This window comes from Aquimarina litoralis, assembly GCF_019295435.1.
Lineage (GTDB): Bacteria > Bacteroidota > Bacteroidia > Flavobacteriales > Flavobacteriaceae > Aquimarina > Aquimarina litoralis_A.
The window spans coordinates 1-57671 of sequence record NZ_WEKL01000112.1 but is presented as its reverse complement, the minus strand read 5'-3'; the positions used below and the strand labels follow the sequence as shown (position 1 = coordinate 57671).

48 protein-coding genes (1 of these 48 running past the window's edge) are annotated in these 57671 nt (G+C 32.8%); 13 read left to right on the top strand and 35 right to left on the bottom strand.

The genetic code is table 11. From position 1 onward, the window contains the following. The 10 genes from GBO31_RS25925 to GBO31_RS25880 all read right to left on the bottom strand — a co-directional run. Positions 1-651: the 5' portion of an aldose epimerase family protein gene (locus GBO31_RS25925; protein WP_219011545.1), read on the bottom strand. 378 nt of this gene lie to the left of the window's left edge; 651 of the gene's 1029 nt are visible here — the first part of the coding sequence; it begins with the start codon at positions 649-651; the stop codon falls past the left edge of the window. 8 nt (positions 652-659) lie between these two features. Continuing rightward, a complete protein-coding gene (xylA, locus tag GBO31_RS25920) occupies positions 660-1985 on the bottom strand; it encodes a xylose isomerase (protein WP_219011544.1) in 1326 nt (441 codons plus the stop codon). After that, on the bottom strand, positions 1982-3475 hold the full coding sequence (locus tag GBO31_RS25915; protein WP_219011543.1) for a xylulokinase: 1494 nt from the start codon (positions 3473-3475) through the stop codon (positions 1982-1984). The genes xylA and GBO31_RS25915 overlap by 4 nt, the downstream gene beginning before the upstream one ends. Before the next feature lie 860 nt (positions 3476-4335). Beyond that, positions 4336-4908, bottom strand: coding sequence for a type 1 periplasmic binding fold superfamily protein (locus GBO31_RS25910; RefSeq protein ID WP_219011542.1), 573 nt, complete (start codon positions 4906-4908; stop codon positions 4336-4338). 11 nt (positions 4909-4919) lie between these two features. After that, positions 4920-7313 carry a TonB-dependent receptor gene (locus GBO31_RS25905; RefSeq protein WP_219011541.1) on the bottom strand — a complete coding sequence of 798 codons (2394 nt, stop codon included), beginning with the start codon at positions 7311-7313 and terminating at the stop codon, positions 4920-4922. A gap of 85 nt (positions 7314-7398) precedes the next feature. Then, complete coding sequence (locus GBO31_RS25900) at positions 7399-7686, bottom strand: hypothetical protein (protein WP_219011540.1); 288 nt, start codon at positions 7684-7686, stop codon at positions 7399-7401. A 57-nt stretch (positions 7687-7743) separates the two neighbouring features. Beyond that, complete coding sequence (locus tag GBO31_RS25895; protein ID WP_343211351.1) at positions 7744-8592, bottom strand: alpha/beta hydrolase family protein; 849 nt, start codon at positions 8590-8592, stop codon at positions 7744-7746. A gap of 1 nt (position 8593) precedes the next feature. Beyond that, a complete protein-coding gene (locus GBO31_RS25890; RefSeq protein ID WP_219011539.1) occupies positions 8594-11329 on the bottom strand; it encodes a PD-(D/E)XK nuclease family protein in 2736 nt (911 codons plus the stop codon). 76 nt (positions 11330-11405) lie between these two features. Beyond that, a complete protein-coding gene (locus GBO31_RS25885) occupies positions 11406-12800 on the bottom strand; it encodes an OmpA family protein (protein WP_219011538.1) in 1395 nt (464 codons plus the stop codon). A gap of 284 nt (positions 12801-13084) precedes the next feature. Further along, positions 13085-16237 (bottom strand): UvrD-helicase domain-containing protein, encoded by a 3153-nt coding sequence (locus tag GBO31_RS25880; protein ID WP_219011537.1) that lies wholly within the window; start codon positions 16235-16237, stop codon positions 13085-13087. 199 nt (positions 16238-16436) lie between these two features. Here GBO31_RS25880 and GBO31_RS25875 point away from each other — a divergent pair, with 199 nt between their 5' ends. Both GBO31_RS25875 and GBO31_RS25870 read left to right on the top strand, forming a co-directional pair. Further along, complete coding sequence (locus GBO31_RS25875) at positions 16437-17045, top strand: superoxide dismutase (RefSeq protein WP_219011536.1); 609 nt, start codon at positions 16437-16439, stop codon at positions 17043-17045. Positions 17046-17215: 170 nt separating this feature from the next. Then, positions 17216-18214 (top strand): DUF1028 domain-containing protein, encoded by a 999-nt coding sequence (locus GBO31_RS25870; RefSeq protein WP_219011535.1) that lies wholly within the window; start codon positions 17216-17218, stop codon positions 18212-18214. Positions 18215-18426: 212 nt separating this feature from the next. Here the strand turns inward: GBO31_RS25870 and GBO31_RS25865 are convergent, their stop codons facing one another. From GBO31_RS25865 to GBO31_RS25845, 5 genes are all read right to left on the bottom strand, one after another. Then, positions 18427-20328 carry an amidophosphoribosyltransferase gene (locus tag GBO31_RS25865; protein ID WP_219011534.1) on the bottom strand — a complete coding sequence of 634 codons (1902 nt, stop codon included), beginning with the start codon at positions 20326-20328 and terminating at the stop codon, positions 18427-18429. Between the two features lie 103 nt (positions 20329-20431). Further along, the gene (locus GBO31_RS25860; protein ID WP_219011533.1) at positions 20432-21361 is read right to left on the bottom strand and encodes a PfkB family carbohydrate kinase; all 930 of its coding nucleotides are present in this window, start codon (positions 21359-21361) and stop codon (positions 20432-20434) included. Between the two features lie 82 nt (positions 21362-21443). Beyond that, positions 21444-22040 (bottom strand): hypothetical protein, encoded by a 597-nt coding sequence (locus tag GBO31_RS25855; RefSeq protein WP_219011532.1) that lies wholly within the window; start codon positions 22038-22040, stop codon positions 21444-21446. Between the two features lie 90 nt (positions 22041-22130). After that, entirely contained in the window at positions 22131-22766 is a 636-nt protein-coding gene (locus GBO31_RS25850; protein WP_219011531.1) for a viroplasmin family protein, read from the bottom strand. A gap of 76 nt (positions 22767-22842) precedes the next feature. Then, positions 22843-23421, bottom strand: a complete 579-nt coding sequence (locus tag GBO31_RS25845; RefSeq protein WP_219011530.1) for a phosphoribosylglycinamide formyltransferase — start codon at positions 23419-23421, stop codon at positions 22843-22845. A 179-nt stretch (positions 23422-23600) separates the two neighbouring features. Here GBO31_RS25845 and GBO31_RS25840 point away from each other — a divergent pair, with 179 nt between their 5' ends. From GBO31_RS25840 to pyk, 5 genes are all read left to right on the top strand, one after another. Beyond that, entirely contained in the window at positions 23601-23834 is a 234-nt protein-coding gene (locus GBO31_RS25840; RefSeq protein WP_027394586.1) for an acyl carrier protein, read from the top strand. Between the two features lie 17 nt (positions 23835-23851). Further along, positions 23852-25105 carry a beta-ketoacyl-ACP synthase II gene (gene fabF, locus GBO31_RS25835; RefSeq protein ID WP_219011529.1) on the top strand — a complete coding sequence of 418 codons (1254 nt, stop codon included), beginning with the start codon at positions 23852-23854 and terminating at the stop codon, positions 25103-25105. 2 nt (positions 25106-25107) lie between these two features. Then, positions 25108-25845 carry a ribonuclease III gene (gene rnc, locus GBO31_RS25830; RefSeq protein WP_219011528.1) on the top strand — a complete coding sequence of 246 codons (738 nt, stop codon included), beginning with the start codon at positions 25108-25110 and terminating at the stop codon, positions 25843-25845. A 199-nt stretch (positions 25846-26044) separates the two neighbouring features. Continuing rightward, positions 26045-26539 (top strand): IPExxxVDY family protein, encoded by a 495-nt coding sequence (locus GBO31_RS25825; protein WP_219011527.1) that lies wholly within the window; start codon positions 26045-26047, stop codon positions 26537-26539. Beyond that, a complete protein-coding gene (gene pyk, locus GBO31_RS25820) occupies positions 26539-27966 on the top strand; it encodes a pyruvate kinase (RefSeq protein WP_219011526.1) in 1428 nt (475 codons plus the stop codon). Before GBO31_RS25825 ends, pyk begins: the two co-directional genes overlap by 1 nt. A 62-nt stretch (positions 27967-28028) precedes the next feature. On the opposite strand, the gene GBO31_RS25815 is transcribed toward pyk, so the two are convergent. The 16 genes from GBO31_RS25815 to GBO31_RS25740 form a co-directional block, all read right to left on the bottom strand. Next, on the bottom strand, positions 28029-28439 hold the full coding sequence (locus tag GBO31_RS25815; protein WP_219011525.1) for a response regulator: 411 nt from the start codon (positions 28437-28439) through the stop codon (positions 28029-28031). An 18-nt stretch (positions 28440-28457) separates the two neighbouring features. Next, entirely contained in the window at positions 28458-29909 is a 1452-nt protein-coding gene (locus GBO31_RS25810; protein WP_219011524.1) for a PAS domain-containing sensor histidine kinase, read from the bottom strand. A 43-nt stretch (positions 29910-29952) separates the two neighbouring features. Beyond that, a complete protein-coding gene (locus GBO31_RS25805) occupies positions 29953-30348 on the bottom strand; it encodes a DUF2721 domain-containing protein (protein WP_219011523.1) in 396 nt (131 codons plus the stop codon). Positions 30349-30407: 59 nt separating this feature from the next. Next, positions 30408-31109, bottom strand: a complete 702-nt coding sequence (locus tag GBO31_RS25800) for a hypothetical protein (RefSeq protein ID WP_219011522.1) — start codon at positions 31107-31109, stop codon at positions 30408-30410. 31 nt (positions 31110-31140) lie between these two features. Continuing rightward, positions 31141-31875, bottom strand: a complete 735-nt coding sequence (locus GBO31_RS25795; RefSeq protein WP_219011521.1) for a hypothetical protein — start codon at positions 31873-31875, stop codon at positions 31141-31143. 62 nt (positions 31876-31937) lie between these two features. Next, positions 31938-32267, bottom strand: coding sequence for a zinc-ribbon domain-containing protein (locus tag GBO31_RS25790; RefSeq protein WP_219011520.1), 330 nt, complete (start codon positions 32265-32267; stop codon positions 31938-31940). Between the two features lie 160 nt (positions 32268-32427). Next, positions 32428-32988: a collagen-like protein gene (locus GBO31_RS25785; RefSeq protein WP_219011519.1), complete on the bottom strand. Its 561-nt coding sequence runs from the start codon at positions 32986-32988 to the stop codon at positions 32428-32430. Positions 32989-33120: 132 nt separating this feature from the next. Next, complete coding sequence (locus GBO31_RS25780) at positions 33121-33744, bottom strand: hypothetical protein (protein WP_219011518.1); 624 nt, start codon at positions 33742-33744, stop codon at positions 33121-33123. Positions 33745-33780: 36 nt separating this feature from the next. Continuing rightward, a complete protein-coding gene (locus GBO31_RS25775; protein ID WP_219011517.1) occupies positions 33781-34380 on the bottom strand; it encodes an SIMPL domain-containing protein in 600 nt (199 codons plus the stop codon). Between the two features lie 89 nt (positions 34381-34469). Beyond that, positions 34470-35483 (bottom strand): Kelch repeat-containing protein, encoded by a 1014-nt coding sequence (locus GBO31_RS25770; RefSeq protein WP_219011516.1) that lies wholly within the window; start codon positions 35481-35483, stop codon positions 34470-34472. A 233-nt stretch (positions 35484-35716) separates the two neighbouring features. Then, on the bottom strand, positions 35717-36715 hold the full coding sequence (locus GBO31_RS25765) for a hypothetical protein (protein ID WP_219011515.1): 999 nt from the start codon (positions 36713-36715) through the stop codon (positions 35717-35719). Positions 36716-36736: 21 nt separating this feature from the next. Next, complete coding sequence (locus GBO31_RS25760) at positions 36737-37309, bottom strand: fibronectin type III domain-containing protein (protein WP_219011514.1); 573 nt, start codon at positions 37307-37309, stop codon at positions 36737-36739. An 81-nt stretch (positions 37310-37390) separates the two neighbouring features. Beyond that, on the bottom strand, positions 37391-38662 hold the full coding sequence (locus GBO31_RS25755; RefSeq protein ID WP_219011513.1) for a helix-turn-helix domain-containing protein: 1272 nt from the start codon (positions 38660-38662) through the stop codon (positions 37391-37393). 194 nt (positions 38663-38856) lie between these two features. After that, positions 38857-42765, bottom strand: a complete 3909-nt coding sequence (locus GBO31_RS25750; RefSeq protein WP_219011512.1) for a hybrid sensor histidine kinase/response regulator transcription factor — start codon at positions 42763-42765, stop codon at positions 38857-38859. Between the two features lie 81 nt (positions 42766-42846). Continuing rightward, positions 42847-43962 carry a helix-turn-helix domain-containing protein gene (locus tag GBO31_RS25745; RefSeq protein WP_219011511.1) on the bottom strand — a complete coding sequence of 372 codons (1116 nt, stop codon included), beginning with the start codon at positions 43960-43962 and terminating at the stop codon, positions 42847-42849. 103 nt (positions 43963-44065) lie between these two features. Next, positions 44066-46921, bottom strand: a complete 2856-nt coding sequence (locus tag GBO31_RS25740) for a VPS10 domain-containing protein (RefSeq protein ID WP_219011510.1) — start codon at positions 46919-46921, stop codon at positions 44066-44068. 136 nt (positions 46922-47057) lie between these two features. On the opposite strand from GBO31_RS25740, the gene GBO31_RS25735 reads away from it, so the two are divergent. Together GBO31_RS25735 and GBO31_RS25730 are read left to right on the top strand one after the other, a co-directional pair. Next, entirely contained in the window at positions 47058-48350 is a 1293-nt protein-coding gene (locus GBO31_RS25735) for an aminopeptidase P family protein (RefSeq protein WP_219011509.1), read from the top strand. A gap of 144 nt (positions 48351-48494) precedes the next feature. Continuing rightward, positions 48495-48869 carry a VOC family protein gene (locus tag GBO31_RS25730; RefSeq protein WP_219011508.1) on the top strand — a complete coding sequence of 125 codons (375 nt, stop codon included), beginning with the start codon at positions 48495-48497 and terminating at the stop codon, positions 48867-48869. On the opposite strand, the gene GBO31_RS25725 is transcribed toward GBO31_RS25730, so the two are convergent. Together GBO31_RS25725 and brnQ are read right to left on the bottom strand one after the other, a co-directional pair. Beyond that, a complete protein-coding gene (locus GBO31_RS25725; RefSeq protein WP_219011507.1) occupies positions 48866-50206 on the bottom strand; it encodes a cytochrome-c peroxidase in 1341 nt (446 codons plus the stop codon). The two genes, GBO31_RS25730 and GBO31_RS25725, sit on opposite strands and share 4 nt — an antisense overlap. Before the next feature lie 128 nt (positions 50207-50334). Next, positions 50335-51612 (bottom strand): branched-chain amino acid transport system II carrier protein, encoded by a 1278-nt coding sequence (gene brnQ, locus GBO31_RS25720; protein WP_219011506.1) that lies wholly within the window; start codon positions 51610-51612, stop codon positions 50335-50337. Positions 51613-51672: 60 nt separating this feature from the next. Between brnQ and GBO31_RS25715 the strand changes: the two genes are divergently transcribed. Both GBO31_RS25715 and GBO31_RS25710 read left to right on the top strand, forming a co-directional pair. Next, the gene (locus GBO31_RS25715) at positions 51673-52452 is read left to right on the top strand and encodes an alpha/beta fold hydrolase (protein WP_219011505.1); all 780 of its coding nucleotides are present in this window, start codon (positions 51673-51675) and stop codon (positions 52450-52452) included. Positions 52453-52671: 219 nt separating this feature from the next. Beyond that, positions 52672-52941 carry a hypothetical protein gene (locus tag GBO31_RS25710; RefSeq protein ID WP_219011504.1) on the top strand — a complete coding sequence of 90 codons (270 nt, stop codon included), beginning with the start codon at positions 52672-52674 and terminating at the stop codon, positions 52939-52941. Position 52942: 1 nt separating this feature from the next. Here GBO31_RS25710 and thiL read toward each other — a convergent pair whose 3' ends face one another. Further along, positions 52943-53989 (bottom strand): thiamine-phosphate kinase, encoded by a 1047-nt coding sequence (gene thiL, locus GBO31_RS25705; protein WP_219011503.1) that lies wholly within the window; start codon positions 53987-53989, stop codon positions 52943-52945. A gap of 76 nt (positions 53990-54065) precedes the next feature. After that, a complete protein-coding gene (locus GBO31_RS25700; RefSeq protein ID WP_219011502.1) occupies positions 54066-54587 on the bottom strand; it encodes a PPC domain-containing protein in 522 nt (173 codons plus the stop codon). Positions 54588-54776: 189 nt separating this feature from the next. Here GBO31_RS25700 and GBO31_RS25695 point away from each other — a divergent pair, with 189 nt between their 5' ends. Both GBO31_RS25695 and GBO31_RS25690 read left to right on the top strand, forming a co-directional pair. Beyond that, positions 54777-56003 (top strand): choice-of-anchor B family protein, encoded by a 1227-nt coding sequence (locus tag GBO31_RS25695; RefSeq protein WP_246615994.1) that lies wholly within the window; start codon positions 54777-54779, stop codon positions 56001-56003. A gap of 33 nt (positions 56004-56036) precedes the next feature. Continuing rightward, on the top strand, positions 56037-57461 hold the full coding sequence (locus GBO31_RS25690) for a choice-of-anchor B family protein (protein WP_219011500.1): 1425 nt from the start codon (positions 56037-56039) through the stop codon (positions 57459-57461). Positions 57462-57671 lie beyond the last annotated feature (210 nt).

Genomic DNA, 57671 nt, shown 5'->3' with positions numbered 1-57671 from the left:
TACAGGTTTTATTTGACCTGTTGGTAATTGATCAGTATCTACCTCTAAATAATCTGGGCAATCCAAAATTAACCTATGATTTAAAATACTACCAGAACCATTTAGATTAAAGTAACTATGGTTCGTTAAATTCACAAAAGTATCATGATCTGTAGTCGCTTGATAAGTAATGATCAGTTCATTGTCATCGGATAGTTGATAGATAGCTCGTATACTTAGATTTCCTGGATATCCTTCTTCCAAATGCTTACTTTCATATGAAAAAACAATAGTGTCATTATGTGCGGTTTCTAGTTTCCAAAACTTTTTGTCAAAACCTTTTAGACCACCATGCAAATGAACTCCATTTTCATGATACAATTTGTGTTCTTTAGTTCCTAACTGAATACTTCCTTTGCTAATTCTACCCGCATATCTTCCTATAGAAGCGCCTAAAAACTTTGAACTAGGATGGTATGAAACCTCCTCATATTCCTCAATATCCTCTAATCCGACGATTACATTAATTAATGTACCCTTTTTATTCGGAATCTCCAGACTTACTACAGATGCTCCATAATTTGTAACTGTTAGTTTTGCTCCATTACTATTACAAAGTGATACCGCAATACAATCCAGATCATCCGACATATATAAGGTATTCTCTATCATTAATAATATTAAATATATTGATTAATAATATTCTCAAACAATTCTTGCTTTCCACTAGTCAAGGAAACTTCACCATTATCTGAAGCTATCTGATATAAATCCTTTAATTGTAAAGCTCCATTTTCAAATTCCTTTCCTTTTCCTTGATCAAAAGAACTGTATCTATCTTTTCTTAGTTTTTCATAAGAAGAAGAGGTAATAATTTTATCGGCAGTAATTAAAGCTCTTGCGAATATATCTGCTCCACCGATATGTGCTAAGAAAACGTCTTCTATATCCGTTGAATTTCGTCTTATTTTTGCATCAAAATTAACTCCACCACCTTGTAATCCTCCTGCTTTCAGGAATACTAACATAGCTTCTGTTACTTCTAAAATGTTATTTGGAAACTGATCAGTATCCCATCCATTTTGATAATCTCCTCTATTTGCATCAATGCTTCCTAACATACCTGCGCTTGCAGCTACTTCTAATTCATGCTGAAATGTGTGCTGTGCAAGCGTTGCATGATTTACTTCTATATTGATTTTAAAATCCTTATCCAGTCCATGCTCTTTTAAAAAGCCGATGGATGTTGCTGTATCAAAATCATATTGATGTTTTGTAGGTTCCATTGGTTTTGGTTCAATAAAAAATGTTCCCTGAAAACCTTGTGATCTTGCATAATCTTTTGCAACCGTTAAAAACTGAGCGAGATGATCTAGTTCTCTTTTCATATCAGTATTAAGCAAAGACATATATCCTTCTCTACCACCCCAAAAAACATAATTTTCTCCATCTAAAGCTATTGTAGCATCAAGTGCTAGTTTTACTTGCGCTCCAGCTCTTGCCAGTACCTTAAAATCAGGGTTTGTAGCAGCTCCATTCATATATCTTGGATTCGAAAAACAATTGGCTGTACCCCAAAGTAATTTAATTCCGGAATCCTTCTTTTTTTCCTTTATATACTCTACAATTGTAGATAATCGCTTTTCTGATTCTAATAGTGTAGGAGCTTCTTGTACAAGGTCAAAATCATGAAAACAGAAGTAATCAAAGCCCATTTTACTTATAAATTCAAAAGCNGCATCTGCTTTATCTTTTGCTGCTTGAATAGGATCTGAAGATGTATCCCAACCAAAGTTTTGAGTTCCCCAACCAAATGGATCTGCACCTTGTCCACAGAAGGTGTGCCAATAGGCTATGGCAAATTTAAAGTGTTCTCTTAATGTTTTTCCGGCTACAACTTTTTCTGGATCATAGTATTTAAATGCTAAAGGATTATCTGATTCTTTTCCTTCAAATTTAATTTCGTTAATCCCTTTAAAATATTCTTGGTTTCCTAGTAGTATCATTTTTTATGAATTAAAATTCTATTAAGTTCGTTTTTCCATTTTTGATATGCCTCCTGGTAATCCTCGCTATTATTCAATGGATGAAAAGTCATAACTTTATCATTTTTAGCAATTGTACTTCCTATATCCTTACCCACTTTATGAGTTCTACCTACAGCTCTAGCAGCTCCAATAGCACCTGTAGTATTGAAGATCTCAATTTCCTGATTAATTAAGGTTGCTATCGTATTTGAAAATATTTCAGATCTAAATAAATTGTCATTTCCAGCTCTAAGCACTTCTATCTTAGCTCCATCTTTCTTCAAAATCTCCATGCCGTATACAAAAGAAAATGCTATTCCTTCTAGAGCAGCTCTGCATATATTAGCCCTACTATGTTTGTTTAGATTAATATTACAAATCTGAGTTCCAATAGTTTTGTTTTCAAACATTCTTTCAGAACCATTCCCAAAAGGTATCAATTGCAAATCATCTGATCCTACCGGAATTTTAGAAGCAAGCGTATTCATTGTTTGATAAGAATCAGTCTCTAGATCAAGATTATTTTTAAGCCATCTATATTGAATCCCTGCTCCATTAATACATAATAGTTTTCCTATGACCGGTTGCTGTACCTGATAATTTACGTGTGCAAAATTGTTATACTTTACCGGTTCGTTTCCGAGAAGTTTATCTGTTACGGCATAAATTACTCCTGATGTTCCTCCAGTTAATGCTACTTCTCCAGAATTAAAAACATTAAGAGATAATGCATTGTTTGGTTGGTCACCTGCTCTGTAAAAAACTGGCGTGCCTATTTTCAAACCACTTTCCCGCGCTCCATTAGGATCCAGTTCTCCCTGATTTGAAAACGTATCTACTATATCAGGAATAAGGCTTGGATCTATATCATAATACTCTAAAAGCCATTTTGCTGGCTCTTGAGTTTTATAGTCCCAAAGTATTCCTTCTGACAAACCTGATTTAGTAGTGCATATCGTACCTGTAAATTTATAGGCTATATAATCTCCTGGCAGCATAAATTTATAAGCTCTTTTATAAATTTCTGGTTCGTTATCTCTTACCCATTTCAATTTGGAAGCGGTAAAATTTGCAGGAGAATTTAGAAGATGCTCTTTACACTTTTCTTCTCCCAAATCTTCAAAAGCTTTATTACCAATAGCAACAGCTCTACTATCACACCAGATGATAGAATTTCTTAATGACTTACCGTCTTTATCTACTAACACTAAACCATGCATTTGATAGGAAATTCCGATACCTAATATTAATTCTGAAGGAATTGCGTTTTCCTTTAATAATCGTTTACTAGCTACACATACTTGTTCCCACCAATAATCAGGATCTTGCTCAGCCCAATTTTTTTGTACCGAGATAATGTTCATCTCCTTCTCTGGTTCATTAATAACAGCAATGCTCTCTCCCGTTTCAGAATGAACTAATGCTGCTTTCACAGATGAACTTCCAATATCGAATCCTATATAATACATATTATCGGGTGTAATTATTGGACGTAAAAATCTTAAATACCTATAGGATTACAACTATGATATTTCATTTATAAACGAAAACTACTAAACAAGTTTTCGTAAAAAGTAAAAATTAAAGGTGTTTACATGATATCGAAACAGCCAAAAAAACGCATACTATAAATCACTAATGAATGTGTCATTATAGTTATTTTAAAAATACCATTTTTATGGAGAAAAAATCACTAAAAAAAAACGACCCTCAGGTTAACTACTCCTGAGGGTCTGAATTGAAACTAAATTATAATATTTAACACAAACTCAACTTATACAATAATTATGATTGTTTCAATTTTGCTGTTACTTATTGACTAGGTTTTACGCCGCGAATATAAGATCTAATCTTTACATTTTTGACTAATTTTTGAGTGGTAATGCACATTTAACGATGCCATAATATCTCTTTAAAATTATTAAGATTAAACCACTAAAAATCAAGGTTTACTATATATTAGTGTCTTTTTGAATGATTTTGTTACCAAATTCTTAGTCGTTTTTACGTTACCACTAAAAAAAACATTAATCATTTGATAAAATTAACACAAAGTTTATGCCGAATCCTCAATTTAAGAGTCTAAAAATTATGTTAAATAAAACAACCCTTAGTATAAAATACCAAGGGCTTAAATTGAAACAAATCCGTACTAATAATAAATACACAAACTCAACTTTATTATTTATACATATGATTTATCACTGCTTCAATTTTAGTTGTTTATAAACAATTAAAAACAAGACTCCTGAGTTAACTACTCTCAGGAGCCATTGAAAAACAGTTTGTTTTGCAACAAACTCAACTTACTGTTATAATCTATTATTTATTACTGTATTGTAAGATCAAAAGATTGAGCAATATCAGTGTCTCCCCCAGCATCTGCAAGTGTACCGTCATTAGGTTTTTTAGGTTCATGACGAAGAGTAACTGTTAAACTACCTGTACTTGCATCTGTAGTAACAAGGCTAAATGTAATTCCCACAGGATTAGTCCCCATATTTGGAGGATAATCAGCCTCAGTATCTGTATATGCCGTAGTAGCATTTAAAGTACTAGCAACATCATAGAAGAATTGATGCTCATCTGCTTCTTCTTCTATTTCTTCATTAACATTTTCCGCTGGAGTTTCAGTTTCGTTTAATAATGATACTTCTCCAGTATATGTTGTATTCGCCGTTAAAGGTCCAGATACTGTGATTACAGGTGCGTTAGGTCCATCAGGTCCATCAAGATCACGAGAAGTTAGGGTTACTACATCTGTTCCTGCAGTTAAAGTAACCGTCATAGTAGTAATTACCTCTTCTTCATTTACGACTGTAGGATTGTCGTCATCATCAGAACAAGAATAAGCGAATAAACCAGCAATTGCTAACATTGATAAAAATTTACGTGTGTTCATCATTTTAAAATTTAATAGTTAAAAGTTAATCTCAATAAAAAGTTACGACCTACTTCATCTGCAAAATAGCGCTGACGATTCAGGTAGTTTCTATATTTGTTATTTGTAATATTGTTTATAGTAACACCAATATTTAGTTCATTTTGTTTAATAAATGGAACTGTGATATCTGCATTCATATGGAACAAATGATAATCACTTGGTGGAGTATTAATTTCTAATAGCACATCCTCCTGCTCTTGAGGAGAGAAAACCATTATATTATCTGGCACTTCATTTTGTCTAAATGTATATTCACTTTCAAGACTAATTACCAAGTCTTTCCAATCTTTTTTCTCGAAAATTATTCTGTTACTCAGATTAGCTGCAGGTATATTAATAAGAGGAATATCATTTTCGGTATCCTTTCCTTTCACTAAGGAAAAACTATGGTTTGTTTTCCAATTAGGCAACCACTTTTTATTTAGATTAGCATCAATACCTAACAATCTCGCATTCGTCTGTCTATATTCCCAAACAGGAAAAGCTCCTCTTATAGATAATTCCACATCAGTAGGTTCTAATAAGATGTAATCATTAATAAAATTAGCATAAGGAGCAATTTCCCAGCCAAAATTTTCATCACTTTTCTGAAGAGAAAACGAGATTTTATGAGAAGTTTCTTGCTCAATTCTTAAATCTCCAAGTTCTATACGAGATGCAGAATGATGCAACCCATCACTAAATAATTCTGAAGGATTTGGAGCCCTTTGTGCAAGTGCATAATTACCTCTTAATTCATAACTTTCTCCAAACATATAATTAAAACCAGTTGTTGCAGATACACTATGATATTCGAATTTCGGATTTGTAAGCCACTGTGTACCTTCGTCTGCAATTATAATATCATTAAACTCTTCATCGTACCCTCTTTCTTCCCATCTAGTCTTAATGTAGAACTTCTTAGCATCTATCTGATTATAATCATATCGAATTCCAGCATCAATGATTAAATTATCATTAAAATTATATTTACCCGTAACAAATAATCCTGCATCGTACTTTTCATAATCAGGGATTAGCCTTCTCGCTCTGGTACTTGGATCCGCAAAATTATCTTGGTAACGAACTAATATTCCAAAGTCCAAGTTATAATCAAATTTACCATCTAATACAAAATCTGATGTAATTGTATGCGTTGTTAACTCTAAATCTAAGCTAGGAATTTTTCTTAGTTCCGCTGTTTGTCGGATATCGAACTCAAAACGTTGATTATGCTGAAAATCATATTGAGTAGTCCATTTACCTAGCTTTTCGAAACGTTTAAAATAGCGCACTCTTCCTAGATGATGAGTAACATCCTGTTTTGGATTATCTATAGAATAAGTGAAATCTCTTATCACTAATGGTTGCCCACTATTAATAGATTCAATAAGGTCATCTGCATTTCCAATATGTGAAGCTGCAAGAACTCCTATTTCATTTTGATAATAAGAATAATAAACATCCCATCCTTGGATGAATTTATTATTCCCAAACGATAAAGATCCTCCTCTTTCAAATATCCCTGTATTGGACAACACATAATCTGGAGCTTCTACATCACCAAATCTTTTTAACGTTCCTTGTGCTTTTAAAAACCATCCCGACTTGTATCCTTTTATTATTTCGGACGTAACTGCAGTCCCTCTTCCGTTAGAAGCACCTGTCACAACAGTTTTTCCTGTCAATGTATCTTTTGCCGGAACCTTATTAGGTTCCATTACAATAACTCCGCCAATTGCATCTCCACCATAACGAAGAGCAGCGGCTCCTTTAACCACGGTAACATTACCAGCAGTGTTAATATCAACATTTGGTGCATGCTCATCTCCCCATTCCATATCCTGCATTCTTACACCATTATTCATTATCAAAACTCTACTTCCAGACAGACCTTGAATAATAGGTTTTACAATTGTTGAACCGGTATTAAGAGAAGAAACACCTGTAATCTCTTTAAGAGCATCTCCCAATGCCGCACTACTATATTTCTGAATAATATCTTTACTAATAGTCTCTTCCTGAGAAGAAGATGTTTTACTTCGTTTTTTCCCAGAAACTTCTACTTCCTGTAACTCGTCTAAATGATGTTCTAGATAAAAATCCTTTTTTGAAACCTCTTTTAGGTCAATAGTCACAACTTGCGAATTACAATTCGCATGTGAAATAGTAAAAGCATATGAAACAGCACATAAGTTAGAAATAGAATAACTTCCATCTTTATCTGTCACAATAGTTTGATCATTAAATGTAATGGTTGCATCTTTTAAAGGGACACCATCGTGAAAATCGATTACTTTTCCAGAAAGACTCATTGTGCAATCTTGAGCTTTCGAAACGAGAGTCCCTAGAATTGATACTAACACAAATGTGTATCTTTTCATGGGTAAAAACTAAAACTGAAACTTGCTAGAATAACAAGAGAATAAAATCCAATTAAATGGAAGATATCAATAGAGAGAATTAATCCTATAAGATAGGAGGTGCTTTATTGGAAAGTAAGCACATAAAATGGGAATCAAAACCACTATTTGTATAATTTATTTGAGTTAATTCAGAAGGAGTTTCAAACGGTTCTGAACTATTTATTTGAGGAGCAAGGATTAGATAATCATCATCTACTTGATCAACCGTTACTAAACAAAGAGCGCAATTCGACTCTGCATCATCATGTCCAAAAACATGTAATTCTGCAAATTGTATCATACAAAACAATACCAAAAATACAGAAGCAACTATTTGTTTATTAACCTTCATTACCGCAAATAAACGAAAAAAACTTTAATAGATTATATTTTAAAAGCTAGATTCCTGTTAAAATCTAGTGAATTCAAGGGATTTTTGGATTACTATCGACAAATCTTTGGGAAGTTCAGGTTGTAACCAAGGGTGTTTTGCTCCAAAAACATGATCCGCTTCATCAATTAAAAATAATTCGCTTTTAGGGTTCCAACAATGTAGTTCTCTTGCTTCCTTTATATCCACTGTTGGATCTTCTGTTCCGTGAATAATTAAATGAGGAATTGTAATATTCTGTATTGCTCTAGAAATTGTTAGTCTTTCTTTATGTTCTACAAAAGATGTATAAAACTGAAATTCATGAGGCATTTGTTGTTTAGTCCTTCCGTTCTCGATATAATATACTCCATCTTTTTTCCAACGATCAAACACTTCTCCTTTTGGAAACCTTGTTTCATAATCAGAAACACTAGCCCAAGTAATCAATTTCGATACTCTCATATCTTCTGATGCTTTGATAGCAGTGATTCCTCCTGCTCTAGAGTGTCCAATCAGTGTAATTTTTTGTGTGTTTACAAATTCTCTATACTCAAAATCAGTAGCAGTAACCCTATCCAAAACCGATGCAAGATCATCTAGTTCGATCAGATAATTGTTCTTTCCAAAAGCTTCCAAGTCTGGAAAATCTATAGGCTCTTCAACTGTTCCCCCATTATGAGAAAAATTAAACTTTACAAAGAAAAAGCCTGCTTTGACAAAACTCTGTGCCACTAAATCCCAAGCACCCCAATCCTTAAAACCTTTATAACCATGACAAAAGATAACAATAGGTTGTTCCTTTTGGGTTATATCATAAAAAAAATCAGTTAGAATGGGTTTATTATGTATTCCTTGTAAAATACTATTCTTTTCTGTTATCATCATATCAAATCTCTTTCTCTATAAAAGGAAGGTCTAAGTTAGAAATTTCTGAAATTAATTTTTTAAGCTGAAACAAGTATTCTTGAAACACATCAGATGTAATTTCATAATCAACTTTTCCTCTTACCGATGCTTTGGTTCCAAATTTTAAAAAGCCTTCTTTTAAATTCTTGAATGAAATAATTCCTGCCTGAAAAGGTTGAGAAACAGGATATTCATTGTATTGCATATAGGCATATGCTAAAACCTGTATTGCCTTACTGTATTTGTAATCTTCTGTAATTACATCCCAATCCATTAAAACCACATCACCTTTTTGAACCTTTCCAGTTTTGTAATCAATAATCCTCAGTTCTCCATCTAACTCATCAATACGGTCTACTTTCCCTTTGATAAACACAGGAAAATCAAGTTCTGAGATCTTCAATTGTGTTTTTAAATTACTTTCAATCGCTATAATTTTTAATCTAGATCCTGATTTAAGTACTTGTTCTTCCGTTTTTAAAAAATTATAAATGTATCTCTTGGCAACTTCAAAAATGAGTAAATTTTTACCTTGAGTAATATCTAGTTTTGAATATTCTTTTCGGAAATGATATTTAATTTCTGAATCTATTTGGCTTAGCATCTTTGAAATATCTTCTATAGAAACAAACTTGTTTTCTAAAGGCTTATATAAATTCTCTAAAGTATTGTGTATAACAGTTCCTAAAGTATTTGCTGCTATGGTTTCTTCAACTTGATCACTTTCCTGAATACCCAATATATATTTATAGTAAAAATCAATAGGGTTTCTAATATAGGTCGTTAATGCTGATGGAGACAATCCATGTAATGCTAACTCTTTTATTTTAGCAAGAATAGTTTTGTCTTTCTCTATAGTAATAGGTTCGGTCTTTAGTTTTGGTATTTCAGAAGATGCGATATACTTAGATAAATTATGATGCTGAATCTTATCGATTTCCAATTGATATAAAAACCTACTTTTCTCTCCACCACCAACTCCTTCATCTTCCGTATTATAGATCAAGTAAACTTTTTTAGCTCTTTGTATTAAACGATAAAAGTGATATGTATATATAGCATCTTTCTCCTTATATGTTGGAAGATTATATGCTCTTTTAAGATCATAGGGTATAAAAGAATTCATGCTCTTTCCTGCTGGTAAAACCCCTTCATTCACAGATGTGATGATAACGGTTTCAAAATCCAAACAACGAGATTCTAACATTCCCATTAATTGCAAACCTCTAAAAGGTTCTCCTCTAAAATCTAATGTTTCAGAATTCACCACATCTTTATACAAATGATACAATGCGGTTATTGTTTTCAGGTATTGATATGTATTACAAAGGGTAGACAATCTATTAAAAACAAGATGAAAATGATAGACATATTCCAACTCCATCGGATTTTGCTCTTTATCCAAAGCTCCTTTTAGCAACTGAACAATCCTCCTACAGTTTTCTATCGCTTCTGTAGCATTCTTCCATGGATAAAATAATAGTTTTAATATTTCTTGGTTAGAACCATCGACTTCATTTTGCAATTTTTCTAAAGAAATATACACCAAATTTTCTTTGGTAATTTTTCTAATCAATTCATTTGTTAGCGCTCCTAATAGCCAATGTGTTGCTTGATTATTTAAAACTTCTAACACTAATTTGTAATATAACCCTTTATGATGTGGTGCTTTATGAAGTGTGAACAATAATTCGAAGAAAGATGAAATTGGAACCTCTTTTAGCGGTAGCCCCATTGTTATATTTAATGAATCTATTGAATCCGGTAAGGAATTAAGCATTGGCAAAAGCAATGATTCATCAGCTAGGACCAATGCTGTTTTTTGCAAATCTTTCTGCGGAATAGAAGTCAATATTTTTCCAGCTAACTTTGCCTGACCAATATTTTTAGGAACCCCTATGACATTTATATCTTTAGCAGAAGAGAAATTATCTCCTATCCATTTAAAAGGCTCCTCTTTATAGTACTTCCATTTATTTTTATAATCTCTAAGAAACAAGGACGCTTCATGATAGTTGTTTTCAATAAAAAACGTATCCGCATCCCAATAAATCTCAGCCATATCGGCCTCTAATAAAGATTGAAATATAATTTGTTCTGCGTTATTCAATGCATTGAACCCTACTAAAATATGTTTCTGATTATGATCCTTAACGTAATCGGATATATTCTCTGAAGCCTTTCTATATAACAATCCTTGATAACCCACTTTTTTATCTAAGAGCTTACTCTTAAAATTTAGGTAATAGTCATACAAATTATTCCAAAAGCTGATATATTTCTGTACTAGTTCTGTTTTTTCCTTTTGAAGATACCAATGATTTAAATCCTGAATTCCTGATAGATATGAAAAAAAACTTTTCTGATCTATGCAATATCTGTCGATTTCATTAAAGTCTTGAATAAGTGTTTGAGCCCAGCTGGTAAAAACCTCTAAACTTTCCTTATCTAAATGGGTATGAGTAGAAAGGTACGTTTCGTAGAAATCAAAGAGTGTCTGAATTCCATCTATTTGATGTAATCCAGATAGTTCTGTAATAAACTCTTCTATACTAAGAATAGTGGGCGAGAAAAACGTTTTATCTGAATACTTTTTTAGTAATTCTTGTTTTAGAAAAAGTCCTGCTCTTTTACTAGGTAAAATAAACACCAGATCACTAAGATTGTAATCTTTCTTTTGTATATCTAATATGACTTCTTTTAAAAAACTATCCACTAATTAAAAATAAAAAACGTCCCGAAAATTCGGGACGTTTTATCTATGTATTTATTAATACTTACTAAAGTAATACTTACTTTACTAAGTTGATCTCTACACGTCTGTTTTGTGCTCTACCTTTTCTAGTTTTGTTAGAAGCGATTGGTCTGCTTTCTCCATATCCAACAGCAGATAATCTGAACTGATCGATACCATTGCTAGTTAAGAAGTTCTTAACAGCATTAGCTCTTGCATCAGATAATTTTTGGTTGTTAGATTCTCTACCTTGACTATCAGTATGTCCTTCTACTGTAAACTTAGCAGTAGGGTATTCTTTTAAGATAGCGATGATATCGTTTAATACTTTAGTAGACTGATCTTTGATAGTAGATTTACCAGAGTCGAATAATACTTGAGCAGCATACTCATTTAATGTTTTCTGGATCTCTTCAGTTACTTCAGGACATCCGTTGTTAGCAACAGTACCAGCAACATCTGGACAGTTATCATCTTTGTCTAATACTCCGTCACCATCTTTATCTTGGTAAGGACATCCATTGTTTGCAGCTGGACCAGCTTCGTTTGGACAACCATCTTTAGAATCAGTGATTCCGTCTCCGTCTGCATCAGGACATCCGTTTAAGTTTGCTAAACCAGCAACTGTAGGACAGTCATCTTTAGGATCAGGGATTCCGTCACCGTCAGTATCAGCACATCCGTTAAATTCTGCAGTTCCAGCAACATCAGGACAATCATCCTTAGCATCAGTGATTCCGTCACCATCTGTATCAGGACATCCGTTAAATTCTGCTAAACCAGGAACGTCGATACATTCGTCATCTTTATCGAATACACCGTCACCGTCTGTATCTTTACCTCCAAATGAGAAAGTAAGACCTGCAGAGTGTTGGAAGTGAGTAGGAGGATAGTTTCCAGTCTCATAATCTTCAAACACATGCTTATAAGTAGTTTGTAAGTTAAAAGCTAAATTTTCAGTCAACCACAAATTAACACCTAAAGAACCATTTAATGTTCCAGCACCGATCTCATCAACCCAAGTGTAACCTCCACCTACACCTAAGTAAGGGTCTAACCATTTAGATTTTAAAGCATTTTTAAAGCTATAGCTAATTCTTGCGTCAGCAGCATAGTAAGATAAATCATCAGCACTTACGTTTGTACCATCAGGTGTTTCTCCTAATTTGTCAATTCTGTTAACTGTACCTGCAACAGTAAAGGTAAATCCATCTCCTATATATCTACCAACAGATAATTTAGAAACAGATGGAAGAATATTCCAGTGGTCGCTTGCGTTAAAAAACTCGTCAAAGATTTCTCCTTGTATAGGTAAATCTCCTCCAGTAGAAAATATATCAACAGCATTAACGCCAATCGATATAGCCCAAGGGTTGTTTTCATCCTGTGCATTCGCAGTACTAAACCCAAGTACTAATAACGAAGCCACTAAAAATCTGCTAAGATGTTTCATATTCAATAATTTAATTTTTAAGTGTTAATTAGAGCAAATGTAATATGTTAAAAATTACTGTCAAAGACAAAACTAATAAATTTTTATTAATAGGCCAGTGTCTATCGACCTTTGCGAAGTTTTTAAGAATTTATTTCACCTCTTTATTAACTCCTCAAATGCGAAAAAAACAACCTGATTAAGCAAAATTTACTGCTATAATTTCCTTAATTACGCTACAATTATAAGATAAAAATATTTTTTATCAGTAAATTTCTACTAGTAATTACGAAAATAATTGTTATTTAAACGTATTTTAAGTCGATTTTATCGTTGAAATACACAAGTATCTTGTTTTCTATTTCGTATCCCATCTGTAAAAGTAAAAAACCATACTTTTCTATTTGATTTGCATGAGAAGAGTTGTACTCTCCTGTCTTGTAATCAATTACAGTTGCTTTATTTTTTGAATCTATAACAATTCTATCTGGTCTATATACCTGACCGTTAGATAGAATATCCCTCTCATTCAGTATAAAATAGTCTTCAGAAAAATATTTAATGAGTTCTGGATGTTCCAAGACCTTCTTGATCTCATTGGATAACGATTTTTTGTCTAAATAGTTAACTACTCCTTTTTGGAAAGCACTTTCGACAACCTCTTCCAGATCTTCTATTGTATGTATAGATGCCATCATTTCGTGAATAAGATTTCCTTTTTCTATTGCTGTTTCCTGATCTGTATCCCAAAGTTTACTAGCATTTGTAACAATATTTACTTTGTATTGTCTCTTAGAGTTTTGTAATCTATTAAATACAATGTTTTTTGTTTTTTCTTGATCATGAACTTTATCATTAAAAGGTTTTTCAAACGTTCCGAAGTGATAACTTAATTGATCTTCACTCCATACCCCAATATGTTTCAGGTAATTAATAAGTTTCCCTGAAAATTTATTCGAATTACTTTCTCCTTTAGCATTCACCTCTAATTTAGAAATAATATACAACTGTTCTTCTGCTCTAGTTAATGCTACATATAAAATATTAAAGGCATCAAGCTCCAATTGTGATTGTCTTTCCTGAACAATTTTCTCTGCTTTTACTCCATGTTCTGATAACTCTTTGCTATAATTTACAAATACTTCTTCGAAATTATTAAAGCTTTTTTTAGAAATTGGAAGCCAAGATTTAGGTTCAATCTCTCGATAAATATCAATATTAGCATATGGATATATGACACAAGGAAACTCCAATCCCTTTGATTTGTGTATCGTCATTATCTGAATTGCTTCTTCTCCTTCTGGAGCAATAATGCTAAGTTTTTCCTTTTTTTGTTCCCAATATGACAAAAAACCTATAATCCCTTCTGCTTGTTTCTGTGTGTATCCGAAAACCGTATCCAGAAAAAATTGAATATAAGCCGGAGAACTTTCAGATAATCTAAAACTGTTAATAATATATTCTACAGCTTCATAAAAAGGTTTTGTATCTAATTTGTGAAAACTGAATTCAATGCCTAAGGAACCTATTTTTTCGCAAAACTCTTGTCGATTTGTAAAAACTAATTCATTAAAAAAAGGATGCTTTTGTCCAATTGAAAATTGTTCAGAAATAAAATACAATATCCCAGTTTTAGCCGAAAGTTCATTTGGATATATAAACCATGTTAGCATATCTATTATGAAACGAACTCTTGGATCGTTTTTAAGTAATAAGGTTTCTGAAGAAATTATCGGAAGGCCTTTCTCTGTTAAAAAATCTGCGATAAGTGTTCCCTCTTTTTGCTTTCTTGTTAAAACACAGATTTCATTTAACAGATAGCCTTTTTCCCTTAGTTCTAAAACGGATTCATAAACCTTTTCTGGATAAATCTCATTTTCCTCGGCAGTACCTTTAGCCTTTATAAAAGAAAGATTTACAAACCCTTCTTTTTTGTCATTGTATTCTTGATTATTTCCTAGTAAGTATAGTTTTTTATGTAAATCACTGCTAAAATCATTAGACAAAAATGTGAACAGATCATTATTAAATTTAATAACCTCTTTATGACTTCGATAGTTTTTTGGCAAGTCTAAAACTTGCTTTTCTTCTACTGAAAATGGATTTTTATCTAAGGAAAGATCAATAAACTGCTCAGCTTTTCCTCCTCTCCATCTGTAAATTGCCTGTTTGGCGTCACCAACAATCGTTAATTGTCCTCTCTTACCACTTAAGGTCTCAGAAGACATAGCATTGTCAATCAACGGTATGATATTGTTCCATTGTAATTCTGAAGTGTCCTGAAATTCATCAATAAAATAATCCCGATATCGTTCTCCTAAGCGCTCATATATAAAAGGGGCTGGCTGATCCTGAATAGCTTCGCTGATAATCTTATTAAACTCTGATATTAACAATATGCTTCTTTCGCTTTTTATAAGCTGCAACTCTTTATTAATGAGATTCAATACCGAAAGAGGCACTAGGTTTTTGATAATGTTATCGTACAATTTTATATTCAACATTTGTTGTTTTGTATTCAAAAACACTTTTTCAATTATCGTACGTAAGCTATCTATAGCCTGTTTTTTATCATCTTCTAGTTTAGCTCCATAAAATGAAGCAACTTGAATATTTTGTTTCCATGCTGCTTTAAAATCAACCTTAGTTTCACCTTTTGCTAATTTTTGAAAATGAGCTGGAATTGATCCTCTTGTAAAGTCTTTATGATCCAACCCATTATTTTGTATTTGATTCAGTACATCTTCAGAACTTGATACCACCTCCTTTTTCGCTTCAGAAATTTTTTGAAATAAATTTTTCTTCAGGTTTTCAAAATCCTCAGAAGTTTTATTGGATACTTTATCTAGGTGCATTCTATCATTTTCACTAAATAAAAGGCGAGCTATTTTATTTAGCTCAACGGTTATATCCCAGTTTTTATCATCTTCCAATTTACTTAATGCAAAATCAATGATAATATCTGTAAGTTCTTTATCCTCTCCAACTTTTGCTATTATCGCATCTACAGACTCTTCAACCAACGATTCTGTATCCATTTCAATTTCAAAATTCATTGGTATTCCCAAATCTCTAGCGAAGGTTCGAATAACTCGATGCGTAAACGTATCAATAGTTACAATATCAAAAGCAGCATAATTATGCAAAATACTTTTTAGTACTCGATCTGACTTTTGTTTTATGACATACTCATCAATTCCGGTTTCATGTGCAATATCTTCTAATAAAGCCTGATATTTTTGGGAAGGATTGGTTTTGCTTATTCCTACGAGATTTTCCAAAACCCTAGTTTTCATTTCAGCAACAGCCTTGTTAGTAAATGTAATTGCTAAAATGTTTTTATAAGTATCCCTGTATTCACCTGTTAAAAGTGAAATTAGGTATGCTTTCACCAAAGTATAGGTTTTACCGGCTCCAGCAGCAGCATTGTAAATGGTGAAAGGATATTTAGAATTCAAGTTAGTTTTTTTACTAAAGTATCAAAAAAGTGTAGTTTTCAAATAAGAATAATCGCAAAAATAAGTGAAGTCGAAATATGATCCATCAGGGATTTATAAAAATTCTGATTTAATTAATTTATAACAAATATTAATTTTTATTCATAACTCTTATTCCTAAATTTGGTTTCATTTTTTCTTATTAACTAAAAAATAGATTATGTCATTTGAATTACCAAAATTAAACTATGCCTTTGACGCATTAGAACCAAATATAGATGCACGTACTATGGAGATTCATCATGATAAGCATCATGCTGGATATACAAGTAAGTTAAATGCTGCTATTGAAGGTACTGATTTAGAAGGCAAGACTATCGAAAATATTCTTATTAACTTAGATATGTCTAATGGTGCTGTTAGAAACAATGGTGGAGGTTATTATAATCACTGTCTATTCTGGGAGGTTATGTCTCCAAACGGTGGCGGAGCTCCTTCTGGAGAACTTGCGGAAGCTATTAATAGTGCTTTTGGTTCTTTTGATGCATTTAAAGATGCTTTTTCTAAAGCAGCTGCAACACAATTTGGTTCTGGATGGGCATGGTTATGTGTTCAAGAAGGAGGTAAAGTAGAAGTATGTGCTACTCCTAATCAGGATAATCCTTTAATGCCTAATGTAGGATGTGGAGGAACTCCAATTTTAGGGTTAGATGTTTGGGAACATGCATATTATTTGAACTATCAAAATCGCAGACCAGATTATATCAATGCATTCTTTAATGTAATTAACTGGGACGAAGTTTCTACTAGATATGCTCAAGGAAAATAACTTATATTTTTTCTAAAATAGAGAACCACCAAACCTGTAAAGTTTGGTGGTTTTTTTTAGACCTTTTTCTAATTGTTAAATAATGTATCATATAATGATTTTAGTATAGGGAAAAACTGTTGATAGCTGTTATTAGTATAGAAAACTCTCTTAACTTAAAACTCATAATTATGAAAACACTCAGTCAACTGTTTTTTTGTGTTGCCTGTATTTTACTTTTAAGTTTCTCATCTTCTGCTCAACACACCTTTTCAATTGTAGCCGTAGATCCTGATACAGGAGAAATAGGAAGTGCTGGTGCCACTTGTATTGCCGCTGAAGATGGTGCGCAAACTGTTAGTGTAATCGTACTGGGCAAAGGAGCTATTAACACACAGTCTTTTTGGGATCCTCGAAATCAAAATAATGCAACCGACAGGATGGAAGCAGGGGATTCTCCACAACAAATTATGGATTGGCTTGTGGATAATGACATAAATAACGATCCTTCAACAAGGCAATATATTGCTGTTGATCTTAATGGAGGAAGTCCAAGAAGTGCTGGATATACAGGTACAGATTGTTTTAGAGAATTTGTTCATGTTACAGGACCTAATTATGCAATTGCAGGAAATATTCTTATTTCCGAAGATGTAATAACCGATATGGAAACTGCATTTTTAAATACTAATGGTTCGTTAGCGGATAAACTGATGGCGGCAATGCAAGGCGCCAAAAGACCTGGAGCAGATGAAAGATGTTTAAATAATGGTATAAGCTCTGCATCAGCATACATCAGAGTGGCTGACCCAAATGATACTGATAATAGTTACGGAAATCTGACTTTGGATCTAAATGTATGGGTGACCTCGACAATTTTTGAACCAATTGATGCTTTACAAGATTTATATAATGCTACTTTAAGCACTGTTGATTTCAGTGCGAATGATTCTGATATAATAATCTCTCCTAATCCTGCTCAAGATGTAATAGCTATTAATGTTGGTGATCAGATTATGGATAGTTATCAAATTCTAAATGTTTCTGGTAAAATCATTAAAAACCAAAGCATAAAAACGCTTGAAAACAATCTTTTCATAGATGTTAGAGGTTATGCGAAAGGAACATACTTCATTCGTCTATATGATAAAGAACATCATGTTTTAAATAAAAGAATAGTGATAAAATAATGGAATGGATAACTAAAAAAGTATATAAAATAAAAAAAGGTGGAAAGTCCACCTTTTTTTGCCCCAAATCTACCATGAACTTAACCTACTTATGCTATGGCTCTGCTAATATAAAGCGTTATTTCATTGTGGAAAAATGTTTTAGATGAAAAGCTAAAATACTTGTTGAAATACACAAATTAACTGATTTTAACAGCGCGCTAATTTGTTTTTTAATATGCTCTTTCATCTTTTCCTTCAAAAAAGTTAATAAATGCCTTATTTACAACTCTATTTCCTCCAACTGTAGGATAATCTCCAGTAAAATACCAGTCTCCTAAGTTTTTTGGACATGCTTTATGCAGGTTATCTACTGTTTGATAAATTATTTTTATTTCTGCACCTACTGTTTCATCACTTAACAGCTCTGCTATTTTATCACTAATCTCCTGATCGGAGAAGCCTTCATATATTTCCTTTACATAATTATGAACTTGCTCATCGGCTAAATTTTCTTGGGCTTTACATTTTTTGTAAACTTCTTCTACTAAGCCATAATTACCATTCTCTTTTAATAATTCTAAAGAAGCTTTAAATGCGATTAACCCTTCAAGTCTTGCCATGTCGATTCCATAACAATCAGGATAACGTATCTGTGGTGCTGATGAAACTATAATTATTTTTTTAGGTTTTAATCTATCCAGCATTTTAATGATACTCTTTTTAAGAGTAGTTCCTCTTACAATACTATCATCTATTATTACCAGATTATCTTCTTCTCGTTTTACCACTCCATATGTAACATCATATACGTGGGCAACTAAATCATCTCTACTACTATCTTCCGTAATAAATGTTCGTAGTTTAGCATCTTTTATTGCTAACTTCTCAGTTCTTAATCTTGTAGAAAGGATTTCTGATAATCGCTCATCTGTTAATGAATCTTTTTCAGCAAGTATGGTTTCGTTTTTTTGCTTATTAAGTTCATCTTGTGCTGCTTCTACCATTCCATAAAAAGAGGTTTCAGCTGTATTAGGAATAAAAGAGAACACTGTATTTACAGTATCATGATCAATCTCTTTTAACACCTGTGGCATTATTAGCTTTCCTAGATTTTTTCGTTCTTCATAAATCTCAGCATCACTTCCTCTGGAAAAATAAATACGCTCAAAGGAACATGCCTTCCTTTCTAAGGGGTCTATAATTTTATTTATAGTTGTTTTTCCGTTTTTCTTAACAATGATTGCCTTTCCTGGATCTAATTCAATCACTTTGTCAAAAGGAACATTAAATACGGTTTGAATCACAGGTCTTTCTGAAGCTACGACTACAACTTCATCATCCTGATAATAATAAGCAGGTCTTATTCCTGCAGGATCTCTAAGAACAAATGCATCTCCATGTCCTAACATTCCAGCCATCGCATAACCACCATCCCAGTCTTTGGAGGATTTCTTAAGGATCTTTGCCACGTTTAATCTTTCTACAATTTGAGGGGAAGCATCTACCTTACTAAAACCTTCTTTTTTAAGTTTTTTATAAAGTTTGGCTACTTCAGAATCTAAAAAGTGGCCTATCTTTTCCATCACTGTTACCGTATCCACATGATCTTTTGGATGCTGACCTAATCGTACAAGATTTTCAAATAATACGTTATTATTCGTCATATTAAAATTACCTGCCACGATAAGATTACGATGCATCCAATTGTTTTGTCTTAAAAATGGATGTACACTTTCTACGCTATTTTTACCAAAAGTTCCATATCGCACATGTCCTAGTAATGCCTCTCCAATATATGGGATGTTTTTTTTCTGTAAATCTACATCATCTGCATACTCAGGATTTTCTACCAATTCTTTATTTATCCTTTCATTTATTTGAGAAAAAATATCCTGAATAGGTTGTGATGCACTAGATCGTACTCTACTTATGTATCGTTGTCCTGGAGGCGTATCTAATTTTACACTTGCAAATCCAGCTCCATCTTGTCCGCGATTATGCTGTTTTTCCATCATAAGATACATTTTATTTACTCCATAAAATGCACTACCATATTTTTCCTTGTAATATTCTAATGGTTTTAGTAATCTAATAAATGCTATTCCGCATTCATGTTTTAAGGCATCACTCATTGTATTCCAAAAATTCTATTGTTGTGTTGTAGTAGGTTATCCAATTAAATTGCTAATTAAAAAAGCCCTCACACATAAATGAGAAGGCTTGATCATTTTATAATTAAGACAATTCTATTTCGAATTGTGTTAGTTCCTTAAACTGCTGAAGTCGTTTTTGAACTTCTTCTCTTTCTAAATTTTCCATTCTTTCAGTTCCAAATTTCTCTACACAAAACGAGGCTAAATTCGATGCATGAATTATAGCATTTTTCATGTTTTCAAAAGAAAGGTTTCCAGTTTTGGTTAAATATCCTGCAAAACCTCCTGCAAAAGTATCACCAGCTCCTGTAGGATCGAAAACTTCTTCTAACGGTAATGCTGGAGCAAAGAAAATTTGATCCTCATGGAATAACAAAGCTCCGTGTTCCCCTTTTTTAATTACCACATACTTTGGTCCCATTTTTTCTATTACTCTTGCTGCTTTTACTAAGGAGTATTCTCCACTTAATTGTCTTGCTTCTTCATCATTGATGGTAATCACATCCACTTTAGCAATCACTTTATGCAAGTCGTTTATAAAAGCATCTTCCATCCAAAAGTTCATAGTGTCTAGTATAGCCAACTTAGGCTTCGTAGTAAACTGTTCTAAAACACTTAGTTGTACCAATGGATTAAGATTACCCAATACCACTATTTCCGCATCTTTGTAACTTTCAGGAACTACAGGTTGAAAATCTGCTAATACATTCAATTGTGTTTCTAAAGTATCTCTTGAATTTAAGTCATTATGATATTTACCGCTCCAGAAAAAAGTTTTACCTCCTTTTACAATCTCTATTGCAGAGGTATCAATATTTTTTGCCTCTAATGTTTTGAAATAATCTTTAGGAAAATCTTCTCCTACGACCGAAACAATTGCAGAGGGAATATTAAAGTTTGAAGCAGAAAGGGCAATATAAGGTGCTGCGCCACCCAATATTTTATCTGTTTTGCCAAAAGGTGTCTCTATAGCATCAAAAGCGACAGAACCTACTATAAGTAATTTGCTCATAAAATAGCTTAATAATTTTTTGCAAATATACACTTTACTTTTCAAGCAATTCTATATAAAGTAAAGACTTATAACATCATCATTACGAATCTACATTTTCTAATTTATTTCTTAGCTCAGTAAAAGTTCTAAACGGCCCAGAAATTAACAAAGTGTTTGTTATAAAAGGAGGCAAGGTTCCTTCTGGATTTATATATAGTTGCTGTGTTATTTTTACATGATCTCCCTGATTTTCTAATAACCAAAACCCAGACAGTTCTTGAACTCGTAAAGTGTTTTTTAAAATAGGCAATTGTTTAGGAGCTGCATCAATATTTAATTTAATAATGTTTTTGGATATTTCTTGTACATTAATTTTAGAAACCACATCACGATTTTTGATAGGCCATGGAAACTCATTCCTAACATAAAATAAATACTCTTTTTTGTTAGTTACTTTTATAAGATGACTTATTCCTTCCTGGCAATTATTCATATACGCTGGCGCTGTTAGTAGTTCATCCAAGACATTATCCAACGCTGTATCTATTATTGTTGTGGCTTTGTACTCTTTAAAAGGACTATCTGCTACATCTCTTACCCATATCTTGATTTGATCTTTGTTTTTTACGAGATCCCAATTTTCTTGACTATAATTAAGAAAAGGTATTAACAGTACTAAAAAGCAAATCTTTTGCATATCAAACAGTTTTTATCACAAAAGCTTAGTAGTATAAACCTGCAATTAACTTACAGATCCTGCTTGTTAAAATGGTTTTAAAAATAGATGTTATTTTCTACCAAAATCTGCTGGAATTTCGCCCCAAGCTTTAGTTTCCCACTTAACAATTTTTGTAGTATAGGTATTTTCTTTAAGCCAAATGATAGCGCGATCTACTAAGTCAAACATTGCTGCGTTTTTAGCACACCTCTTTAGTTTGGTTTTACAAGTTTTTTGTCTAATCCAACCCATGGCAATTTTAGAATCTGTATACAGAATTCTGTCACTCCCTTTCTTTTTGAGATATGCCAATCCATGCACTAATGCTAAAAACTCACCAATGTTATTCGTTCCTTGCGGAAAAGGTCCTTGATGGAATAATTGTTTTTCCGTTTGCGTATCGACTCCTCTGTATTCCATTTTACCGGGGTTTCCGCTTGAAGCAGCATCCACAGCAATAGAGTATAAATTGGGTTCCCCTATTTTTGAAAGTTGTTCTGGAGTAAGTGAGGCTTTGGGTTTGCTTTTTCCTTTATAATCTTCATAATTCCCATTGTAAGCTTTTTTCGCTAAATCGAAAGATTCAAAAGATTTATATTTTGCATTGGCATATCCTTTAACAGCTGCTTTGCAATCATTCCATTTATTATAAATTCCGGGTCTATGCCCTTCCCAAACAACATAAAACTTTTCTTTCTTAGCCATGTTTTTGACAACTATAAATTTAGTATGCGTATTATTTAAAGAGTTCTTAACTAAAGAATATTATCTACTGAAAGTATTAGATTTTATCTCTTAAACCTAACACCTTTTCAATAACGACAGGAAAGTATTTATATTCTAATGTATGAATTGCCTTTGCTAAATCTTCGGCAGAATCATTCTCATTTATGGTCGTTTCTGTCTGAAAAATAATACCTCCTTCATCATAATGCTCATTCACAAAATGAATTGTAATTCCACTTTCTTTTTCTTTATTTCTGATTACAGCTTCATGTACATGATTTCCATACATACCTTTTCCTCCATATTTCGGAAGCAATGCTGGATGGATATTAATCACTTTATCAGGAAAAACATCAATAATCTTTTTAGGAAATATCCATAAGAAACCTGCCAAAACAATGATGTCAGGTTCTGCATCTTTTAATACATTTAGTACTTCATTAGAGTCGTAAAATGACTCTTTGTCAAAGTGTAACGCCTGTACATTTAAGTCATGAGCGCGTTTTAAAACTTTGGCACGCAGGTTGTTAGAGAACACATGTGTTACCACGGCATTTTTTCGTTTTTGAAAGTACTTAATTATATTTTCGGCATTGGTACCAGAGCCGGAAGCAAAAATTATGATACGCTTCATAGAGTTAGAGTGTTAATTTAGAGAGCACAAAAAAAATAATTATTATCCATTTTTAGGCAGCAAAAAGCCAATACTTCCATATATTTGACAAATTACAAATACATTTTTATAGGATTGTGGGGTTTTAAAATAAAGTTTTTTATTTTTGCGACCTAATTAAAAAATTAAAATTAAACATTATGTCAGACATTGCATCAAGAGTAAAAGCGATAATCGTTGACAAATTAGGAGTAGACGAAAACGAGGTTGTAACTGAGGCTAGCTTCACAAACGACCTAGGCGCTGATTCGTTAGACACTGTAGAATTGATTATGGAATTCGAAAAGGAATTCGATATTCAGATTCCAGATGATCAAGCTGAGAACATTGCAACAGTTGGTCAAGCAATATCTTATATTGAAGACGCAAAGTAATAACTTCACAATATAATATGAATCTTAAGCGAGTTGTAGTCACAGGACTAGGGGCATTAACGCCTATCGGTAACAACATTTCAGAGTATTGGGATGGATTAGCAAATGGTAAGAGCGGATGTGCTCCCATCACTTATTTTGATACCGAAAATTTCAAGACTAAATTTGCTTGCGAAGTCAAAAATTATAATCCCACAGATTATTTCGATCGAAAAGACGCACGAAAACTAGACAAATTCGCACAGTATGCTATTGTTGCTTCAGAAGAAGCAATTAAAGATGCTGCTATTGACCTTGAGAAGGTTGACAAATTTAGAGTTGGTGTTATATGGGGTGCTGGTATTGGTGGATTAGAAACTTTTCAAGAAGAAGTAATTGGATATGCTAATGGAAATGGAACTCCTCGTTTCAATCCATTTTTTATTCCAAAAATGATCGCTGATATAGCTCCAGGACATATTTCGATAAGAAATGGTTTTATGGGACCAAACTATACCACGGTTTCTGCTTGCGCCTCTTCGGCAAATTCAATGATAGATGCATTAAACTATATTCGTTTAGGACATTGCGATATTATTGTTACCGGAGGAAGTGAAGCAGCAGTTACTATTGCTGGTATGGGAGGATTTAATGCAATGCACGCACTATCTACAAGAAATGAAAGTCCAGAATCCGCTTCCAGACCTTTTGATGCAACCAGAGATGGTTTTGTTTTAGGAGAAGGTGGTGGCGCTTTAATTCTTGAAGAATATGAACATGCAAAAGCACGTGGTGCTAAAATATACGCAGAAGTTGTTGGTGGCGGAATGTCTAGTGATGCTTATCACATGACCGCTCCACATCCTGATGGTATTGGAGTAGAACGTGTAATGCTTAACTGTTTAAGAGATGCAGGTGTTCAACCAGAACAAGTTGATGCTATAAACACTCACGGAACATCTACACCATTAGGAGATGTTGCAGAATTGAAAGCAATTACAAAGGTATTTGGTGATCACGCGCAGAACATTAATATAAATTCAACAAAATCTATGACTGGACACTTACTAGGTGCTGCTGGTGCGATTGAAGCTATTGCTTCTATTCTAGCAATGCAAAATAGTTTAGTTCCTCCGACAATCAATCACACAACTGTGGATGAAAATATAGATCCTACGTTGAATTTGACCTTAAATAAAGCTCAAAAGCGTGAAATTACATACGCTATGAGCAATACATTTGGCTTCGGAGGTCATAATGCTTGTGTATTATTTAAAAAATTAGACGAATAATAATGAGTGTTATTCGCAACATATTAAATTCCCGCTCTGATAAGAACGGGAATTTTTTTTCTAAAATTCAGAATATTTTGGGTTTTAAACCTAAGAATATTGGTCCTTATGAAAAAGCTTTTACGCATAGATCTCTCAATCTTAAGGACAAAAAAGGAAATGCAATCAACTACGAAAGATTAGAATTTCTTGGAGATGCCATGCTAAGCAGTGTTATAGCCGCACACTTATTTAAAGAAGTTCCTGAGGGCAATGAGGGCTATCTTACTAAAATGCGCGCCAAAGTAGTAAGTAGGAAACACTTAAATGAATTAGGAAAAGATCTTAAATTAATAGATCTTGTTCGAACCAATATTCCAAAATCTCAATTTGGAATAAATATCCACGGTAATTTATTTGAAGCTTTGATTGGTGCTATCTATTTAGATAGGGGTTTTGTTTATTGTGAACGCTTTATACATGAATCTGTTATTAATCCCTATGTAGATATAGAAAGTCTGGAAGGGCAGATTATTAGTTATAAGAGTTTATTGATAGAATGGTGTCAAAAAGTTAAAAAGAATTTTAATTATGAAATCTATGAGGATACTGGAAAAGATGAAATGAAACATTTTGCGGTAAAACTCTGGATTGATGAAAAAGTAGTGGCAAAAGCCAGAGCGACCTCTAAGAAAAAAGCAGAAGAAAAAGCCTCCAAAAGAGCATATTTTGCATTTCAGTCCAAAATCAATTTTCCATAAAATATAGCTTTTCTTTCATTTCTATTTCAATAAGCTGTTAATAGGTTATTAAATTCGCATTTTATCCTTCATTTGGCATCCAGTTTCCTAAAAGATACTAACTCAATCGTTTTCGTATAATATCTTTATCTTTTATTAAACTTCTAAGGAGATTTTATTTGTATATTTCTCGATAATTATAGAAAAACCGTAAATTCTAATGGCAATTCAAAGGCTAGTTTTAGATACTATTCTGGATGATGATTATGAGCTTATTGCAGTTCATAGTTCATTAGCTCCATATCGATTAGCTTTTGTATTAAATAAATATATGGATTTACGTCTTTTCAGAAAAAAAGAAGATGTCAATTTTGAATATGATATGTACACGGCAAATTTTCCTTTGTTTCAATATCATGATCATTTTAGATACAATACATATAGTCTTTTGGGAAATAAATTTAAAACAAAAATTAAATCTGACACTATAGCGACTGAAGGTTTATTCGCATCAACCGCTACCGATCGGGCTATTTCTGAATATCTTATTCCTGAACTAAAAAATGTAGATTATTTTTTAAAAATAGAAGCTGAAACTTCTCAGTTTTCAAGTAAATCTCTCATAGCAAATTTACTTACTATTCCACAGATTGTAACAGCTTATACTGTGGATTATACTCAACTTAAATCAAAGAACAACTTAATATTTGAATAATGCCAAACTCCAAAAAAACTAAGATTGTGGCAACGCTTGGACCCGCTACAAGCACGAAAGATGTCCTAAAAAAAATGCTAGAAGCAGGTGTAAACGTTTTTAGGATCAACTTTTCTCATGCCGATTATGAAGATGTAAAGGAGCGTGTAAAAATGATCCGTGACTTAAATGCTAAACATGGATTTAATGCAGCTATTTTAGCAGACTTACAAGGTCCCAAATTACGAGTTGGTGTCATGAAAGGTGATGTCATTGTTAATGATGGAGATTCTATAAATTTTGTTACTGGACAACCTTTTGAAGGAACTTCGGAAAGTGTATATATGAATTATGATAATTTTCCGAAAGATGTAAAATCAGGAGAACGAATTTTACTGGATGATGGGAAATTAATTTTTGAAGTTCTTTCTTCAAATAATAAAGATACTGTTAAAGCTAAAGTGATTCAAGGAGGCCCTTTAAAATCGAAGAAAGGAGTCAATTTACCGAATACTAATATTTCTTTACCAGCACTTACTGAAAAGGATGTTAAAGATGCCATTTTTGCTTGTAGCCTAGAAGTAGATTGGATTGCTTTATCTTTTGTTAGACATGCACAGGATCTTATCGAGTTACAAGATCTTATCAAAGAACATAGTAAGCATAAAATTCCAATTGTTGCCAAAATCGAAAAACCGGAAGGTGTCGAAAATATCGATAAGATTGTTGCCTATTGTGATGGACTTATGGTAGCAAGAGGAGATCTTGGAGTAGAAATTCCTGCTCAAGAGGTTCCTTTAATTCAGAAAAAATTAGTGCTAAGAGCTAAAACTGCAAGGATCCCTGTAATTATTGCAACACAAATGATGGAGACTATGATTGATAGCTTAACTCCAACACGTGCAGAAGTAAACGATGTGGCCAATTCTGTAATGGATGGAGCTGATGCGGTAATGTTATCTGGAGAAACTTCGGTAGGTAAATACCCTGTTCAGGTTATTGCTACGATGACAAAAATTATCAATAGTGTAGAGAACTCTGAGCTTATTCAGGTTCCGCAGGATCCTCCACACATAAGAACAAATAGATTTATCACTAAATCGATTTGTTATCATGCTGCTCATATGGCAAATGATATTAACGCCAAAGCTATCTGTACTTTGACCAATAGTGGTTATACGGCTTTTCAGATTTCTGCATGGAGACCTGGAGCTCATATTTTAGTATTTACAAGCAATAGAAGAATACTTTCACAACTTAGTCTTCTTTGGGGAGTGAAAGCATTTTATTATGATAAATATGTGAGTACCGACGAAACCGTTCATGATGTTAATAATCTAGCGTTAGAAAGAGGTTTTGTAGATAAAGGTGACATGCTTATTAACCTTGCAGCTATGCCAGTAGCAGAAAAAGGAATGGTAAATACCTTAAGAGTATCACTCATGTAAAAGAGTATAGAATTTATACATGCAAAAAGACTTCTGAATTATCATCAGAAGTCTTTTTGTTTTTAGGTAGAAGTACTAAAAATAACTTCTAAATCTTCAATGGTTATAGGTTTAATTAAATAGTCTTTGACTCCTTTGATACTTTTTGCTTTATGAATATCTACTGGGTTGATAGAAGAACTCACAATATAGAGCGTAATAACTTTCCCAAACTTATTTTTAATAGAACAAAATTGTTCTAAAAACTGCCATCCATCCATTACAGGCATATTCAAATCGAGAAAAATTATTTCTGGTAGATTTTCCTCATCCATATTACTCAGAATAGCTTCGAAATAGTTTAAGGCCTCTTTTCCATTCTCAAAAACCAATAAGTTTTTACAAAGATGTTTGGCTTCAATTATTCGTTTTACCAAATTTACATAGACACTATCATCATCGATAATACATGCTATTCCTATTTTATCGCCCATTATATAAGAATTGTGTGTTTAAAATTTTATAGTAAAAGTTGTTCCTTCATTGACTTCACTATCTACCGTTATAGAACCATCTAGTGATTCCACCTGATTTTTGGTCATGAATAATCCAATGCCAACAGCATCTTTATTATAGTGAAAGGTCTTATACATACCAAAAACTTTATCCTTAAAAAGAACCAAATCTATTCCTCTTCCGTTATCTGAAACTTTTAAATATTTATCACCATTTTCATTATATGTTTTTATAATAATTACAGGATCTCTATCAGGATGTTTGTACTTGATAGCATTCGTAATTAAATTCAGTAAGATACTTTCTAAATAAGCAGGTATATAGTCAATTTGTCTTATTTCACTAAAATCAGAACGAATTTGGCAATTACTATTACTAATCATATGGCTAATTCCATTAACCACTAAGTTAAGTGCTTCTTTAAATTCTACAGAAACTCTTTCTTGCTTATTATTTGTTTGTATGGTTACAACTTCATTAAGGTGTTCTATCGTAGTATTCAGATTATCAGAAATTGTCTTTACTTCTTTTATGAGTCCTTCTTTTTCTTTAGGATCTTCAATGTCTTCTATAAGTTGAACTAATAACGACAAATTACTAGTATGTGATCTGAGATTATGAGAAACGATATGTGCAAAATTAAATAGCCTTGAATTCTGAGCAGCTATAATATCTACTGATTTCTGTAGACTAATTTCTTTTCTTTTAATTTCGTCTATATCCTGAAAAACACCTCGAATACCTATTATTTCCTTACCTTCATTATAAATTGGTTTTCCGATTGCTCTTGCCCAAAACTCTCTTTTGGTAGCGGTAACCATTTTAATTTCAGTATTAAAAGGGGTTCCCATCATAGCACAATTAAAAAAGCAATCTGCTGCAAGTTGTCTTTGATCTTCAGCGTAATAATCTGCTGAATCTTTTAAAGAAGGTTTATAATCCTCAGGATATTCTAAAATTCTGTAAGTTTCAAAATCCCAATAGCTTTCTTTTTTCTGAAAATCTACATACCAACTTCCGGTAGAAGTCATCTGAGCTGTCTCTTTATAATAAAAGTTATCCTTTTTTATCGTTCGATCAGGCTCTATTTTCGTTTCGAAAAAAAATAAAAATTGTATTCCAGCTTTTATATTTACTGGTAATTCATCATTCGTAGCACATCGAAACAATAGATACTTTCCATTTTTGTTACGAATCTTAATGTGCTGCTTAAAATTGATATTATTGTTTTGATAATTAAGGAAATTATCCCTGAAAAGTGCTACGTCTTCTTCATGGATAAGCTTAGCTATGAAATAATCAAAATTCGACTGAACATCTTCTTTGGAATATCCTAGAACTTCATAAAATTTATCTGACCAATTTTCTCTATACGGATCCTTCAGCAATTGCCAATAACCCGTATTGAAATCTTGCATTACATTATTAAAAAGTTCATTCTGGAGCATCTAAGGTTGGTTAAAAATAAATATCCTAACAAGATAAGAATTTCTAATTATTTTCTTCTATTCTATCTAACCTTATTGACAATGCTTTGGTGGAAATTTGCACCTCAACAAATGATAAAAAAAGTGAAATCATTAATGCAAAAAGGCTTATTCCAAATATTATATTGGCTAAGTTATTTTTTTCTACATACAATAAAAACATTGTGATTACACTAGTAAGAAAACTGATAATTGCTATTGCTTGCATATTTCTTATGAGCCACAATCGTTTTCTCAAGTTCTTAATTTGTAATCCCGTGTTTTTTGATGGAGCATCTAGATATTCTTTGTGTAATTGTCTTATCAGTGCTGCTATTGCTAGATATCTTGCATTATAAGCTAACATGGTCAAAGAAATCGCAGGAAAAAGCAATGCCGGAATACTCATTGTAAGTGTCATACGCAAATGATTTTGACACTAAGGTACTTCAATTTTGTAAGAGGGTTGCTCAAAATGAGCTAGTCATTCTCAAAACTGAATAATCCCATCACATTTTCTACTTCATTATCTTCATTCAAACCTGTTCCCCATCGACCTTCAAAACCTCCGCTTGAAGCAAACATAAAACCTACCATAACAATTTCTTTTGGTGGACTTTCATTGGTAGAAAAATTAACAATTACTGTAGAGCCGTCTGCTGTCCAATTTCCTACACCTTCAAAATTAGATCCATCCGACGCAATTAAATCAGCTGTTCCATCTTCTGATAATACCATACTAGTATCATTTATGATTCCTGAAAAATCTGGTTCATCGGAAGTATCCGTATTAAACCCTCCAATAAACAAACCATTTTTGAAATTGTTTATTAGTGTGATCCTTTCAGTAGCTGTTTGAGTAGCATTAACCGCAGTGATAATAATATCTTTTTCTCCTAAAGGAACTCGATTATCCCAAGAGATAACACCTGTCAGTTTATCTATAAAGATTACTCTACCTACCAAATCATCATCGCCAGGCATTGTTAAAGTTGTGGCAGAAAATGTTCCTTCATTTCCAAACCAATTTATTTGTGGAGCCGTTGTTTCTCCAGCTTGTCGAAATGTAATCTCGACAATACTTTGATCATAGTTAATATTTAATGTGTTTGAAGAATCATCATCATTACTACAAGCAAACTGTAGACTAATCAATAGTAAACTGTATATTGTTTTTTTCATTTTTCTTATTTTTTAATAAAAGAATTGCTTTTTACAGGCTGTCATTAAAACTAAATGCTCCCATCAACTCTTCCATATTATCATTTTCATCCAATCCTTTTCCCCACAAACCAGAAAAAACAATTGGTGGATCACTATTTATTTCATGCACTAAAACCCCTTTCATTACCAGATCTTCTCCAGGATAATCAATATGTGTGTATACAACTATAATTTCATTTCCCTCTGAAGCCCAAAGACCATCACCAATAACAGTTGAATCGAATTCAGAAAGTAGTGTTACAATACCATCGTTACGTAGTTGTAGAAGCACGTCATTATCAAAACCGGATATAAAAGGATCGTCTGATGTATCATTATTAAATCCTCCAGTAAAAAATCCAAATCTACCATTAAACTCATTGTTAATCGTTATTTCGGTCATTCCTATTCCGAATTGATTAGAAGCCGAAATGGTTATTTTACTTTCACCAAGCGGTAAAAAGTTATTCCAACTTAGTACACCTGTTTCAGAATCAATAAAAACGGAGCTATCAACAAGATCTACTTCGTCTGATGTTAAAGAACTTGCTGAGAATGTGCCTTTTTCTCCTAGCCAATCTACTACTGGAACTAAAGTTTGCCCTTCTTCTAAAAAACCGATCTCAAATGTGCTTTGTTCATACTTAATGTTTAATACTTCTAAAGTAACTGTATCGTCATCATTATTGCAGGCCTGGATAATTACCAAAAAGAGTAATGCTCCTATTTGTTTTATTCTTTTCATCTTTATTTCATTTTTTGATAAGCAACATTATGCACTTGTGCGATTAATAGTGGATCAACTTACTATTTCGCCRATAATGCTGCCCAAATAATTGTAACTATCAGTATTCCTAAGCCTGTAAATTGCCAAAATGGCCCTTTAGCTTTGCTTTTTAATTCATCATATTCTTTTCGAATAGATGCGGGCATTTCTTTTGTGTAGAGGACATTTTTACAATGCTGACATTGAGATAATCCCTTTTTTCCTATCGGGAATAAGGGAATCCAGAAAATATGAGCATGTCTCCTAAATACAGATAATGTCAATGAACCTTTAGTTCCACAACTGGGACAACTTGATTCAGTCGATTGCTTGGAGGATATATGTACTGCTTTGCTACCGTAAATTATCATAGTTTTATTTTCTTATTTTGTTGAAGTCTCAGTCTCAAACAGCAAGTTTTGTCTCCAAAACTCACTGTTTTAAAAAAGGGGTAGTAGGAAACTTATTAGAAAAGGAGTTTTATTTCTGTATAGAGAAATATTCAATATAATCATGAATAACTTCTAATATCTAATCATTAATATTGAAAAAATCAGTTATTTCTTTATAAGACATCTTTTCAAGATACTGAGCGGATTTACCAGCGGCTTGTCCTCCAGGAATGATAATATATTTGTACTCGTCAAAATCATCAAAATCATTGTTATCAGAACCAGGAGCAAAACCAACTAGTCTAATCTCTCCATCATTGATAGTAAAAGTATATCGTACTCCTGATCCTGTTGTGTAAGGAAGAGGGAATACCTCAACACCAGTAAAAATTAAGTTATCTCCTCTACCAAATACTAAAACGGCGCTAGTCTCTAAGTCTATATTTAAAGCAGTAATTTCATCTTGATCCGCAAGTGTAGCGATTTTTTGAAGTAATCCACCACCAGGAGAAAAACCATTAGTTATCCAATCTGAATAGATAACATTTGCTGTTCCTGTTTCTCCTTGAGTTCCTTGATCACCCTGTTCTCCTTGAGGCCCTTGTTCTCCTTGAGGTCCTACAGCTCCATCTTCTCCTTCACAAGAAATAACACTTACAGATAATAAAAGAACTACCAGACATCCAATTAAATTTTTCATTGCTTTCATTTTATAAAAGTATTTATGATTATGTCACAAACTTAAAATGAAGGGCTTATCTCTATATCCGAAATGTTTGAAATTCAATAAATCAGGACTTTTTTAGGGGTAATTACCGGTGATGAAATAGAACTAATGTAATTCTTTACAAGAAATAAGCTGCTTTAAAGAAGTATCTAATTGATGTTGCTTCCATAAAGAGACATCTTCTTTTATAGCCAAGGGGTTTTGATCAGATTTAATGTACTCTTCTACAGATTTTACGATAGGGGAGTTATAGTCTTTAATTTTGAGTATAGATTTTCCACCGGGATTGCTGAATTTACCCTCATATTCATAGCAAAATACAACAACTTTATCTCCTTTTGTTATATCACTTTGAGCAAAACAATCAGAAACAAAATAGTTTTCCTCTTTAAAAGTATCTTTTGCAAGTGAAGTTGCATATAGTACATCACTAATTTTTATGACTCCTTTTTGAGAAACGTAATGTTCTTCTTTTTTCTTTTCATAAACTTGATCAACAATACCTAAAAACACTAAACTATATCGTTCTCCACAGTTTCCTATAAATGGGCCTGTCTGTGGCCACCAATATGTATATCCAACATGTAATGTGTCCAATTTTGAAACTGATTCTTTTTCAATTGGACTATTAGTAGATACTGGCTTTAATTTATGAGCATTCTTACTGCAACCTGTACAAATTAAAACAAACAGCATAGTACTTATAATATGTGTTTTACGAAACTTCATTTCTTTTTTTAAAACAAAAACCTTTCTTTAGAGATATTACTCTATCTCAAAAGTAACTTTTACATGATATTTAATGGGTTCTTTAATTCTATTACTATAATAATTTTGGGTTTTGTAGTTTATATCTTCTATAGTTTTTATTGTACCAATTCTTTTATTCAACTTTTCGACAATTTTCTGTGCTTTATCCTTTGCGTCTTCTATTGCAAAATTCGTTAATACGCTACTTTCTTCATTCGTCATTTGTTTGGCAATAATATCTATTCTAGAATTCGACCCTTTCATTTTCTTACTTAAAATCTTACGAACTTCTTCTAAAGAGGTAGTAACATAAAAATAAAACCTCGCATTCGTATATTCATGAGATGTAATTCTATACATCAGATCTTCTCTAAATTTACTAAAATCAACACCTTCTTTGCTTAACATGGAAGCATATTCTTTTTCCAGTTGTTCTACACTTTTTGCTTCACTATTTCCATAATTATCTGCAAAAATCTCTCTGAATTCGACATTTACCACATAATTATTGATATTGATTGTCTTTGTGGCTTCCCCAATTACTGTAATTGTACTTTTGTCCTGCGCTACACTAATGTTAACGCAAAAAGTTAAAATAAATAATAAATATTTCATGACTTTATAATATTAATTTAGGTTTTACATAAAAAGCAATGCATTGCCCTCGTTTTTTACTAAATGTTTCATACATACATCGTAAGTGTTTAGTTATATCCCCAGACATCATCATAATAGTCATTAGGAGCATTTATGTTTACTCTAAACCCATTTAAAACCCATAATTTCTCATCAAAATACATTGAGGAGTGATAGGCTCTTGGCGAAAAAGTTTCTTTAACATTTACTAATTCCCAAGCAATTCCATCCTGACTAAACCAGATATCATTAAAATAATTATGACTAGGGCCAACTCCTGCAGTAAGCCACATTCCTTTTTCATTAGCCGTTACCGCATGATGTCTTCTTGGAGAAAATTGCGTGTTAGGAGATGCTAGATTCCATACAAATCCATTATCTGAGTACCAAACATCATTCAAGTAATTATTGTTTTGATCAATCCCTCCAATCACCCAGATTCGATTATTGTATACTACTGTTGCATGTCCATATCGCCTTCCGAACGGAGCTAAATTGGTGATCAAGTTCCAATCATTCCCATCTGTTACCCAAACATCACCATTTATAGTTGCTTGGCTTCGTCCTCCTATTAGGAACATTCTTCCATTAAAACTGGTAAAAGTGTGATATCTTCTAGGAGAAAAAGGACCGTTTGCTGTAGCTTGAACCCATTCTTTGCCATTTTTGCTTTGCCATACATCATTGTATAAATTGGCTCCCTGCATACCACCTACTATCCACATACGGTTTTTAGTACTTGTCATTGCATGTCCATATCTGGGATCAAAATTGGCTGATGGATTTATAGCTTTCCAGTTCAACCCATCTTCACTACACCAAACATCATTGAAGGTTGTTTGATTTTCAATTCCGCCAATTAGCCACATTTTCTTATTAAATACTGTAGAACTGTGAGCTGATCTCCCACCATAAAGAGTTTCTTCATTGACAGTAACACTCGAAAAACTAGTGTTTTTTGAAGATATTTGTTGGTCTGATACAGCGGTGTTTCCATTATTTATTAATTCTTCTGGTTCGCAACTGGACAAGAAAAACAATATAAAAAGAAAACTGTATAGCTGGCAATATCGGTTTTTCATTAGAATGCTATTTTTTTTTATGCATTCAAGTTACATTGAAGCATTCTTATGAATGTCCGATAAGATTGAATATCAAAAAATCCGGATAAATATGCTAGATAAAAAAGGATCCTCATTAGGATGGTTGGATTGTATAATGAGGATCCGATAGTAATGAAAAGCAATTGGACAAAAAAACCTAATCATTACATTGAAACTATATGATAAGGATATTTAATAATGTATTGATCAAACTATTCTAGTTTTACTATCCAATAATCCCATTGACCTTTGCCCATACCACTAATATCTTGTCCTGAACCTTTTACATAACCCGCTACTATATAACCATTATTAGTCTGTTGAATGGAATTTGCAAAATCTCCTTCAGGTCCTCCCACACTAATCTCCCAAGAAATTTCTTCTGAAGCATTAAGTTTCACAACCCAGTAATCTGCAAATCCACCATTATTAGTGCTAACATCAAAATCACTAGCTCCCGAATTTCCAGCAAGAATGTACCCTTGATCCATTGTTTCTTGAATAGATTGCGCATTATCACTTTCTGAACTTCCTAAATTAGTTTCCCACATTAATTGGCCAGAAGAATTTAGTTTCATAATCCAAATGTCCTTATTTCCATTATTACTGCTTACATCACCATCTGAAGATTCTGAGAATCCTGCTACGATATAACCATTATCAGAGGTTTGCTTTATGTCATTAGCTATATCCTCAAGAGTACCTCCAAAATTTTCTCCCCAAACAAAATTTCCAGAAGCATCAAGTTTTACAACCCAATAATCTCTATCTCCATTATTTCCATTTAGATCAAAATCTGATGATTCAGAGTACCCACCTATTATATATCCTCCATCATTTGTTTGCCTAATAGTATTGGCAATATCAGCTTCGCTTCCTCCAAGATTTGTTTCCCATTCTAAAATTCCAGAGTCATCAATTTTGATAACCCAGTAATCCAGAGCTCCATTATTTTCGCTTACATCATCATCTGAGGAACTCGTAAAACCTGCAACTATATATCCGCCATCGGTAGTTTGCTGTATAGAATTTGCACTATCATTTCCACTTCCTCCATAACTATTTTCCCAAACAAGGTTTCCAGAAGCATCAAGTTTTACAACCCAAAAATCAAAATTCCCATTATGGTCAAATTCAGGAGAATTCGAAGTTCCCGCAACAATATATCCGCCATCAGTAGTCTGCTGAATACTCTTTCCTTCTTCATCCAAAGAACCTCCAATGTTGGTTTCTCACATCAAATCTCCAGAGCTATTTAATTTAACAACCCAAATGTCTCCTCCAATATAACCATCGGCATCATTATTTCCTCCAACATCACCATCATCAGATGGAGAAGTTCCTACAACAATATACCCTCCATCGCTTGTAAGTTGTATTGAATTAGCTATATCAATACGAGAGCCTCCAAAGGATCGCTCCCATGCAATTCCAATTTCGTTAGTAGAGCTTGTAGTAGTAGAAAAACTGAAATTACTTTCAGAAGAGCCTGCATTTCCATCAGAAGCAACTACTTTGCCTGAGTACGTAGTATGTTCTGATAAATCTTCCAATAAAAATTGTATTGCTGTTAATTGAGAGGCTACTTGATTTTCTTCTAAAAAAACAGTGTATGTAACAGTATCCCCATCTGGATCTGTTACCGCATCCCAAGTAAGTAAACTACTATTATTCGTGATTTCAATTGCTTGTACTGTAAAATTCTCTGGATTTTGATTCAACGATTGTACAATGTCTTTGTCATCATCTGAACACCCTGATATCAGCATAGCTATAAGAGTGATTCTAAAAATTGATTTATCCATTAGTCTATTTTTGTAAAAAAGTACTAAGAGTACCATCGTTGAATGTCCAGAAAGTTTGAATTTCAAAAAAACAGGACAACTTTAGCCATTCTTTCTATAGCTGCTTGGAGAGATTCCTGTAAGTTTTTTAAAAGCACTATAAAAAGTGGATTTAGAATTAAAACCGGATTCTAATGCTATTCCAATGATTGTATAGTTTACAAAATTGTGGTTTCTTAATTTTTCCTTCGCGTCTTCAACTCTGAAAGTATTGATATAATCCGCAAAATTTTTCCCGGTTAGTTTATTTACTAACTGAGATAAATAATTACTACTTATTTTCAATTTTTTGGCCACACTATCCAGACCCAAATTAGGGTCATGATATATTTTTGCTTCTTTCATTAAAAATTCAAGTTCTTTATAATAAATATTATCGTTTGTGATACGACAAGTGGTATTATGTCCACATATCTGTTTCAATTTTTTTTCAGTAAGTTTTGCGATGAGGTGAAATAGAAATACATGATCACTTGTAAAAAAATCTTTTTCTGAATGCTCAGAATCTAAAACACCAACTATAGTGCCATCGATACATATTGGGACTGATAATTCGGATAAACGAGAAACATCATCTACAATGTAATTTGAATTCTTTCTAAGGTCATCAATAAGCCTATAATCTTTGGTTTTCGCGACATCTCCTACGATTCCATCCCCAATTTTTATTTTAATAGGACTTACAATCTTTTTCTCACCATTATTTTTATTACCAAATGCTGCTTTTTGAATTAGATATTTTTTTTCTTTATCAAGCATATATATTACACAATCCTCAAGATGAAGGTGCGAAATACAATTTTCTACAATATCCCATAATACAGCATCTACCTTATTCTTTCCGAATAAAGAAGTAGCAAAGTAACTTAAAATAGATATAGTTTGCATGGGTGCACGTTGTAATACATCATTATCAAACTCTGAAAACACTTCTTCTAGATATGGGATATTTGTAATGGTTTTTGTTGTTTTTAATTCCCTTTTCTTTTTTGAGTGATGATTTACTTTTTTTCTTGAAGTTCCCCTAGAAACTTCATTATAATTATGAGAACTACGAGTAGTTATTTTTGGGAATTGATACGATTTTTGCGGAGCCCTTTGTATGACAAAAGGAACTGTATAATAATTTAGAAAAAATCTATCAAGTACTAAGCTAAAAATTATACTACTACCAATGTATATGACCATATTGGTATAGTCTAACCATGAAATACTATCATCTGATATGCTGAAAATGATTAAAATTAATGGTAATCCAATTAATAAATAAATTGCATTACCAATGCCTGTGTTTTTGTTTTCTCGAATGTTCATAACCCTGTTTTTTTGTCCTTTACAAAATGTGATTTTGACCTTTAGCAAGTCTCAAGAATAAATAAATCAAATTTTGTTGCTTTAATTATACCAGCAAGGTAAAACGGAATCTAGAAGTTGTATTGCACTGTGGTTACAAAGACTGGTACTATGGTTACATATAGTGAAAAAACCTTTAAACAAAGGGGTTTTAGCTATCTATTTCTGAACTCTGAAGGTGGCTTACCAAACTCTTCTACATATACTCTGGTAAAATAAGCAGGGTCTTTAAAACCTGTTTGATAGGCAATTTCGGATATAGATAAGTCATTTTGCAATACAAATTCATGTGCTTTTTGTAAACGAATTTTTCTAATGAATTTAGTGGGTGGTAATCCTGTTAGATTTTTAATTTTTCTGAATAAATGAACTCGACTGATATGTAATTTTTCGGCTAATTGTGGTACTCCAAAATTATCATTGTCCAACTCTTGTTGAATAATTTGTATGACCTCTTTCATAAAATGATCAATCGTTTTGTTTTCTGGAGTAACTGTTATATCACCTCTTTGGTATTTTTCTTGTAATTTTTTTCGCGTATTGATTAGGTTATCAACTCTGATTAACAATTCATTTCTATCAAAAGGTTTGGTTACGTATGCATCTGCTCCTATTTTTAATCCTTCTAATTGATTAGATTGTCCTGATTTTGCTGTTAATAAAATAAAAGGAATATGATTCGTTACTAGATTGTTTCTTATTTCGCTACCTAATCTAATTCCATCCCACTCAGGCATCATTACGTCTGATATCACTAGATCAGGAATATGTTTTTTGCATAACTCCCAGGCAATTCGGCCATTTTCTGCTTCAATGATGGTGAAATCTGTGGATAAACAAAAGTGAATATATTCTCTAACTTCTTTAGAGTCTTCTGCAATAAGCACAAGAGCTTTATCTGGATCACTAATAAATTCATTCGTTTGCTTTATACTATCATCATCTGTCGATAAAATATCTAAAGGAGCTATTATTGTAAATGATGTTCCTTTTGCTTTTTTGCTATCTACTTTAATTGTCCCTCCTAATAAATGAATTAGTTCTTTTGTTAAGGTAAGTCCTAATCCAACCCCTTGAGGAGCTTCGGGGTTTTCTTTTGAAAAAGGATCAAAGAGTTTAGAAAGAAATTGCTTGCTAATTCCTACTCCAGTATCTTTTATCTCTAGTGTTATTTTTTTATGCTCTCTGTCTATATCCAAGCGTAACGAAACAGTTCCTCGTTCTCGATTATATTTAATAGCATTTGATATCAGATTGGTACTAATCTTCCTCCATTTGTCTTCATCAAATGATGCATACATTGACTTTTCGGAGCTTATAAATTCTAATGTAACATCTTTTCTCTGAGCTAATGATGTAAAAGAGTTAAAAAGATATTTTTGAAAAGCTATAAAGTCTCCATTACTCAAATGAATTTCTAATTGATTATCCTTCATTTGTGCTATTTCCAAAATCTTTTGAACCTGATTGGATAAATGATTGGTTTGATTTTCTATTTGAGACAGATGTTTATCTGTTTTATCTTCTGAAGTATTCCCTAGCTTATCTCTAATTTGATCTGTTGCTCCTAAGATTACTGTTAATGGTGTTCTGAATTCGTGAGCAATTTGATTAAACCATCGAGTTTTGGATTGAGATAAATCTTTTACGAATTCTTTTTCTGTTTCAGCAATTTTTCTTCTTAACCGTATTTTATAAAAGGCAAAAGCTATCAAAAAAAGTAAGCTGCCATATAGCAAATATGCTAAATTGGTTTTATACCAAGGCGGAAGGACTACTAAATCAACCTCATCATTTATTTCCCAGGAATTATCTATGTCAAATGCTTTGATTTGGAGTTTGTATTTCCCTTTTGGTAAATAGGACAGTGTAATTATTCCATCTGATTGAATCGGGAGCCACTCTTTGTGAAAGCCCTGTAGCCAAAATTGATATCTTATATTTTGCGATCTCTCAAAGGTTAATGCCTGAAAATCAAAACTGATACTCTGATCTTTTGGATATATCTTAATTTGGTTTTGTTTTAATCCACTTTTTTCTGGAAACTTGGATACTATTGTTGTATCTGATCTAAATTTTGTAAATGATATCCAAGCCAAATTAGGTTTTTCGCCAACCGAAAAAGTCAACTTATTTGGGTCAAAATATTGAATTCCTCTTTCGCTACCCATCCAAATATAACCCTCTTTGTCTTGGTAAACAGAACTAAGAACCATAGAGTTATCATACAACCCATCTTGTATACTATATGTCTTATATACACCTTTATCAGGATCATAGGATGTGATTCCGTGACTAACGGTACTCAACCAAATAATACCGTTATCATCACTTATTATGTTCAAAATTTTGTCGTTAGGCATTTTATCACTTCTCAAAAACCTTTCAAACTCTTTCGTTTTTGAGTTAAAACGATTAAGGCCTCCATCAGTTCCAATCCAAAGCAAACCTCTTTGATCTTGATGAATCGACTGAATTAGATTGGAGCTAATACTTTGGGGATTGGTAACATCATATAAATACTGTTCAAATTGATATTTACTATCCTCTGTAATTGAACTTGCTTTCGAAAATTTCAATACACCTTTTCCTATACTTCCTAACCAAATATTATCTTGATTATCATTATACAATTCTATGATGCCTGTATTTTCTTTAAAAACAGGAATTCCAAAATAATCTTCACTCTTCAGGTCATACACGATAATATTGTCCCATTGTCCAATCCATAATCTTCTACTTTTATCTTCGGTAATCTTCCAACTAACACTAATAGGAAACTCTAACTCTGGAAAATAAATTGGTGTTATTTTTTGATCATTAGAATTGATTTTTAATAAAGCTGTTTGATCTTTATCGTCTCTTCCTAAAGCATATAAAAATTCATCGCTAGCACATATCATGGTATTTACTGTGCTTCCTGTTACTTTTTTAGGAGAATTGATAGGATCTTTATCCCAAGAGTAAATACCATCCTGAAGTGCAAACCAAATTTTATCACCACATTCTACTACTTTTCTTACTTTGCCTAAAGCCCCTAAAAAAGGATGTCTAAGTGGTTTATGAGGTATTAATTGAAATACTCCCAAGTTTGTTCCGATCCAAAAGTTATCTTCTTTGTCTTGGAACATACAATTCGCTTTAACCTTTTTAGAAGATCTAAAATTTAGTAACTCTTGCAAAGGCATCACTACGCTATGATTAAAATCAGGAGAAAACTTATAAATTTTATCGCCTCCGTTTACCCATATGTATCCATTATTATCCTTAAAGATAAATGGGCGTTCTCTAACACTTGTTGCATATTCAGATTCGAACCCTAATTTTTTTATTTTCCAAAGTTTATTGGATCGATATGCAATTAATAGATCTTTTTTGGTGTATAATAGTAGACTATCTTTAGAGATCGTATATATGTTTTTATACGCATCATCTGGTAAATTCTGTTTTAGTGCTGTATCACCATGTACACCAAATACTTCTTTGGATATTTGAGTAAGCATATATTGTGATCCATTTTCAGAAATGCTAATATTAGAGGTACCTCTATCATAAATTCTTTTAACAATACCCTCCTTAGCGTTATATCGAAACGTACCAGCAGTAGAAGAGATCCATATATTTTCTTTCGGATCAACTACCAAATTGTTAATATGAGAAATGGTATAAGTATGTGTATCCGATTCAGGAAAAAGAGGTGTAAATTTTTCTTGATAAGGATCTAAAATATTAATTCCTCCGCCAAGTGATCCTAAATACAATTTATGATCTCCTTTTATTTGCCTAATACAACGAATCCAATTAGCTCTTAATGCCGTCGAATCTCCAGGAACATAAGTAAAGGCTTTAAATCTTTTTCCATCAAAACGATTTAATCCGTATTGAGTAGCGAACCACATAAAACCATCTTTATCTTGATAAATATCGGAAACCCAATTATTGGACAACCCATCAAAAACAGTGTAAGATTTAACATTATAGGTAACCTCAACTTGCGAAAAAGCAGTTGTACTAAAAATTAGCAAACAAGCACGAAATAATATGAATTTATAGATGCACTTCATTTGTTTCTTTATCTGAAAAATAATTTACTGGAGATCTTCAATTATTCATTTCCTATTGTAAAAGAACAAATTTTTACAAAATTATTGAGTCTCAAATGTTGTGGATCTATACTCTTTTGGGGAAATACCAGTATATTTTTTAAAGGCTGTATAAAATGTTGATTTAGAATTAAATCCAGAATCCAAACCAATAGCAAGTACGGTATAGCTAGAGAATTTAGGGTTTTTGAGTTTGGACTTCGCATCTTCTACTCGAAATTTATTTACGTAATCTGCAAAATTAGAGCCATTTAATTTAGTTATCATCTGAGATAAATATTTGCTACTAACTTTTAGCATTTTGGATATACTTTCTAATCCCAAACTCGAATCTCTATAAATTTTGGCTTCCTTCATTAAAAAATGAAGCTCTTTAAAATACACATCATCATTTGTAATATTTGAAGTGTTTTTTAAATCAATCTGAGAAAGTTTTTTAGCTGTTAGCTTAGCTATTAGTTGAAAAAGTAAAATGTGGTGTTCATTAAAAAATCCTTCCTGCGAATGTTCAGAATCTAAAACTCCTACCACCTTATCATCAATAATTATTGGTACTGCTAGTTCTGAATTACGGCTAATATCATCCACTACATATCTATCATCATAATTCACATTATAAATGCACTCATATTCTCCGGATTGCCCAACTTGTCCAACAATTCCCTGACCTAATGAAATTTCGATAGGACTCAATATTGTTCGCTCTCCTTTGTCCTTATTTCCAAATGCGGCCTTTTGTATTAATACTTTTTTTGAATTATCAAGTATATAGATCACACAGTCTTCTAAATGAAGATGAGAAATACAATTCTCTACAATGTCCCAAAGAACATCATCAAGATTGTTTTTATCAAACAAAGAAGTAGAAAAATAGCTTAGTATTCCTGTTATTTGTGAGGGCTTGTCGTAGTGAATTAATTCTAACTCTTCTTCAGAAAAAATATGATTTAATCCAGACATTCTAAAATTCTGAATCGCCTTTTGAACTGCTTCAGATTCTTCAGAATTTTTCACACTGGACTCTTCATTCAGGTTATTAGGATTTAAGAGAGAATTCGCTTTTTTACTTTTTCGATACCCATAAAGCCACCACAATGCTATGACAACAGTTGCCAAGCATACAAAAATAATTGTCGCATAATATAAACCTGCATTCATTACGTTGGTTAATAAACTTTTATAGAAGGTAACAGAAACTAATCACCTTTATGTATATGTGAATATAAATCGTATAGCTAATAAATGCAAGTTTATCTATTGGTTATTTTACTTCAAATGGAACCTTCTCCACTTGTTTTCCTTTACTTACAACCACTTCATACTTTCCAACAGGAAGGTAATACTTACCGTTTTTCTTTTTAGAAACGTCTTCATCAGGAAACTCTTTTAGCAACGCTTTTCTTCCTTTTTCAGAAATTGTAAGGTCATAAGAAGCATAGTTAAGTCCTTTATCAGAATCCGAATAAAACTCTCGAAGTATTGCACCATTTGGTGTTGTAATCTTAATACTAACTGATTCTGCACTATTTGTATAATATTTGATGATTGTTGAAGGCTCAAAAGCTTCTAACCATTTACTCCAAGAACTTCCCCATCTTGGTGAAGCTTTTATCGGACTCATTGGAGACACATTTAATTCTGAAGCTAATACTTTTGCATTTAGATTTTGTAAAGGTTCAACGTTGGTTTTGTAAATACTTCTTCCGTGTGTTCCTAATAAAAGGTCATTTGCTTCCGGTTGTATCACAATATCATGCACAGCTACATTAGGGATTCCTTTAGAAAAAGCGTTCCAAGTTTTTCCTCTATCTAAAGAAACATATGCACCATTATCAGAACCGATGTATAAAATATTTTCATTCTTAGGATCTTCCTTAATTACATTAATTGCGGAGATGGGCAGTTCTTTCCCTATATTAGTCCATGTTTGTCCATAGTTATCACTCATATACACATACGCTGTAAAATCATCCCATCGATAACCGTTTAAACTCACATACACACGTTCCTTCTTATGAGTAGAGGCAATTACTCTAGATACCCAAAGATCTTGTGGTAAAGTGTTAGATATTTTGGTCCAGTTTCCTCCTCCATTTTTAGAAACATATACCAATCCATCATCACTTCCTGTATATAATAATCCAAACTGCAATACAGATTCAGAAATAGAGGTTAGTGTTCCATACGCTACATTTCCTTTTTTACCTCCATTGGTAAGGTCTCCAGAAATTGCTGTCCAAACATCTCCTTGATTCATCGATCTCATCAGTTTATTTCCTCCTAAATACAAAATATCCTGATTATGTGGAGATAACAAAATTGGTGTTTGCCAGTTGAATCGATAAGGAGATTCTCCTAATTCATGTTTTGGCTGAATATACGTTTGTTTGTTTGACGAGCGATCTAATCGGAAATAATTTCCAAATTGAAAACCGGTATATACAATGTCACTATTTCTATTATCAATCTGTACTTGCATACCATCACCGCCCATAATACTTTTCCAAGGATAATGACCACTCTGATGCCAAGCTTCATTTTCTTTTGCGTTTACAGATCCAACCCAAACACCATTATCTTGTAATCCTCCATATACATTATATGGTTTTTCGTGATCTATATTAATGGCATAAAATTGCCCCACACTTGGTTGATTCGCTTTGATCCAATTTTCTCCATCATCATAACTAATATTAACACCTCCATCATTACCGTTTACTAAATGATTTGGATTTTTAGGATTTATCCAAAGTGCATGATGATCAGCATGTACATTTTGTGCACTGATACTTTTAAATGTTGCTCCTCCATCTTTTGATTTTAAAATAGGAACACCCGATATGTAGATATGATCTTTGTTTGCTGGATTCACCTGTATCTGAGCAAAATAATATCCGTAACTATAAAAGATATCATCTAAATACTCTTTGTGAGTTTTTTTCCAACTTTTTCCTCCATCATTAGTTCGATACACTTCTGCACCTATCACTGGTGTATCGAAAAGTGCTGAGTTCGCATTTTCTAAATATTTAGCAAGATCAATAGGTTTTACAGAACCACTACGAACCATTTGCTTTACGTTTTCTGCTCTGTACTTTTCCTGAAATCCATTAGTTTTTAAATAACGATTCAGTTTTTTGTCCTCTAGATTCAAAAAGGTATCTACAGACATTGTTTTAAAATCGTCCTTCGTAAGACCCGTACCTTTTTCTTTCTTTTTACCTTTATCTCTTCTAAATTGACTATCATGTACAGCATATACGGTGTTTTCATCAAAAACTGCTAACCCTATTCTACCTACTCCTTCTCCGGTGGGGAAACCAGATCCTTCTAGTGATATTTTATTCCAAGTATTTCCTGCATCTGTACTTTTATAAACTCCAGATCCTGTACCTGATCCTTCAAAATTCCAAGCCTTGCGATCTTTATCCCAAGCAGCGGCATACATAATATTAAAATTACCAGGAGCATAGGCTACATCAATGATTCCAGTTTCATTATTAACAAACAAGGTTTTTTTCCAAGTGGCACCTCCATCATTTGTTTTATACACTCCTCTTTCGTCATTTGTAGAATATAGATGACCTGTTACTCCAATAACTACTTCATCAGAATTAGAAGGGTTGATAATAATTCTCCCTATATGATGGGAATCAATTAATCCAACATTTTTCCAGGACTTACCCTTATCATCCGATTTTAGAATTCCAACTCCAGCATAAGAAGATCTTGAAGAATTGTTTTCTCCAGTACCAACCCAGATTGTTCCTTTTTTCCAATCTACGGCAATATCACCCACGTTAATCGTTTCTGCATGATCCAAAACCGGTTCGAAAGTTGTACCGTTGTTTTTTGTATACCACAATCCTCCAGAGGCATAGCCTACATAAAACTCTGATGTGTTTTCAGGATTTACATCAACATCAACAACACGTCCACTCATTACTGAAGGACCTATATTTTCGAATGAAACATTTTTTACAAGCGATGATTTTTCTAATTGTGCTTTTTGTAGTAATGCTTTTTGTATCTCTTGAGCATTTGTCGCTTTTTGTTGTGAGAATGAAGAAATACTTGCGAAAAACAGTAATAAGATAGTTGAGATGTGTGTTTTCATGGTGATCTAAATTTAGTTGGCTGAAAGTATAGAATGCTAAAATAGTGTCAAAATTTTTAGATATTGTTTAACAATACATCCTTTTGGCTTTAGTATTTTTGAATTCACATAATACACATTAAACACCTTACATCAAATGAAATATCATCAAATAGATAAAAACCTATTTATAAAGAACAGAAAGAACTTTGTTTCACAGATGAAACCAAATAGTATTGCGGTTTTTAATAGTAACGATATATATCCTATTAGTGCTGATAGTACAATGCCTTTCGAACAACATAGAGATATTTTTTATCTAAGTGGTGTAGATCAAGAAGAAAGTATATTAGTATTGTTTCCTGATGCTCCACATAAAAAGCATCGTGAAATGCTATTTTTAAAGGAAACTAGCGAACTTATTGCTATTTGGGAAGGTGAAAAGCTTACCAAAGAAAAAGCTTTTGAAACCTCTGGAATCAAAACGGTGTATTGGTTACAAGACTTAGAGAAAATCTTCTTTGAAATTATGACACAATGTGACACGGTTTATGTAAACACTAATGAGCATTACCGGGCTAATGTGGAAACCGAAACCAGAGAAGATCGTTTTACCAAATGGTGGAAAGCAAAATACCCTGCTCATTCTGTAGCAAAGAGTAATCCAATTTTGCAAAGATTGCGTTCTGTAAAAGATCCTATAGAAATTGATCTTATGCAAACCGCTTGTAATATTACCGAAAAAGGGTTCAGAAGATTACTGGGTTTTGTAAAACCTGGGGTTTGGGAATATAACATCGAAGCAGAGCTTTTGCACGAATTCATTAATCACAGGTCTAAAGGTTTTGCTTATACACCTATTATTGCTAGTGGAAACAATGCAAACGTACTGCACTATATAGAAAATAATCAGCAATGTAAAACAGGAGATCTTATATTAATGGATATTGCCGCGGAATATGCAAATTATTCTAGTGACTTAAGCAGAACTATTCCTGTTTCCGGTAAGTTTACAGATCGCCAAAGAGCTGTTTATGATGCTGTATTGCGTGTAAAAAATGAAGCAACCAAAATGTTAGTACCTGGTACAATTTGGGCAGATTATCATGTAGAAGTTGGAAAAATTATGACTTCTGAGTTACTAGGTCTTGGGCTTATTGATAAAGCAGATGTTCAAAATGAAGATTCCGATTGGCCTGCATATAAGAAATACTTTATGCATGGAACTTCGCATCATATTGGTTTAGACACGCATGATTATGGAATTCTAACAGAACCTATGCAAGCTAATATGGTATTCACAGTAGAGCCAGGTATTTATATCCCAGAAGAAGGTTTCGGAATCCGATTAGAAGATGATGTTGTCGTACAGGAAAAAGGAGAACCTTTTAACCTAATGGCGAATATCCCGATTGAAGCTGATGAAATAGAGGAATTAATGAATACATAATAGACTATATCTCTTATAAAGTTTAAAAACCTTGATGATTATCGTTCATCAAGGTTTTTTTATGATCATCTTTTGAAATTTTAAAGAATATTTATATCCTTTTTATCGTTGCATATAAAATATCAAAGAATACCCATGCAACGAATGAAAATTACAGCAGGTCATCAACAAGCTATGCCTTATTTGGTTGTTGAGAATGCCGATGATTTTATTGATTTTATAAGAAAAATATTTAACGCACAAGAAATGATACGCAAAGTTGATGCTTCTTATAAAATCGAACACTCTGAAGTAATGATAGGAGACACTACCATTATGATTACAGAAGCTTCTAAAACTTATCCTGCACAAAATACATCCATGTATGTATATGTAAAAGACACTGATCAGACTTACTTTAATGCCATTGATGCTGGTGCCACCTCGCTCATGCAACCTATGGAAGAAGATTACGGAGCTCGCGGCGCTGGCTTTAAAGATCCTTATGGCAATACCTGGTGGATCGCTACATTGAATTAATCACACCCCAAATCTTCCCGAGATGTATCATCATTATTTGGAAAACAATTTCCTGAGATAATAGTCTCTGGCACATACCTGTTTAATTCTGGATCTCTTAAACTGTTGGTAATAAATACGGCCATATTATTTATTTCTTCTTCAGTAAGATCAATAGTTCCAAATTGCGAAGCTAAATTTTCTGTAGGCACTTCTGTATTTTGAGGAATACCATTGTTCTTATAAGAAATCACTTCTTTGATCGATGTAAAAGTCCCTCCATGTCCATAAAAACCGTTATCAACTAAGTTATATAATGTTGGTGTTTTAAATTTAAAATCATCATCCGAATTATTTGTAAAACCACCTCTACCTCTTTTTACTTTGTCCATATTGGCATTAAATAACAATAAAGCATCACTAGTATTCTCAAAATCACCCATTCCATAAGCATGAAATCCTTTGTCATTCAACGCAGGACCCGTATGACATTCATAACACTTTCCTTTACCAAAAAACGCAATAGCTCCTTTTTTCTCTTCTTCATTTAGCGCATTGGTATTTCCTTTTAACCAATCTTGCCAAGGAGATCTATTTGCTAATAAAGTTCTTTCATATGCGGCCATAGCTAGAGCTCCATTATTCTTTGTATATCTTTCACTTTCTGGAATGTCRGGGAATGCAGCATCAAACAATTCTTTATAACCGAATGTATTTACAAACTCATCATCTATTTGTAATCGATGTACTTTTTGGCCTTTAATGGCTTGAACTTCGATACCTTGAAAACCTAAGAAATTTTCCTGAATTTCGGTCCAACTAGCTTCTGTTCCTGCATTTGTTCCTGTTCCTCCGAATTGACCATTCCAAAGCATAACATCCTGATAAGCCACATTTAGAATGGTAGGTGATTTTATTGGCTGTACGTCAATAGAGTCAACCGGAACCGAAGTATTCACTATTCTTTCTTCTCCTCTAATTCCAAAACCAATACCACATTCTCCAATTCCTTGTCGTATTCCTGCTCCAAAACCAGCTGCTGCCTGATGACAAGAAGCACAGGAATAAGTTCCTTTCATCTCTTCCATTTTAGGAACACCTCCTGTAGCAGTTTCATGAAGTAATAGCTTTCCTAATGCAACTTTTTCTGGAGTAATTGGATTCAAAGGATCTTGCGGAATATTTGCGTAATCATCACTTTCTGGTAAGATGAAAAACGACGTTCCTTCCCCATTCGAAGCGTCATCTAAAACACTTAATAATTCGGCATCTAGATTTGATGTAATTGGAATATAATCATCTTTAGTACAAGAAGATATTAGCAACGTAATCGCTGCTATAAAAGTTAGCTTTTTCATTAGTTTTGTTTTCCCTTATGTTATAAATCCCCAATTCTTAACATTCTTTCTTAAATAAATGTTAAAGGGTGCGAATTTAATAAAAAAGAAACTTCTATGGTCCTTTTGTTCTAAAAAACAATACTTTTCTATTTAGGCTTAAGGAATTTGATAAAAACTGTACTTATCAAAAATGTAAATAACGCTGGTAATAACCAAGCGAGACTATAGTTGCCAAGTGGAATTACCTCAAGAATGGACTGTACTTGATCTTTAAATCCAATGGAAGCTAAAAAATCTGGTAAACTAAATACAATAGTGACTAAAACAACCGCTCTAAATACAGTTGCAGGAGCAAAACTTTCTGGTAAAATATTTAGTAATATGAGCACAATAGTTATTGGATAAATAAACATTAAAGCTGGAATTGCGACTACAATAATATCATGTACATCTAGTTGTCCCATGACTACTCCTAAAACACAACCAATAATTGCCGTAATGATATACACCAATTGAGAATCTTTAAAAAGACCTTTCATGAAATCCGCAGTACCTGTAACAATACCAACAGCTGTTGTAAAACAGGCTAAAGAAACCAATACACTTAAAAATGTACTACCGATATTTCCTAAAGTTCGTAAACTAAGCCCTGATAGTAATTCTGTTCGGCTTATCTCTTTTTCGAAATCTCCATTAAAAAGAGCACCATTAAATATTAATCCTGCATAAACGATAAACAAACCAATACCGGCAATCAATCCAGCATCTCTGATCAATCTTCTGTTTTCTTCAAAACTTTTTCTCCCTTTCAATCGAAGCGAAATAATAACTACTCCACCAACTACTACTGCCCCGATCGCATCGAAAGTTTGATACCCTTCTAACAAACCAGCGATAATAGGAGTTTCGAAATCTGAAGGATTCATAGGTGCATGTTCAGAAAACATTCCGATACATATGATACTTAGGATTACAATAAATATGATAGGAGTTAAAAACTTACCTAGTATATTTAAGATCTTCGAACGATTCAATACAAAAAACAAAACGATACAAAAATAGATACTACTAGTTAACAACGAACTAGATCCAAAAAATGGTTGAATTGCCATTTCATGAGTAACCGAAGCAGTTCTTGGTGATGGTAATGAGATAGAAATAGCATACACAATTAAACAATATATTAGACTAAAAGTAGGGGAAACCTTTTTTCCGAAATCTAACATTGTACCTTGTAATCTTGCATGTGCAAAAATACCTAACAACGGGAGTAATACTGCTGAAATTATAAACCCAATTGTTACCCAAAACCACATATCACCAGCTTTAAAACCAAGATTAGGTGGTAATATCAAATTACCTGCTCCAAAAAACATAGAAAACAAGGCAAATCCAGTGATAAAAGTTTCTTTATTAAATCGCATTTGGTTAGGTTTATATCTCTTTAACAAATAGTATTAAAAGTTGAAATATAAAATTTCCAAATGACATTAGCATATAAAGGGATTGAAATTAATTATAACATCACAGGAAAAGGTACTCCTTTAGTTTTTTTACATGGGTTTCTAGAAAACTTAAAAATGTGGGACGAAATTGTTACTCGTATTTCTCAAAATCACACTTGTATTACTATTGATTTATTAGGTCATGGCAAAACAGATTGCATTGGATATATCCATACCATAGAAGATATGGCCTATGTAGTAAAGGCGGTATTAGATAATTCAATAAACACTAAACCCATATTTGTAGGGCATTCAATGGGAGGTTATGTTTCATTAGCATATCTAGATCTATTTCCAGAAGAAGTATCTGGGTTAATTTTACTTAATTCTACTTCATTCCCTGATAGTGAAGAAAGAAAGATAAATCGTAGCAGAGCAATTGACATCGTGAAAAAAAACCCAAATGCATATACGAGCATGGCTATAGCAAATCTTTTTGCTGAAAAGAACCGTGAACAATATAAATCTGAAATTGAAAAGATAAAAAATGAGGCTTCAGCTATGCCTCTACAAGGAATTATTGCCGCATTAGAAGGAATGAAAATTAGAAAAGATCATACCGAAACGTTACAGAATTTTAGTGGTTCTAAGACTATCATTGCCGGTAAAAAAGATCCTGTTTTATCATATGAGCAAAGTTTAAAAGAATCAGAAATATGTAATACTGATTTTTTATCGTTAGATGGTGGTCATATGTCTTACATAGAAAACAAAGAAATCATCTTAGAATTTCTGGAGAAATTTTTACCTAAAAAGTAGCATATTTTCACTTTTTACATAAAAATTTAACATCTTACAAAAACCCCATATTCCGACAATTGTTCATCGATAAAAAACATTTTAATGGGTTAAAACTCCTATAAAATACATTTTTTAGCTAAAAATCAACATTTTTTCAAAAATTTTTCTTACAAAATATTGTTAATAACTAAAAAAATGTTATTATTGTATTGATAATGAACTTTTAACCCCACAAAAATGAAGAAACATACCCCCCATTCGTCATTCTCCATATCAAAAATTTATTGTTCTTTATTTGGACACAATTATGTCATGTCAAAGCAAGTGACAAATCACATAAAAGAGTATACCTGTACTCATTGTGGACAAAAAGCCACCATAAATAGTAGAGGTAGATTGGAAGTAATGACTCCTAAGCTTCAAGAAATAAATGATGCCTTAGCAACAGTGCATGAAAAAAAGATTGCAAAAAGTAAGAATAAGATTAACCTACAGTCAGCTTCTTAAATTATTCTTTTATTGGATTCCATCCTTGTGCAGTTAATTGTATTTTTTCATTAGCTCTAGTTACTAGCCCCATCCCACTTTTTTCTTCGGTCATATGACCAATAACTGTTAGATTAGGATTTGCCTTGATCTTTGGAAAATCATCTTGTTTTATTGTAAACAGCAATTCATAATCTTCCCCGCCACTCAAAGCAACTGTTGTACTATTTATTTTAAATTCTTCACAGGTAGAAATAACTACTGGATCTAAAGGTATTTTTTCTTCATAAAGATGTACACCAACTTTCGATTTTGTGCATAAGTGAATTACCTCAGAAGATAAACCGTCACTTATATCAATCATACTAGTTGGTTTAACTTCTAACGCTTTAAGAAGTTCTACAATATCTTTTCTTGCCTCTGGTTTTAATTGTCTTTCGATTAAATACGAATATTGATCCAAATCTGGTTGAGAATTCGGGTTCGCTTTATATACTTGTTTTTCTCTTTCTAAGATTTGGAGACCGAGATAAGCTGCGCCTAAATCTCCAGATACCACTAATAAGTCATTTTCTTTAGCGCCATCCCGATATACCAGATCATCTTCTTGTGCATAACCAATTGCTGTTATACTAATCATTAATCCTGTGGTGGATGAGGTAGTATCTCCTCCAACAACATCTATTCCATATATTTTTGCGGCAGTTTGAATTCCGGCATATAATTCTTCTAAGGCTTCTAAAGGAAACCTGTTAGAGACCGCTATAGAAACTGTAATCTGCGTAGCAGTAGCATTCATTGCATATACATCTGACAAATTTACCATAACCGCCTTATATCCTAGATGTTTTAAAGGAACATACGAAAGGTCAAAATGCACTCCTTCTATTAAAAGATCAGTTGTTAAAACGCATTTTTCATTCTTAAAATCAAGTACAGCTGCATCATCCCCAATTCCTCGAATCGTAGATTTTTGGGTAATTTCAAAATTCTTAGTCAGATGATCTATTAATCCAAACTCTCCTAGTTCTGAAAGCGATGTTCTTGGTGTATTTTTATCTTCAATCATACTTGCAAAGGTAGGTAACAAACTAATGTTACAGCATAAAAAAATCCCGAAAAATCGGGATTTCATTAATTCTTAATTACAAACATTCCCTTTCATAATTAATAGCTTGAGTATTCTCTATTACCATAGAGTTATCTTTAAAAGGAGTATTGGATATAATACTTATACTATACATTCCTTCTGTTCCTGCACTTAATCCCCAATCTCTAGCTACAGAAAAATTGTAAACCCCTGTTTCAGTAATAGAAATGTTAGTTATTGAAATTTCCTCATTTTGATTGGCACACCCATAATAACTTATGTTGCCATCATTCAATAAATTAAGTGCTGCAAATTGCCCAGAATTTAAAGATAAATCCAATGATACCGTCGATTGTCCTGTAATATTTTCAACACTTATAGAGATTTTAGAATCTTTCTTGAATTCAAATTGATATATATCTTCACAAGTCTGCCCCAATTCACATAACCAATCTCCTTGTATTTCTAATGAAGTAACATCAGGCACTACTGTTGGTACGTCATCATCTTTAGAACACCCTATACTTAACACCAACAAAAATAACATCACTATTTTTTTCAAAATTCGCGTTTCCATTTTTTTCAATTTTTTCTCGTTTAACAACCTTATATCAACAGTGATAAAATTTTGTTACCTTTTGAAACAATATTTTTTAAAAAAAGGATTGCATTTATCTGTTTAACAGGTTTTTTTAGGGTATTCATTGAGTTACTTGTTATAATATTATATATGCTTCCTCATTAAGTAATAATGAGCAAACCTAATATGAGAAAAGTTCTATCTAAAATAGTATATGTTTTGATCTTATTAGTACTGTGTAATTGCAGTAATGATGATGATAATAGTAATCCTAGTACTCCCATTGATCCTATTGGTTGTTCCGTTGAAAGTGATGGAGGCATCTATGAAAGTTGTGGTATTGATTTTGTTTCTGCTATATCGTTATCTGAGATGAACGCGTCTGCGGGAAATGATAGCTGGGGATGGACAGATGCTACAACTGGTAGAGAATATGCGATTATGTGCCTAGATAATGGCACCGCTTTTATTGATATCTCTAATCCTGAAAGTCCTGTTTATTTAGGAAAACTTCCTACTGCTACTCAAAGTAGCCAATGGCGTGATGCAAAAGTATATCAAGATCATGCTTTTATAGTTAGTGAAGCTCCTGGTCATGGAATGCAAGTCTTTGATTTAACGACGCTTAGAAATGTAACCAATCCTCCACAAACCTTTACTGCTAATGCGACTTATACTGGTTTTGGAAATGCACATAACATTGTCATAAATGAAACATCTGGTTTTGCATATGCCGTAGGAACTTCTACATTTAGCGGAGGTCCACACTTTGTAAATATCCAAGACCCTACAAATCCGGTGTCAGCAGGTGGTTTTATTTCTACAGGAGGTGATGCCTATAGTCATGATGCACAAGTAGTCACATATAGCGGACCTGATACGGATTATACAGGAAGAGAAATTCTAATCGGTAGTAATCAAATCGAAATTGTCATAGCAGATATTACTGATAAAGATAATCCACAAACTATATCTACTATTAACTACGATAATATAGGATATACACACCAAGGTTGGTTTACAGAAGACCAAAGATTTTTCTTGTTAGGTGATGAATTGGATGAATCTAGTGTAGGTTTTAATACCAGAACCGTAGTATTCGATTTTGAAGACCTTGATAACCCAAGATTCCATATGAATTATTCTGGGACTACTCCAGCTATTGATCATAATGGATATGTAAAAGGAAATAAATTTTATTTAGCAAACTATACCGCAGGTATAAGAATTATAGATATTTCTTCAATCGCATCACAATCCATTACCGAAATTGGTTTTATAGACACTTTTCCATCAAATGATAATACCGGTTTTAATGGAGCTTGGAATGTGTATCCATACTTCGAGAGTGGAAATATTGTCATTAGTGATATTAATTCTGGATTTATACTTGTTAAAGAAAGTGAAAACTAAAAACTAACTCAAAATACCCTTAAAACTCACACAATGAAAAAACTACTTTACTTAACATTACTACTTTCGTCTTTGCAAATTTATTCACAAACTACATGTAATAGTGGAATGGCTGGCTCTTATCCATGTAATAATTATGATCTTATGTCAGAAGTTTCTCTAGCTACTATGAATGCAAGTGCGGGAAATGATAGTTGGGGGTGGACAGATCCTACTACAGGAAATGAATATGCCATTATAGGATTAAATAACGGAACTGCTTTTATTGATATCTCAGATCCCATAAGTCCTATATATCTCGGAAAACTTCCTACAGCTACTTCCAATAGTTCTTGGAGAGATGTAAAAGTATATCAAAATCATGCTTTTATTGTCAGTGAAGCTTCCGGTCATGGAATGCAAGTTTTTGATCTTACCCGACTAAGAAATGTAGCAAATCCTCCACAATCCTTCACTGCAGATGAAAGATATACTGGTTTTGGTAATGCGCATAATATAGTAATCAATGAAGATTCTGGGTTTGCATATGCTGTTGGGACTTCTACCTTTAGCGGAGGTCCACATTTTGTTGATATTAGAGATCCTAAAAATCCTGTAGCAGCAGGAGGTTTTATCTCATCGGGAGGTGATGCTTATAGTCATGACGCGCAAGTAATTACTTATAATGGACCAGATACCGATTATGCCGGAAGAGAAATTCTTATTGGAAGTAATCAGATTGAAATTGTAATTGCCGATATTACTGATAAAAGCAATCCTACTACGATTTCTACAATTAGTTATTCTAATGTAGGATATACCCATCAAGGTTGGTTTACAGAAGATCAACGCTATTTTCTTTTAGGAGACGAACTGGATGAATCAAGTGTAGGTTTTAATACTAGAACAGTGATCTTTGATTTTGAAGATTTAGATAATCCCTCTTTTCATATGGATTATAATGGTCCAACACCTGCTATCGATCATAATGGATATGTAAAAGGAAATCTGTTTTTCTTAGCGAATTATAGATCAGGGCTTCGAGTAGTTGATATTTCGGATATTGCTAATAAAAATATTTCTGAGGTTGGATTTTTCGATACTTTCCCATCAAGTGATAGTGCTTCTTTTAGTGGCGCTTGGAATGTATATCCTTATTTTGATAGTGGTAATATCGTTATTAGTGATATCCAAAGAGGGTTTCTATTGGTAAGAGAAAGTAATACTTTAAGTCTTGATGATTTTGAAAGAAAGTCAAATTTTGCCATGTATCCTAACCCATCTAAGTCGGTTGTTACAATTGATGCAGGAAATAATGATCGATTACAAAAAATTGAAATTTATAATTCCCTAGGGAAAAAATTGAAAGAAGTAACTCAATTTGATAATCCATCAAGTGTTTCCCTTGATTTACAATATACACCAGGAATTTATCTTGTGAGAATCAATGATAACATAAAAAAGTTGATAATAAATTAAAGTATTGAATTTTTGCTGACATTAAATTATCATGTACAATGAGAAATCAGTTGGCAATCGCTAAAAGAAAAAGAAAAAACGTTAAATATTGATTACAAGACGGTTAAACCAGCAAAATAGTGCGGAAAGGTTGGACTAAGTTTGAGTTTTTTTAGATTAATTTTGTGTAAATGACTAGTTACCAACAACTAGTATAAACTAACAACTAAC

Excerpts from the sequence above, each read along its gene's own strand:
- GBO31_RS25690 (WP_219011500.1), top strand. The coding sequence starts at position 56,037 with ATGAAAAAACTACTTTACTTAACATTACTACTTTCGTCTTTGCAAATT.
- GBO31_RS25695 (WP_246615994.1), top strand. The coding sequence starts at position 54,777 with ATGAGAAAAGTTCTATCTAAAATAGTATATGTTTTGATCTTATTAGTA.
- GBO31_RS25770 (WP_219011516.1), bottom strand. The coding sequence starts at position 35,483 with ATGAAAAACCGATATTGCCAGCTATACAGTTTTCTTTTTATATTGTTT.
- GBO31_RS25845 (WP_219011530.1), bottom strand. The coding sequence starts at position 23,421 with ATGAAGCGTATCATAATTTTTGCTTCCGGCTCTGGTACCAATGCCGAA.
- fabF (WP_219011529.1), top strand. The coding sequence starts at position 23,852 with ATGAATCTTAAGCGAGTTGTAGTCACAGGACTAGGGGCATTAACGCCT.
- GBO31_RS25815 (WP_219011525.1), bottom strand. The coding sequence starts at position 28,439 with ATGGGCGATAAAATAGGAATAGCATGTATTATCGATGATGATAGTGTC.
- GBO31_RS25875 (WP_219011536.1), top strand. The coding sequence starts at position 16,437 with ATGTCATTTGAATTACCAAAATTAAACTATGCCTTTGACGCATTAGAA.
- GBO31_RS25850 (WP_219011531.1), bottom strand. The coding sequence starts at position 22,766 with ATGGCTAAGAAAGAAAAGTTTTATGTTGTTTGGGAAGGGCATAGACCC.
- GBO31_RS25775 (WP_219011517.1), bottom strand. The coding sequence starts at position 34,380 with ATGAAATATTTATTATTTATTTTAACTTTTTGCGTTAACATTAGTGTA.
- GBO31_RS25915 (WP_219011543.1), bottom strand. The coding sequence starts at position 3,475 with ATGTATTATATAGGATTCGATATTGGAAGTTCATCTGTGAAAGCAGCA.
- GBO31_RS25715 (WP_219011505.1), top strand. The coding sequence starts at position 51,673 with ATGACATTAGCATATAAAGGGATTGAAATTAATTATAACATCACAGGA.
- GBO31_RS25755 (WP_219011513.1), bottom strand. The coding sequence starts at position 38,662 with ATGAACATTCGAGAAAACAAAAACACAGGCATTGGTAATGCAATTTAT.
- rnc (WP_219011528.1), top strand. The coding sequence starts at position 25,108 with ATGAGTGTTATTCGCAACATATTAAATTCCCGCTCTGATAAGAACGGG.
- GBO31_RS25780 (WP_219011518.1), bottom strand. The coding sequence starts at position 33,744 with ATGAAGTTTCGTAAAACACATATTATAAGTACTATGCTGTTTGTTTTA.
- GBO31_RS25900 (WP_219011540.1), bottom strand. The coding sequence starts at position 7,686 with ATGAAGGTTAATAAACAAATAGTTGCTTCTGTATTTTTGGTATTGTTT.
- GBO31_RS25825 (WP_219011527.1), top strand. The coding sequence starts at position 26,045 with ATGGCAATTCAAAGGCTAGTTTTAGATACTATTCTGGATGATGATTAT.
- GBO31_RS25795 (WP_219011521.1), bottom strand. The coding sequence starts at position 31,875 with ATGAAAAGAATAAAACAAATAGGAGCATTACTCTTTTTGGTAATTATC.
- GBO31_RS25855 (WP_219011532.1), bottom strand. The coding sequence starts at position 22,040 with ATGCAAAAGATTTGCTTTTTAGTACTGTTAATACCTTTTCTTAATTAT.
- GBO31_RS25785 (WP_219011519.1), bottom strand. The coding sequence starts at position 32,988 with ATGAAAAATTTAATTGGATGTCTGGTAGTTCTTTTATTATCTGTAAGT.
- GBO31_RS25800 (WP_219011522.1), bottom strand. The coding sequence starts at position 31,109 with ATGAAAAAAACAATATACAGTTTACTATTGATTAGTCTACAGTTTGCT.
- GBO31_RS25735 (WP_219011509.1), top strand. The coding sequence starts at position 47,058 with ATGAAATATCATCAAATAGATAAAAACCTATTTATAAAGAACAGAAAG.
- GBO31_RS25905 (WP_219011541.1), bottom strand. The coding sequence starts at position 7,313 with ATGAAAAGATACACATTTGTGTTAGTATCAATTCTAGGGACTCTCGTT.
- GBO31_RS25910 (WP_219011542.1), bottom strand. The coding sequence starts at position 4,908 with ATGAACACACGTAAATTTTTATCAATGTTAGCAATTGCTGGTTTATTC.
- GBO31_RS25810 (WP_219011524.1), bottom strand. The coding sequence starts at position 29,909 with ATGCTCCAGAATGAACTTTTTAATAATGTAATGCAAGATTTCAATACG.
- GBO31_RS25710 (WP_219011504.1), top strand. The coding sequence starts at position 52,672 with ATGAAGAAACATACCCCCCATTCGTCATTCTCCATATCAAAAATTTAT.
- GBO31_RS25700 (WP_219011502.1), bottom strand. The coding sequence starts at position 54,587 with ATGGAAACGCGAATTTTGAAAAAAATAGTGATGTTATTTTTGTTGGTG.
- GBO31_RS25840 (WP_027394586.1), top strand. The coding sequence starts at position 23,601 with ATGTCAGACATTGCATCAAGAGTAAAAGCGATAATCGTTGACAAATTA.
- GBO31_RS25865 (WP_219011534.1), bottom strand. The coding sequence starts at position 20,328 with ATGAGTGATGCCTTAAAACATGAATGCGGAATAGCATTTATTAGATTA.
- GBO31_RS25730 (WP_219011508.1), top strand. The coding sequence starts at position 48,495 with ATGAAAATTACAGCAGGTCATCAACAAGCTATGCCTTATTTGGTTGTT.
- GBO31_RS25745 (WP_219011511.1), bottom strand. The coding sequence starts at position 43,962 with ATGAATGCAGGTTTATATTATGCGACAATTATTTTTGTATGCTTGGCA.
- GBO31_RS25740 (WP_219011510.1), bottom strand. The coding sequence starts at position 46,921 with ATGAAAACACACATCTCAACTATCTTATTACTGTTTTTCGCAAGTATT.
- pyk (WP_219011526.1), top strand. The coding sequence starts at position 26,539 with ATGCCAAACTCCAAAAAAACTAAGATTGTGGCAACGCTTGGACCCGCT.
- GBO31_RS25885 (WP_219011538.1), bottom strand. The coding sequence starts at position 12,800 with ATGAAACATCTTAGCAGATTTTTAGTGGCTTCGTTATTAGTACTTGGG.
- brnQ (WP_219011506.1), bottom strand. The coding sequence starts at position 51,612 with ATGCGATTTAATAAAGAAACTTTTATCACTGGATTTGCCTTGTTTTCT.
- GBO31_RS25750 (WP_219011512.1), bottom strand. The coding sequence starts at position 42,765 with ATGAAGTGCATCTATAAATTCATATTATTTCGTGCTTGTTTGCTAATT.
- GBO31_RS25760 (WP_219011514.1), bottom strand. The coding sequence starts at position 37,309 with ATGGATAAATCAATTTTTAGAATCACTCTTATAGCTATGCTGATATCA.
- GBO31_RS25805 (WP_219011523.1), bottom strand. The coding sequence starts at position 30,348 with ATGACACTTACAATGAGTATTCCGGCATTGCTTTTTCCTGCGATTTCT.
- GBO31_RS25895 (WP_343211351.1), bottom strand. The coding sequence starts at position 8,592 with ATGATGATAACAGAAAAGAATAGTATTTTACAAGGAATACATAATAAA.
- thiL (WP_219011503.1), bottom strand. The coding sequence starts at position 53,989 with ATGATTGAAGATAAAAATACACCAAGAACATCGCTTTCAGAACTAGGA.
- GBO31_RS25860 (WP_219011533.1), bottom strand. The coding sequence starts at position 21,361 with ATGAGCAAATTACTTATAGTAGGTTCTGTCGCTTTTGATGCTATAGAG.
- GBO31_RS25870 (WP_219011535.1), top strand. The coding sequence starts at position 17,216 with ATGAAAACACTCAGTCAACTGTTTTTTTGTGTTGCCTGTATTTTACTT.